We start from the raw sequence: 54,197 nt of genomic DNA on the forward strand, positions 1-54,197 counted from the left end.
CAAAAGGAGCGCCAGCAAAAGCACGAGGAGATTTTCGTCGATCGTCATCCGTCAAAACTTTCCAAAGCGGCCGCAAGCCTGTTGTCTGCAGCAGAATCGGGCGCGAGGCCGAAACGCAGCCATTCCGGCGCATAGTCGAACTTGCGGACGAGAATATGGTGGCGGCAGAGATGCACATGAATGCCGCCGGCGCGGCTGTCTTCGACAAGCGCGAAGAGCGGCGTACCGCCAGCTATTTTCAAACCGGCACTTTTTAGCGCGCCCCGCAAGGCATCGTGGCGTTCGGCGATTCCGCGGATGATCGGAGCGCTGTCCGACCGCAGCAAGGACGCGGCAATCGACAGCGCCGGGCCGGACACCGCCCAGGGACCAAGCCAATCCTCGAAACGCTCGCGGATATCGCTTGCAGCTACAACGAAGCCGAGCCGTAGACCTGCGAACCCGAAGAACTTTCCGAACGAACGGAAGATGATGAGATTCGAAAGCCGGGATGCCAGCGGCGCGACACTCAAATTCGGCTCGGCATCGCCGAAGGCTTCGTCGACGACGAGATAACCGCCCTGCCCTTTGAGCCGGTCATGCAGAGCGGCCAGTTCGTCCGGCCGATAGCTTCGGCCATCGGGATTGTTCGGACTGACGACAATGGCAAGCGCATGCCGGTCATCGACAGCGCCGATCCCATCGACCGCATCAACGACAATGCCCGCCGACCGGAACGCCTTTTCGTATTCGCCATAGGTCGGCGAGACGATCGCGGTTCGCCTGCCGGGTTCGACCAGCCGCGGCAGAAGCTGGATGACGGACTGCGTGCCGGGAACAGGCAGCGGCAGGAGGTCGCCGCTGCGGTAATAGTCGCGGGCAGCGGCAACGGCGGATTGCACCAGATGCTCGTCCGGCAGGCGATGCCAGGATTCCGCCGGGATGTCCGGCAGCGCGGCCGGGCTTGGATTGATGCCGGTTGAAAGATCAAGCCAATCCTCTGGCCTTCCGCCGAAGGCAGCGGCAGCGGCCGTGATCCCGCCGCCATGCATGATCGGAGCGCTCATGCAGTCGCTCCGGCAAGGTCGATCAGATGCATGTAGGACCCAGCGATTTGGCCGCGGCGAAGGCCGGCCTTGCCGAGATCGATGTCCAGCGCGTCACTCACACTGAAAAGCCGGTCGGCCTCGCCTTCCCGAACAACAGTGGAGTAATGATACTCATGGGCCGTCATGGCATGATCGAACAGTGCCCCGTCAACGGGCTGAACGCGGCGATAGCCGAGATGCCGGCTGCGCTCTTCATAGCTGGTGACGAGCGGCAGAAGGCCGAGCATGTCGTGCCGTGCGCCGCCGGCATCGATCAATCCTTCGCCAAGGACCATGTAGCCGCCGCACTCGCCGTAAATGCGCGTGCCGCGTCCCGCAGCCTCGATCATCCCCCGGCGGAAATTCTGCGCGCCTGCGATCTCTCCGGCATGCAGTTCCGGATATCCGCCCGGCAGGTAGATCGCGTCGGCATCGGCGGCGGGTGCTTCGTCGGCCAGCGGCGAGAAGAAGGAGATCGTTGCCCCGCGCCGCCGCCAGCCGAGCAACATATGTTCGTAGGAAAAGGCGAAGGCGATGTCGCGGGCAACGGCAATCCGGCTTCCGAGCGGCGCCAGCCGATGGATGTTCGCCGCCGAGGGGACGTTGAGGCCTTGCCGCGCGATGCGCAGAAGAAATTCGAAATTGCATTCGGCCGAGACTGCCTTGGCGGCGTGCTCGATAAAGGCTTCCAGCCCCTGATGCTCGCCAGCCTGGACGAGGCCGAGATGCCGCTCGGGAAGCGCCAGCGTCTTGTCGCTGCGGATGACCGCGATGACCGGCATGCGGATGGCATCGAGGGCCTGGCGCAGCATCGTCTCGTGTCGCTCGCTGCCCACCTTGTTGAGAATGACGCCCGCGATCCGCACATCGGCGCGGAAACCGGCAAAGCCGCTGACGAGCGGCGCGACCGAATGCGACATGCGCGAGGCGTCGACGACGAGCACGACGGATAGACGGAGCATGGCGGCGAGATCGGCCGCTGTCCCCTTGCCATCGGCGGCACCGTCGAAGAGGCCCATCATCGCCTCGATGACGAGAATGCGATCGCCCGACCGGTGCAGCGCGGCATTGGCGGAAATCAGCTCGGGCCGCATGGCCCAGGCATCGAAATTCAGGCAGGGCGTGCCGCTGGCGGCGGCGTGAAAGGCAGGGTCGATATAATCCGGGCCCGCCTTTCCGGGAGCGATCGCGACGCCACGGTTGCGAAGCGCCCGAAGCAGGCCGAGTGTGATCGTAGTCTTGCCGGAGCCGGAGGACGGCGCAGCGATCAGCAATCCGCTCATGCCGTCACCTTTCCTTCCGTGCGGCGAAACGGATCGGGCTCAAGCCTGCGACCTGCGAGCGCGCCCAACCAATCGAGCGACGCGCGCAGTCTCACGACCTCGCCGACGACGACAATCGCAGGCGGCTCAAGGCCCGAGGCTGTGATGGCCGCCGGTGCCTCGCCAAGCGTCGTTTCCAGAACCTGCTGTCCGCTGGTTGCCGCATTGCAGACGAAGGCGACCGGCTCCGACGCCTTGCGGCCCGCGGCGATCAGGTTGGTGCTGATCTGGGCGATATGTTTCATCGCCATATAGATGACGATCACCGGCGAACCGCGGCCGATCGCCTCCCAGTTGATCGCATCCGGCACGATGCCGGAAGAATCATGGCCGGTGAGGAACGTGACCGCATGGTTGATGTCGCGATGAGTGACCGGAATACCCGCATAAGCAAGCCCGCCGATGCCGGCCGTGATCCCCGGCACGATGCGGAACGGGATGTTGTGCTCGACCAGCGTCAGTGCCTCTTCGCCACCGCGGCCGAAAACGAAGGGATCGCCGCCCTTCAGCCTGAGAACGCGCTTGCCGGAGCGCGCGAGTTCGACCAGGCGAAGCGAGATGTCCCGCTGCTTCGCGGAAGGCTTGCCGCCCCGTTTGCCGGCATATTCGAGAACGGCGTCAGCCCGCGCGAGCTTCAGACATTCCTCGTCCACCAGCGCATCGTGGACGATCACATCGGCTTCCGCCATCGCCTTGGCGGCAAGCAGCGTCAGGAGGCCAGGATCGCCCGGCCCGGCGCCGACGAGCCAGACGCTGCCCGGCTCCAGCGCCGGCAGATGTGAGAACGCGTTTTCGATCATTCAGGTGATCTATGCCCGGCTGCAGGCAAGGTCAACGGCGAGGACAACTCGCGACCTAAGGTTGCCGGATGGAATCCTACTCAATTTTTGAAGACGCCGATCCATCCCATTGATTAGACTCGGCAAGAACGGACCGGCAGAAACCGCCGGCCGGTCCGTATTTCCTCAGACGCGCAGCAGCGTCTCGCGAATGAGGTCGTTGACCTTTTCCGATTCGACGCCGGTGCAGACGACCTGGCTCGGCAGGCCGTCCCACTTGCCCGGCGGGAAACGGCGGCCATCCGGCTTGACGATCGTCTGGCCGTCGGCAATGCCGCCGCAGACGACCCGAACGGAGCCGGTGATGGTCGTGAAGAGTTCCGGCGCCACGACATAGACGCAGGCGCAGCTATCATGCACCATCATGCCGTCATCGACCGCATGCGTGTAGAAATCGATGTAGAACTGCGAGAGGTCGTTCAGCATCTTCACGGCCTTGTCGCCCTTTGCAGCGGCAGCGGCGAGATAGCTCCGGCTCATGGTCGTGATCGAGGTCACGTCGAGGCCGACGACGGTCACCTCCCACGGCGCGGTCAAGACGATATCGGCAGCTTCGGGATCGCCGTGAATATTGGCTTCCGCGACCGGGGAGACATTGCCCGGCACATAGAAATTGCCGCCCATGATGACGACGGCTTTCACGAGCTTGGCGATTTCCGGATCTTCCTTGAGCGCCAGCGCAAGGTTCGTCATGCGGCCGACGGCAACGAGCGTCACCTCCCCCGGATTGGCGCGCACCGTGTCGATGATGAATCGGTAGGCCGGACGCGGATCGAGCGGCAGATCCACCGTTTCCGGTACTTCGATATTGCCGAGACCGTTGTCGCCGTGAACCAAAGTTGGCCAGCCAATTTCCTCGCGCGAAGGATCGATCGTCATACTAGCACCCTTGGCAACAGGTGCGGGGATATTCCATTCGCGCTTCAGAAACAGCGCGTTGCGCGTCGTCGCTTTGATCGAGGCATTGCCGAAGATGGTCGTGATGCCGATCAGATCGATGTCCGGATGACGATGCAGGAAAAGGAGCGCCATGGCGTCATCAACGCCCGGGTCCGTGTCATAAATGACCTTGTGCATGAGATTTCCTTTTTATGCTGTCCGCTGCCTTCCAAGGGACGACCAGCGAAATGGGGCACCATAACGCCCGTTATTCTTTCTGCAACCGCATGCGGGCGATCGCCGCGGTTGCATGCGCGGATTTGATCTTGGGCACCGCGAGCTCCGCCACCTTGCCGGCAGCAGCAAGCGCAGCAGACTCGGCAACGCCGTGGCAGCCGATGCGGGCAAAGACAATGTCGGATGGATTCTTAAGGCGCGGCGTCTCTTCCTCAAGGCGTGCGGCGCTGAAAAACAGCAGCGGCAAGCTGAAGTGTCTGGCGGCTTCAAGAATAGCAGGTTCCCCGGCCCGGCCGTCGATCGACGCGATGGCGGCGAGTTCACCGGGCGCCAGACCCGCCTGCCGCACCGCCTCGCCCGCAAGCGCCATGACCTCATCGGCCGGCGTGCCGCGCTCGCAACCGAGGCCGAGGACGTGGCGGCGTGAAATATCGAACGTGATTTCGGTCATCGGCCCGTTTTGAAAGACTGCATGCGTGTCCTGCCAGCCATTGCAGCCGGAGACCGGAAATGCAACATGGCGCGGACTTCAATCCCGCCTTCGAGTTCGCCTTGTCCGATATCGCTCCCCATCTGCTTCTTCTCCTGTGCCTCGCTGGCTTCTTCGCCGGCTTCGTCGATGCCATCGCGGGCGGCGGCGGGCTTATCACCGTCCCGGCGATGCTGATCGCCGGGATTCCACCGCTCCAGGCACTCGGCACGAATAAGGTGCAATCCGTTTTCGGAGCAGCATCCGCCACCATCGCCTATGCGCGGAAAGGCCATGTGAACCTTCGCGAACAACTGCCGATGGCCATGATGGCGGCGATGGGCGGAGCGCTCGGCGCGGCTCTTGCGACGATCGTGCCCGGCGATGTCCTGCGCGCCATCATGCCGGTGCTGCTTATCGCGATCGCGCTCTATTTCGCCTTCAAGCCGAACCTCAATGACCTCGACAAGCACAGCCGTATCACCCCCTTCGTCTTCGGCATGACCTTCGTGCCGCTGATCGGCTTCTACGACGGCGTTTTCGGCCCCGGCACGGGCTCCTTCTTCATGCTGTCCTTCGTGACGCTTGCAGGCTTCGGCATGCTGAAGGCAACGGCGCATACCAAGCTTCTGAACCTCGGCTCGAACATCGGCGCACTCATCGTCTTCGCCTCCTTCGGCGCAACGCTCTGGACGATCGGGCTCATGATGGGTGTCTGCCAGTTCCTCGGCGCCCAGGTTGGCTCACGGCTTGCGATGCGCACCGGCGCCAGGCTCATCAAGCCGCTGCTTGTGACGGTCTGCATTGCGTTCACGATCAAGCTCCTGTCCGATCCGACGAACCCTCTTCGCCTGTGGAGCCTGGCATTGGCCGTCGATTACCTGCCGGGTCATTGACCCGCCGTCAGAACTCGACGCCGGGCTGTCCCTTGATGCCGGAGCGGAACGGATGCTTGATCAGTTCCATCTCCGTGACAAGATCGGCGATCTCGATCAACTCGTCCTTGGCGTTCCGGCCGGTCAGCACGACGTGAGTCATGTGGGGTTTTTCGGCCTTGAGAAATGCGATAACCTCGTTCACGTCGAGATAGTCGTAGCGGAGCGCGATGTTGATCTCATCAAGCAGCACCATGGAGTTGCGCTCGTCGCGGATCAACTCCTTCGCCTTTTCCCAGGCAGCGGCGGCGGCCGCCATATCGCGGGCGCGGTCCTGTGTTTCCCAGGTGAAGCCCTCGCCCATTGTGTGGAACTGGCAGACGTCGGAGAAATGCTTCTCGATCAGGTCGCGCTCGCCGGTCCACATCGCGCCCTTGATGAACTGCACGACGGCCGACGGCTTGTGGTGGGCGATATGGCGGAAGATCATGCCGAAGGCCGCGGACGATTTGCCCTTGCCCTTTCCAGTGTGGACGATGATCAGACCCTTCTCGTCCGTCTTCGTCGCCATGATCTTGTCGCGCGCGGCCTTCTTTTTAGCCATCTTTTCGGCGTGACGTGCACCGTCCTTCTCGCCGCTTTCCACTGGTTCTTCGCTCATTGTTCTTCCCTGGTTTATACCGTTTCTGCGTGACGTGACGGCGCGAGATCGAAGCGCGCCGAATTGCTGCGCGGCGTCCAGAGCCTGCGCTCGATCGCTTCGAGCAGCCGCTCCTTCATTTCCCTTAAAGCCGCCGGGTTCTTTTCCGCCATGAAATCGCGGACTTTCGGATCGGCGACGAAGGCCTGGTAGACGGCCTCGAAATGGTGGTCTCCGACGACCCCCGTCGTTGCCGCGAAGGCAAAGAGGTAATCGACGGTCGCGACGATCTCGAAGGCGCCCTTGTAGCCATGGCGCATGACGCCATCGATCCACTTCGGATTGACGGCACGCCCGCGCACGACGCGGCCGATCTCCTCTTCCAGCGAGCGGATCACCGGCTTTTCCGGCCGCGAGTGATCGTTGTGGTAGATCGCGGGACGCGTTCCACCCAGTTGCTCCGCGGCGGCCGCCATGCCGCCTTCGAACTGATAGTAGTCGTCGCTGTCGAGCAGGTCGTGCTCGCGGTTGTCCTGGTTCTGCACCACGGCCTGGATGGAGCGCAGGCGCTCCTCGAAGACACCGCGTTCGGCCTTGCCTTCGTCTGCCGCGCCATAGGCGTAGCTGCCCCAGACGAGATAGGCTTCCGCCAGGTCGGCGCGACGCTCCCAGCCCTTTTCGTCGATCAGAGCCTGCAGGCCCGCGCCATAGGCGCCGGGTTTTGAGCCGAAGATGCGGTAACCGGCGCGCTTCTGCGCGGATGCCTCGTCGAGCCCGGCTGCGGCGAGCCGCGCAGCCTCGCCGCGCATGCGAGCGGCAATCGGGTTGTCGGCAGCATCTTCATCCAGCGCGCCGACGGCGCGGATTGCCCGGTCGAACAAGGCGATCTGTTCCGGAAAGGCATCGCGGAAGAAGCCGGAGATGCGCAGCGTCACGTCGACCCGTGGGCGCCGCAGCAGCGCCGGGGGAATTATCTCGTAGCCGGTGACGCGCCGCGAGGTCATGTCCCAGAGCGGCTTGACGCCAATCAGCGCCAGCGCCTGGGCGATATCGTCTCCGCCAGTGCGCATATTCGAGGTGCCCCAGGCCGTCAGACCGAAGGAGACTGGCCATTCGCCGTGATCCTGCACGTAGCGGCGGACGAGCAATTCGGCCGATTTCTTGCCAAGTTCGTAAGCCGCAGGCGTGGGGACGGCGCGGCTGTCGACCGAATAAAAATTCCGTCCCGTCGGCAGCACATCTGGCCGGCCGCGCGTCGGCGCACCGGAGGGGCCCGGCGCGACGAACCGGCCGTCGAGACCGCGCAGAAAGCCCGCGATTTCGGCCTTGCCGCAAGCGAGGATGGAGGGCTTCAGGCCGTTTTCGATCTCGGAGAGCACCGCGCGCGTGGCGGCCCAGTCCAGCGGGCATGGAAGTTCGCCGGAAACCAGCTTTGCGGCAAGCAGTTCGATGCGCTCGACAGTGTCGCCGCTGGTGCGCCAGGTGGTGTTGGAAGTCTCTGCCAACTGCGATGGCCGCGGACCGAGCCAGGGCGCCGACATATCGCAGTCTAGTGGATCGAAATGTGGAGCGTGGGGCTTATCCCCCTCCGCTGCAAACGCATCCGCCGCAATCGCCCGCTGCAAACTCTGATCCCCGCCCTCGCCCAAACCACGCGGAACGCGCGCCAGTGCCACCGTGAGATCAATCAGCAACCGGCCTTCCGGCGCGACGCCGAAGATGTGCAGGCCGTCGCGGATCTGCATTTCCTTGAGGTCGCAGAGATAGGCGTCGAGCTTCTTCAGCGCCTCATCCTCGCTCTCGCCCTTGGCGATCCCGGCATCCTGGTCGAGGCCGATGTCGGCGACGAGATCGAGGATCTGCTTGCTGAGCAGCCGGATTCGCCGCGGGTCGCTGCCGGAGGCTTCGTAATATTCGTCAACCAGCGCTTCCAGGTCCTTCAGAGGGCCGTAGCTTTCGGCCCGCGTCAACGGCGGCGTCAGGTGGTCGATAATGACGGCGCTCGCGCGCCGCTTGGCCTGCGTGCCCTCGCCCGGATCGTTGACGATGAATGGATAGAGATGCGGGAGCGGGCCGAGAATTGCCTCGGGATAGCATTCCGCAGACAGCGCCAGCGCCTTTCCCGGCAACCATTCCAGATTGCCGTGCTTGCCCATATGGATCACGGCATCAGCGCCGAACTCCTCACGGAGAAAGGCATAAAAGGCAAGATAGCCATGCGGCGGCACGAGGTCCGGCGAATGGTAGCTTTCCTTCGGGTCGATGTTGTAGCCGCGTGCAGGCTGAATGCCGATGAGGACGTTACCGAAACGCGTGAAAGGCAGGGCGAAACCGCCATCCGTAAAATAGGGATCGGACGCCGGATCGCCCCAGCGGGCGGTAACTTCGTCCTGAACCTTTTTCGGAAGAGACGCGAGGAACAATTTGTATCCGCTCAATGAAAGCGACTCGCGGATCACCTTTCCATCGCGTCCGGAGTTGGTCAGCCCGTCGGCGAGGTGCCGCATCAGCGCATCGCCATCGGCCGGGAAATCGGGAACCGTGTAACCCGCATCCCGCATCGCCTCCAGCACCTCGATGATGCTGGCCGGCGTATCGAGACCGACGCCGTTGCCGAGGCGCCCGTCGCGGTTCGGATAATTCGCAAGCACCAACGCGATGCGGCGGTCCGCAACCTGCCTGCTTCGCAGACGCGCCCAGTTGGCGGCGAGTTTCGCCGTGTAACGCATACGATCGGCATCCGGCTCGCTGGCGACGATATTGGCTTCAACGGCCGCGTCGTAACGGGCGGCGGATTTGAACGAAACGGCGCGCGCCAGCACGCGGCCATCGACCTCCGGCAGCGCAACGTTCATGCCGAGATCGCGGGCGGAAAGACCTTGGGACGACAAGGCCCATGCTTCCTTGGACGAAGCGGAGAAAATCGCCTGGAGAACGACGGCGCCGTTGGATTCTAGGACCGTTGCCGCGCGATCGGCGCCGGGCGCGGAGACGGCAAAGCCGGTCGTGTTGATCACCACGTCAGGCGGCGCTTCTGTTAAGATGCGTTCGAGAATGCCGGTCGATACCGGGTCCTTGAGGCTATAGGCGAAGACCGGCAGAGGACGTAGGCCTTCCGCCGCCAGCGCTTCGATGAGCGCTTCGATGGGGGCCGTTTCGCCGCTCTGGACGAGGGCGCGGTAGAAGCTGATGGCGACGGTGGGGAGCTCGCCGGAACTTTCCGTCTCCCCAACGGGGAGAAGGTGGCCCGAAGGGTCGGATGAAGGGGAAGCGCGGCAATCGCCAGCATCACCTTCGCGGTCCTGTTCGCTCCTTGCGTCGCTCACCCCTCTCATTTGCCCTGAAGGGCATCTTCTCCCCGCTGGAGAGAAGATGGAGGCTGCGGCGGCCTTCCACTCCTCAATCCCAATGACACCCCTGCCCGGCCACCAGATGCCGGCCTTCATCAACGGCGTTGCCGCGCCCGGCTTCCCATCACCGGCAAGCATCGCCGCGGCATAATCGAGAAATCCTCGCGAATTCCCGTCGCCGCCTTCGATCAGATAGGACCAGAGCGCATTCAGATCATCGAGCGGCACATTCGAAAAAGGCGCCAATCCCGCATCCGGCTTGGAATCCCCGGGCAGCACCGCGATCATCGCGTCATGCCGCGCAGCGCAGGTGTGCAGCGCCTCCAGCGCGTAGTGGAAGTAGCTCGCGCCCCCAAGCGCCCGGACGATGATCAACTTGGCATGCCGCGCAGTCCGCTCGATATAGGCATCGACGGACATCGGGTGCTTGAGGCTCATAAGGCTGGCGAGCCGGAGCGAAAAAGGCCTGCCGCCTTGTGCGTGAGCCGCGGCGATCGCCGAAAGCTCCGTGTCCGCTGCGGACAGGAACAGGATATCGCCCGGCGATTGGCCGAGGTCGATCGCCTCCTCGCCATCGCTGATCGTTCCTTTCTGGGCAAGAAGCAGATGCATGGCCGAGCCTTAGACGAGTGCCTGGATGGCATTGCGGACCGTGCCCTGATCCATCTCATGCAGACCGATCACCACAAGGCGCGTGCCGCGTGCTTCGCCCGGCGCCCAGGCGCGGTCGAAATACTGGTCGACGCGGCTGCCGACGGCCTGGACCTGCAAACGCATCGGCTTGCCCGCGACATCGGCAAAGCCCTTCAGGCGCAGGACGTCGTGCTCGGCAATCACGCCTTTCAGCTTCTCGGCGAAGCCTGCCGGATCGGTGATCGGACCGAGTTCGACGACGAAGCTGTCGAACTCGTCATGGTCGTGCGGCGTGCCGTCTGCATGCTCCAGCTCATGATGGGATTTGCGGTTGACGATGTCCCCTTCCGTGCCGATGCCGAGGCCGAGCAGCACGCTTGCGGGAACCTCGCCGTTTCTCGCCTCGATCATCGCCGGCTTGCGGGCAATGCGGGAGGTTACTTCGCGGCGCACGCGGCCGAGCCCCTCGCCGTCAAGGAGGTCGGTCTTGTTGAGCACGATGAGGTCGGCGCAGGTCAATTGATCCTCGAAGAGTTCTTCTATCGGGCTTTCATGATCGAGGGACGCGTCGTCGGCGCGGCGGGCATCCACCGCATCGTGGTCATCGGCGAAACGGCCGGCGGCGACGGCCGCGCTGTCGACGACGGTGATGACCCCATCGACCGTCACCTCGCTGCGGATCTCCGGCCAGTTGAAGGCGGCAACGAGCGGCTGCGGCAGGGCAAGGCCGGAGGTTTCGATGATGATGTGGTCCGGGCGCTGCGCGCGCTCCAAAAGCTTCGTCATGGTCGGGATAAAATCATCGGCAACGGTGCAGCAGATGCAGCCATTGGTGAGCTCGATGATGTCGTCCTCTGTGCAGTTTTCCGCGCCGCAACCCTTCAATACGTCGCCGTCGACGCCGAGATCGCCGAATTCGTTGATGATCAGCGCGATCTTCTTGCCGCCGGTATTGGAAAGCAGATTGCGGATCATCGTCGTCTTGCCGGCGCCAAGGAAGCCGGTGATGACCGTTGCGGGGATCTTCTGCTGGTTCATAGGTTCAACCCTTCATTTTCAGCGGCAGACCGGCCGCGATGAAATACACGTCCGCGGCTTCCGCCGCGATCATCTGGTGCAGCCGTCCGGCATGATCGCGGAAATCCCGCGCCATCCGGCTTTCCGGCACGATGCCGAGGCCGACTTCATTGGAAACGATGACGAGCCGCGCCTTGGCTTTTGGCAGAAACGACGCAAGGGCAGCGAATTCCGCCGCCATGTCGCGCTCTTCCATCATCAGATTGGTGACCCAGAGCGTCAGGCAATCGACGAGGATCGCCCGACCCTCGCGGTCGATCGCGGAGAGACGGGAGAGGAGATCCAGCGGCTCCTCGTGTGTCGTCCAGAGCGGACCCCGATCGGACTTATGCTGCTCGATGCGCGCACGCATCTCTTCGTCCCACGCCCGGCCGGTCGCGACGTAGTGGCGCTCAAGGTCGCTATCGGCGATCAGCCGCTCGGCGAAATGGGATTTGCCGGAACGCGCGCCGCCGAGGACGAAGGCAGTGCCGAGTGAAGAAGAGGTCATCAGGATGCAGACCCCGGAAGGGATAGCACCACACAACCTCTCCGTCCCTCATTCCTGTGCTTGTCACAGGAATCCAGCCACGGCGCGTCTTCGCCTTGAATGACCTTTTTCGTTTTGGGGAGTCTTCTGCGCCCAAGGACTTGGGCGCACTGGATGCCTGTGCTGGTTCCCGGGACAAGTCCCAGGACCGGAATGAGGGAAGTCGAAAGTGCGGCGTCCCGCAAAGAAGCCGCAAAATACGGCATGAAATTCCATCGTTCAGCCATGACAACCTCCGTGCTGGCAGCGGGGAACAATACCCCAGAATGGGCTCTTCGCCCGGCACGCATGGCAGGTCTCCTGGCTCGCGGGTATTGGCACGACAGGGCGACCATTGAGGTCGCCCTGTCGTGCCAGCGGGTCTTCCTCGCCTTCCCGGCTGCGTCTTCGTGAAAAGGCGGACGATTCGTAGAAATAGAGGCGTCCTGCCCCGGCTGATCACGATGCATTTCCAGTGGCTTTTCCGGCGCCTTGCCGCTTCACCCGCTCCGCGACATGCGAAACAGCCGTGAATTGGCCTGAACGCCGGATGGAAGACCCTGACCGCTCTACAGTCGCGGGGTCGGCTGTGATGAAGACGCCCGGCTTGGGTCCGTCCCTTCACATTCCCTTTTCATCCGGCACGGCATCTGCCGTTCCGGAACCATCCGTAAGATTGTTCATCGTTAGGCAAGCCGCCTGTCGAAGTCAATCGCGCACGCCAAACCGAACCAGCGGAGAACAGGTTCAAGTTCGCGGTGCGCTTCGCGCCGGGCTTTCGCCATATTTCGGGAGCAGGTGCCCTAATCGCCCTTGACGGTGTTGGCCGTTACCTAGTTCTTTGCATATGCTCACGAAATTGAATTTCCCGCGCCTCCACCAGCTCTATCGCCTGCTTGATGCAGGGCGGATTCGCGCGCTTGCCCGCCGCAGCGAAATGGGCATGGTCTTTGCCGGGATCGCCGTCGGCGTGACGTCGGGGCTCGCGGTCACCGGCATGAGCCTGCTCTCGCGCGAGCTGCACCGCCTGATCTTCGGCATCAGCGAGATCGAGAGGCTGAGTGCGTCGCAGATCGACAACAAATTCCTGCTTCTGATCGCGCCAGTCTGCGGCGGGATTCTTCTCGGCCTTCTGTTTTTTATTCTCGCGCGAACCCGCAAGAAGCCCATGGTCGACCCGATCGAAGCAAATGCTTTGCATGGCGGCCGGCTGTCGCTGACGGACAGCATCATTGTCGCTGTCCAGAATCTGGTTTCGAACGGCTTCGGCGCCTCTGTCGGCCTTGAGGCCGGCTATGTCCAGCTCGCGGCAGGCATCGCCTCCAAGCTCGGACTGAAGCTGCAGCTTCGCCGCGCCGATCTGCGCGTCCTTGTCGGCTGCGGCGCAGCCGGTGCGATCGCCGCGGCCTTCAACGCGCCCCTGACCGGCGCCTTCTACGCTTTCGAACTCATCATCGGAACGTACACGATCGTTTCGCTGACGCCGGTCGTCGTTTCTGCGCTCGTCTCGACGCTCGTCGCGCGCCTGCTGGCGGGAAGCGACTTCATGATCGACGTCGGTGAATTCGGCACGGTGGTTCCGGCCGATTATATCCCTGCCCTGCTGCTTGGCGCCTTCTGCGCCGGCGTCGGTATCCTGATCATGCAAGGCGTAGCCTTCATCGAGGAGTTGGCGCGTAAAAGTTCCGTTCCGACGCCGCTTCGTCCGGCACTCGGCGGCATCGTCGTCGGTCTTCTGGCGATGATTACGCCTCAGGTGCTTTCGGCGGGCCATGGCGCCCTGCATCTCAATCTCGACCGCGATGTCGCCGTCACGGTCCTGATCGGCCTCTTCCTGCTGAAATCTTTCGCTTCCGCCGTCTCGATCGGTTCCGGCTTCAGGGGCGGCCTCTTCTTCGCCTCGCTCTTCATGGGAGCGCTGCTCGGCAAGCTTTTCGCCTATTCGGCACCCTATTTCGCCCATGCGACGCTGACACCGGTGATCTATGCCGTGGTCGGCATGAGTTCGCTCGCCGTTGCCGTCATCGGCGGGCCGCTGACGATGACCTTCCTGGCGCTCGAGATAACCGGCGACTTTCCGATCACCGCGCTGGTGCTGGCGGCCGTCATCACCTCGTCGCTCGTCGTGCGGAACACCTTCGGCTACTCCTTCGCCACCTGGCGCTTTCATCTTCGCGGCGAGAGCATCCGCAGCGCCCATGATGTCGGCTGGATCCGCAATCTGACGGTCGACAAGCTGATGCGCTCGGACGTCAAGACGGCAAAGGCCAATATCACGATCGACGAATTCAAGAAGGCCTTCCCGATCGGTTCGCGGCAGCGCGTCATCCTGGTCGACGACGCCGACAAATATGCCGGTATGGTGCACGTTCCGGAAATCTACGCGAGCCCCGTCGATACTGACGACGAGGGCAAGGGTCTGAAGGATTTCATCCGCTACCGGAACGACTTCCTGCAGCCGCAGATGAACGCAAAGCAGGCGGCGGCGATCTTCGACAAGACGGAGAGCGAAGCGCTCGCCGTGCTCAACAATCTGATCGAGCGCCGGGTGGTCGGCCAGCTCAGCGAAAGCTATACGCTTCGCCGCTACAGCGAAGAGCTCGATCGAAGACGCCGCGAAGTTTCGGGCGAAATCTAGTGATGTCGAACTAGTCAACCTAGATTGCAGGGGCCGAGACCGCCGGCAGCCAGTATCCTTGCTAAATAAGATGTGCTCGCGCAGAGCGAAATGACGCTTGTCACTTCCAACGCGGTTCAAGCTCCAGCAAATTGCAGTCGGTTGAAGATTGGAAGGACAATGGAAACGGCATGGAGATCACATTGATTACGGGACCGGCCGGCGTTGGCAAGTCCACGCTGTGCTGGGAGATGAGCTTGCAACTCGCCACGGTGAACGTCGCTCACACCGTCATCGAGACAGATGAACTTGATAGAGTGTTCCCGCGCCCGAGTGCCGAGGATCTCGCGAGAATTCGCTCGGGAACGACGGATGTCAGCAGCCTCAATCTGGCTGCGATTTGGTCGACATATCGAGCTTTGGGGCACACCCGCCTGATCATGTCAGGCGTTATGATGCATCTTGAATTCGACCGACGATGGATTCTTGCGGCCATCCCGGACGCGACGATCACGGTGATCCGCTTGATAGCGTCTGAACCGACGCTGATGGCGCGGCTAGTACAGCGTGAGATCGGTTCTGGCGCTGATGAGCAGGCACAGCGTTCACTTCGACAAGCGAGGCGCATGGCAAGGCAAGACGCCAATGGCGTGTTCGTTATGCCTACAGACGGCAAGGCACCGACGGAACTCGCGGAGGTCATCCTGCGAAAAATCGGATGGCTGAATGTTCGCCCAGAGTGATCGCGGGAGGGCGGCGTGAGCCAGCCACCCTAGCCGAACAACGCGGTCAACCAGCCCTTGTCGAGATGGGTTTCAAGTTCGGAGGCGACCTCATCCAATGCCTCGTCGACGCTTTGTCTGTAGTTCCGCCTTTCACCGGAAAGGCCGAAACTTTCGAGAAGCTTGCCGCGATAGGCGTCGCTGCCGAAGAGGCCGTGGAGATAGGTGCCCATGATCCGCCGGTCGGCGGAAACCGCGCCATCCGCCACGCCGTCGATCACCGCTGATGGGTTGGCACAGTCCGGTCCGGCCGTCACACCCAGGTGTATCTGGTAGCCGGCAAGCGGAACGTCATATTCGGCCGAGACCGCCAGGCTGTTGCGCGCGGTCTTTTCCGGCGCCATTTCGGTCTCGACATCGAGCAGTCCGAGACCCGGCGTCTCCGCGCTCGCCCCCTCGATGCCGTGCGGATCGCGAACCATGCGCCCTAGCATCTGATAGCCGCCGCAGATGCCGATGACGCGGCCGCCGCGCTGGACGTGCGCTTCCAGATCGCGGTCCCAGCCGGCATCGCGCAGGTCTGCAAGGTCGGCAATCGTCGATTTCGATCCGGGCAGGATCACGAGCGCGGCATCGCCCGGCAGCTGGTCGCCCGGTTTCACGAAGACGAGTTCGATATCCGGCTCGGCACGAAGAGGATCGAGATCGTCGAAATTGGCGATGCGCGGCAAAACCGGCACGGCGATCTTCAATGCGCCGGACGCTCCCTTGGCAAGGCGCTCCAGCACGACGGAATCCTCCGCCGGCAAACGGCCAGCCGCCTTCAGCCAGGGCACGACCCCGAAACACGGCCAGCCGGTGAAGCGATTGATTGCGGCAATGCCGTCATCGAAGAGCGAAATATCGCCGCGGAACTTGTTGATGACATAGCCGGAAATCATCGTCCGGTCGTCATCCGAAAGAATCGCATGCGTGCCCGCGAGAGAGGCGATCACGCCGCCGCGGTCGATATCGCCGACGAGCACGACGGGCACCTTGGCCCGGGTGGCAAAGCCCATATTGGCGATGTCGCCGGGACGGAGGTTGATTTCGGCCGGCGATCCCGCGCCCTCGACGATCACAAGGTCGGCGCCCTCGGACACGATCGCGAAGCTCTGCAGCACATGCTCCAGCAACTGCGGCTTGAGCCTCTGGTAGTCGCGGGCCTTCGCCTGCCCGAAGACCCTGCCCCGTACTATGATCTGGCTGCCGTTTTCCGATTGCGGTTTCAGGAGAACCGGATTCATGTGCACCGAAGATGGGGTTCGCGCCGCGAGCGACTGCAGCCACTGCGCCCGGCCGATCTCCCCGCCGTCGTCGGCGACGGCGGCATTGTTCGACATGTTCTGCGGCTTGAACGGCTTTGCGTTGAGGCCGCGGTTGGCCGCAAGCCGGCAGAGCCCGGCGACGAGCACCGTCTTGCCGACATCCGAGCCGGTTCCCTGCAACATGATCGCCTTGGTCATACAATGAGGCCTACAACGCGGCGTGATCCGCGGTCAATCGCCTGCCTGAAATGCGAAAACCGCGCGGGCTGGCGGGCGCGCGCGGTTTGCCGAAAACTCTGGCGTATTCGCCAATACACGGCGAAACTCGTATTCTCCGGGACGCAATACCTGATCCGGAGAAACGGCGGTTGTCCCCCGCCGTGGTTCAACTGATAGCGTGACATTCTTACCGGAGTGTTATTGCAGAAAATTATGCGGGGTGAATTTCGGCTTTTTTTGAGTTTTCGCCGATTTTCGATCCGCATGCAGTTCACTGAGGATATCCCGCCTGTGGCTCGACGCAGGCTTTCGTTGGCGGGTCGGTGAGAATATTAGTGCATTCAAAACAGCTATTTAGCTCGAAAATATTCGACCACCGGCGGATTTCAATTACCGCGTCAAAGGCGTAGGCTGGAAAATAATAGCAATGTTCCAGGCCGCCAGTCGCGATGCGAAAAAACGCATGGCACGTGAGATTACGACGGCCGAACTGCTACATTTGCATTCATTGAACGGACGGATTGGGCGGGTAGTATTACATCCAAAAGCTGCACATCAGACATAAAAACTGGGGAACGAGCGAATGAAGATCATCCTGGCTTCGCTTACTTTTGCCGTATGTCTCTTCGCCGGCGGCCGCGCCGCGCAGGCGGACTGCGGTAACGTCTCGATCGCGGAGATGAATTGGGCGTCCGCCGCGATTGCCGCCAATTTCGACAAGTTCATTCTCGAAAACGGCTACGGCTGCAATGTCACGACCGTTGCCGGCGATACCGTGGCGACCTTTGCTTCGATGGATGAGAAGGGCGAACCCGACATCGCGCCCGAACTCTGGACCGCGTCCGTCCGGACTCAACTCGAGGCGGCGGTAACAAGCGGTCGGCTGGTTCAAGCCTCGGAGATTTTGGCAGACGGCGCAATCGAAGGCTGGTGGATCCCGAAATTCATCGCCGATGCAAATCCCGATATCCGTTCCGTGCAGGATGCTCTGAAGCGGCCGGACCTCTTCCCCGCGCCGAAAAGCGCCTCCAAGGGCGCCATCCACAATTGCCCGTCCGGCTGGAGCTGCAGGATTTCGACCGCCAATATCTTCAAGGCCTTGAAAGCCGATAATGCAGGCTTCGAGCTGATTGACAGCGGAAGTCCGAAGGATCTGGACGATTCAATCGCCAACGCCTTCGACGCCAAGATCGGCTGGCTCGGCTACTACTGGGCGCCAACGGCGATCCTCGGCAAATATGAAATGACGCTACTCAGTATGGGCGCCAGCCACGACAAGGCGGAATGGCTGGCCTGCACTTCGGTCGAAGGCTGCGCCCGTCCGCAGCTCAACGCCTATCCAGTCTCCCAGGCCTTTACCGTCGTCACCAAGGCCTTTGCCGACCGTGCCGGTCCAGAGCTCGGCTATCTGCGCGCCCGCTCTTGGGACAACAACACCATAAACGACGTTCTGGCATGGCAGGACGAAAACCGGGCAAACAATGAGGACGCCGCGCTCTATTTTCTGCGCAACTACGCCGACTTCTGGACACGATGGGTGCCTGCCGACGTTGCAGAAAAAGTGAAAGCGGCTCTGTGAGACTGCAATTCCAGCCTCGCGAAGGCTATGCCGCCTAGTCTGACGGCTCACTTTCTAATCGAAGGCTGCCGTGAGCATGGCAGCATGTAATGGATGACCGATGACGCCAGCCGCTTCCTTTCCCGATCGCGAGACCGTTGCCAGCAAGTTTGCGGGCGCTTCCGAAGCGGACAGATCCTATCTTTCGCTGCTCATGGAAAATACGGCGCAGGACGACAGTCTGATCGACGGTTTGCATCGGTATCTGGATCTGGCGGCGGCAGGTCCTTTTCTCAATTCGCTAAAACTTGAAAATACCGGACTGTGGATCGGCGAAGCCGCGCCGGCGCGGCTTCAGATTCAGTTAATGGAGGCGGCGAAGTCGAGCCAGCATCCGGCCTATCTTGCCTTCCGCACTGGCCTTAACCGATCGGGCGGCCTCGAACGCGCTTACCCTGCCGCAGCGATCTGAAAGTTTTAGCGGGTTGCGGCGCGGTTGACCGAACGGCCGGCGTCCTGCGTCGCGTTGACGGCATTTGCCGTATCGCGGCCGAAACCGCGGATGGTATTGCCGCAGGAAGAAAGCGCCAGAAGCAGCATCAGCGCTGCGCCGATTTTGACCGTCATCGTCATTTTGGAAATCCTCTTTTGGAAACTAAACGTCGCCTGGCCGAAGCAACCTCCGCCGCTCCGGCCATTTAACGCGCCGAATCCAATAAGGTTCATCGCCGTCCGGATCAAGCAGCGACAGCTTTTGCCTTTTCCGCGAAAGCGAAGCGGATGCTGTCCGCCACGGCCTCCATTGGCCCGGAGAGCTGCGAGGCCGTCAGCAGCCGGATATCGAACGAGCCGAGTTCGGGCAGGCCTTCCTGCGCGTCGAGAATGACCATGTCTTCGCCGACATAGGAGCGCGGCAGCGGCGCGATCGCAAGATCGGAAAGCACAGCGGCACGCTGCGCCATCGTATGGCCGCTCAGATAGGCGACGCGGTACGGCCGCTTGTTGCGCTCCAGCTGCGCCAGCGCCTCCTGGCGCCAGATGCAGCCGTCTTCCCAGATCGAGATCGGCAGAGGATCGCGCCTGTGAGCTGTTCCGCATTTCGCACCCGCCCAGACGAGGCGTTCACGGAAAACGATCTCCCCGCCTGTCGGAAACGGCCGCGTGGCGCAATTGATCAGCGCCAGATCCAGCCTTTGCTCTTCCATGCGCTTCTTGAGGCCTTGGCTCATGTCGATCGTCACATCGACCATGATGCCGGGATAGCTCTCCGCGAAGCTCTTCAGGATCCTTGGCAGCAGGCGCTCGCCGATATCTTCCGGCGCGCCCAGCCGCACGACGCCGCTGAGTTCCGGCATGATGAAGCGGGAAACCGCCTCGTTGGAGAGCGCCAGAATGTTGCGGGCATAGGTCAGCAACAGCTCGCCGTGCTGCGTCAGCGTGACCGAACGCGCATCGCGCATGAAGAGCGTCGCGCCCAGCTGCTCCTCGAGCTTCTTGATCTGCATGGAAACCGCCGACGGCGTGCGGAACACGGCTTCGGCAGCAGTCGAAAAATTGCCTGTTTCCGCAATGGCGACAAAAGTTCTCAGAACATCATTGTCGAGCAGCGGGATCGGGCGCCGAAAGGGTATCGTCATCGTCGCATCTTTCAATTTTTCTGATACTAAGCACCATATCATTTCGTTTGTTTGAAAGTCAACGCGTGGCTATCTTAGCACCATGGCTCGATAAACCAAGGAGGCCATGATGACCGGGACAGCATACAACATTCTGGACACCTTCTTCGCATTCAGGGCAAGGCAACTGCAGCGCACCGCCTGGGAGAACACCAGGCGGCAGATGAGCACCCTGCCCAGCCACTTGATCGCTGATGTCGCCCCCTATCCGGGTAACAATATTCGAGAATCATCCACACGACACTCCGTTTCTCAGCAGAGTTCTGCGTTGGCGATGCAACATGAAATGCGATTCACGCCCGGCTGGCCCTCCAGTGATCGCCGCTAGTGCTTCATCATCAAGGGAAGCGGCGCATGCGATAGCAGGTAATAAGTGACACGGCCGAGCAGCAGTTCCAGGAAATAGTCATGCTTGAAAGCGCCGATCAAAAGGCACGTCGCATTCGCCGACTTGGCGAAATCGAGAATCGCCTCCCCGACGGACCGGCCTCCCGAGCTGATTGCGGCGACGTCGCCATCAAGCCCCAGGTGATCAAGCAGTTCCCTTGCCGTTAACTGGTAGCTTCCGTCCGGTTTGTCGTTGACACATAGAACCGTCACGCGATCGGACGCGGCCAGCCAGCGTCTGGCGGCGGTGGCGGCATCCTGCACATGATCATGCGGTTTCCAGCCGATCACCACGTGGCCCAACAGATTGCCGGCATAGGCACCGCAAGGCTGTGCCAGCACCAGCTTTCGCTCATTGAAAAGAAGATCGTGAAACGCGTCGCGGGCATCCATGTTGCCGTGGCACGGGGCGACGACGAGCGCCGTCTCATGGGTTTCGGCGGTCACGCAGCGATTGAGATCGCCGCGGCAGTCATCGAGAAGGAGCCGTTCTCGGCCGGGCTTGTCCTGCTTCCAATCCTCGAAGGCGCGGGCGACCTGCTCGAACCGCTCACGCGGCGACCCTTCCGTCCGGTCTCGCAGCATCTGCAGATCGATCTCCTCCGGTGCGGCAATCATCCCTTTCGGATCCGCACCGACATGAGCCACGGCCATGGTGCCGTGGATGGCGCGGGCGGCGTCTTCGGCGATGTCCAGACAAGGCCGCGCAGTTATCGGATCGGGCAGCAGAGCGAGAACATCGGCATGGACAGTCACTTCATGCACATGGCCGGCGAAGATGACGCCGGCCTCTGCCGAGGGCGGTATCCGGGCGTTGTCGTTTACGGGCGCGTTGTTCATACCGGACCTCCTTCCGCGATGCTCCCACATCGCTCCCGGTCCATCACATTTGAAGTCTACTCCTGCGCCCCATACCTAGCAACGCCGCGCACTTGTCGGCCACTTCCATGGCAAATGGGCGACGCGCCGCGGCAGAATATCCTGCGGGGGCAGCCAAGCGGGGCAGCCGAGCTTGCGACATCGTTCGAACAATCAGGCAGTCCCCGCGTTCATTTTGAAGGGCGAAGGAGTTCCTGATGACATATGGATCACTGAGTCCCTTCAATGAAACCTGGTTCCGATACAACCCGGATACAGAGACCCTCAAAGCCGCCCGTGATCTGGTGGACCAGTACCTCGTGTTCGCTGAGGAAGCGCAAGTGGGAAACGACATCGTCGACGAGATCGAGCTGCCAGTCCCGAGGCCTGTCCTGATCAAGTCTTTTGGCCTCGTCATCGCCGCGGAGCACCGTCCGCAGATGAGGACCCTGCTGGTCAAGGCCGGGATGGCGCTTGCCCAATATTGCGACGACCTCGGACCACGGATCAGGTTAAAGCCCGCAACCCCACACGGCAGGCCCCCAGCAGCCCGATCGCGAGAGTTCGAGCGCCGTCTTGAAAAGAAGCTTGCGGCAGTCGCTGCAGAACGGATCAACCTCGGCGTATTTTATCGCCGCGCCTTTATCGAGGCCATGCATTAAGGCCAACGCCCCTGCCCCGGCCCCGCGACGTCGGAGCGCGGCCTGCAACCAGGTAGAGGGATCGTTCCAAAGGACGCTGCGCGACTATTTTCATCATGGTCCTGGGATCGATATGGGGGAACGGACCGCAGTTGGCCGTCGGGTCGGTGATCGTCAAGACCTGCGCCTCTGTTCGTCATACGCAAGTTCAGCGATCGTTTTCGCTGCACCAGGAACCGCATCGATGCAACCCGCGGTTCAATGGAACATTACCAAGGTGATCGCGCCGACCATGACCCACCCGGAGATGATAATCAGAGACATTCTCAACAACGCTGTCTTGATCGTCATGAAATACCCCACATCGCGTCAATTCGAACGAACCGGCCGCCGGGAGAACGCGCCCATCGGACCGACGCCTCATCCCGGCCGGATTATGTCTGACGCCCTCAGGACGAGCGGAGCCAGAGATGGACTGAAATTGCCCGTTGCGACTAAGCACGCCCCCCATCGTCAGTCGCGTGAAATCGATGTGACACACGTTCTGCGTGAGAAGCATTGCACCCTATCTTCGTTGGGAAACAAGCAGAGGTTATAGGCGCCGTCCGGCGACTCCCTTGTCTGTGGCTGTCGGATAAGGAAAACGTGTCTGCGCGTCGCCAACCGATGGTCGCCAGGCAGCAGCGTCACTTCATATCCTTCCTGACCGGGGCGAACGGCGTTCGACGAAATCCTCTGCAATCGCCGCTGTTACCGTCTCCGTTGCAACAGAACGGCTCTTAGGTGAAGCCCGACGGCGCTTCATGGGCGTGGACGGCCGTGGCAAACGCCATCCCGATCGCCGCAAGTGTCATTCGCATGGCGCGTCCTCGCTGTCACGTGCGTCGTGGAACGCGGCAGCCTCCACGATCCCGACAGGATTCGTCACTTGCTTCCGTCGAACGGATCGGCCAGCGCCGCCACCGGGCGACTTATCGGATACTTGATGACGGAGACCCACAACGTGATGTTCGCGCCACATAAATGACTCGAATGTCGATGACACGTAGGCCCTAATTGAAATCGGGCTGCTTTGCATGTAGCTCGTTGGGAATGGGCAAGATGTACCGAATCACAGTGAGCAAGCTGCTCGTGATGATACGGCTGGTGATCATCGTATCTCTGGCGGGGTACTCGCTATCCAACGCCAACGCGGTGATGCATGGCTCGTCTTTCCCCGAGCTGGAAGCCGTTGCCTCGGAAACGATGCCGTCCCACGGGGGTCACGACGTGGCGGAGGCGGCCCATCTTGATCATTCGCATGGCGACATCTCCGATAACGCCGATGGTGTCTCGAAGCTCGTCAAGCAGGAATGCTGCAGCGATTTCTGCGGCGGGCTTGGCATGATTTGTGAAGGCCCCGACGTCGGCGGACCGGTTGTGACCTCGATCCGGCAGTTCATCGACGATCAGCAAACCTTTGGCGAGCTGCCGCCCCTTCACCGTCCTCCGAATATCTGAATAGAGACTAACCCGCATTGGCGGGTCCGCAGGGCATTCCCGGTATCACCGGGTCTGCCGCTCGAAGTCTATTATTCGGATTTTCAAAAATGAGACCTTCCATATTGGTGGTGGGGCTGCCGCTTATCATAGGTGGCTGCGCATCCACATTACCTCCCGATGTCATTGCATCGACGGACGTTGAACAGACGTATTCTGTGCGTCCGGTTCGATATCACTCGCCCATTTCCGGCTATGTTTCCCGTCAACCGGTCGACCCCAAACCCTGGCGTCAGCAGAATGAGCAGCAGCCTCCGAAGACCGGAGATGCGTCATGATCACGATCAGGAAACTTGCGGCCGTCGCGACCCTTCCCGTTGTTTTGGCGAGCTGTGTGAGCGGAGCCGACTACGCAAAGCGCGACGCGGGCTTCAGCACCGTCGCGGCGACAACCTCGACGGTAACCGCCAAGCAGACCGTCTGGGTACAAAATCAGCAACAGGCTCAGGCAGCCTCAGCCGAAGTGAAGACGCTTCTTGCCCGTAAGACGGCACTCGACGCCGAAACCGCCGTCCAGATCGCCCTGCTCAACAACAAAGGTCTGCAAGCGGCGTATGCCGATCTCGGCGACAGCGCGGCCGACGCCTGGCAGTCGACGCTGTTCATCAACCCGACCGTCGCCATCGGCACGACAGGCATAGGGACGCCGGAACTGGAGGCGTTCAAGACGATCGAAGGGATGATCACGACGAACATCCTGGCGCTCGCGACGAAGAACCGGGACGTGGCGATCGCCGACACCCGCTTCCGCCAGGCGCAGTTGACCGCGGCGGTGAAGACCCTCCAGCTCGCCGCCGAGACGCGGCGTGCCTTTATCGGCGCGGTGGCGGCCTGGGAAACCGTCGGGCAGCTCCAGCGTGCCCAGGCAGCAGCGGACGCCGCTTCCGAACTGGCCGAGAAGCTGGGCGAGACCGGTGCGATGGCCAAGGGCGCCCAGGCCCGCGAACATGTGTTCGTCGCCGAACTCGCCGCAGAAACGGCGAAGGCCCGCCTGGCGGCCCGTCTCGCCAAGGAGGAGCTGACACGGCTGATGGGCCTGTGGGGCTCCGACCTGGACTACCAGGTTCCGAACAGCCTGCCACCGCTACCCAAGGCCGTCGTCCGGCGCGACACCATCGAGGCCGAAGCCCTCCGAAACCGGATCGACCTGCAGGTGGCGAAGCTCGAACTGGAGGCCACCGCCAGGTCCCATGGGCTCACCGAAGCCACACGGTACGTCACCGACCTCGAAATCCTGACGGGCTTCGAAACGGAACAGGAAATCGAGGACGACGAGAAGAAGACAAGGACGACGGCTCAGGTCGAGCTGGAGTTCGCGATCCCGATCTTCGACACCGGCAAGGCCCGCATGCGCAAGGCCGAGGTGGCCTACATGCGGGCGGCGAACCAGCTCGCCGAGAAGGCCGTCAATGTCCGCTCGCAAGCACGGTCCGCCTATGAGGCCTACCGCTCGAACTACGACATCGCGCGGCACTACCGCAACGACGTCGTGCCGCTGCGCACCAAGGTCGAAGAAGAATCCCTGCTGACCTACAACGGCATGATCACCAACACCTTCGAGCTGCTGACCGACACCCGCGACAAAATCAACGCCATGCTGCTTTCCGTCAACGCGAAGCGCGACTTCTGGCTCGCCGAAGCCAACCTCGCGCCGGCGATCTACGGCGGCGGCGCGACGAACGCCTCGGCAGAGACCGAGGTCGCCGCTGCTGCCGAAAGCAGCGGTGGCGGCGGCCATTGAGAAAGGAACTCACCATGTTCAACAGACGACAACTGTTCGGTGCGAGCGCGGCGCTGCTGGCGGCCGGCGCCTGGACAAAGACATCGGCGATGGGTCTGCCCGACGCCCCGACAATGGCATCGGCCGACATGCAGCCGCCGCTTCATCCGGCCTCGGGTCCGGACTACCAGCCGGTGGTCACCCTCAACGGCTGGACCCTGCCTCACCGGATGAACAACGGCGTCAAGGAGTTCCACCTCGTCGCCGAACCGGTCGAGCGCGAGATGGCCGACGGCATGACTGCATATTTATGGGGTTACAACGGACAGTCGCCCGGCCCGACGATCGAGGCCGTCGAAGGCGACCGCGTCCGCATCTTCGTCACCAACAAGCTGCCGGAGCACACGACGATCCACTGGCACGGCATGCTCGTGCCGTCGGGCATGGACGGCGTCGGCGGCCTGACGCAGCCGCACATCCCGGTCGGCAAGACCTACGTCTACGAGTTCGACCTCGTGAAGTCCGGCACCTTCATGTACCACCCGCACTCCGACGAGATGGTGCAGATGGCCATGGGCATGATGGGCTTCTTCGTCGTCCATCCCAAGGATCCGAAGTTCATGCGCGTCGACCGCGACTTCGTCTTCCTGCTCAACGCCTACGACATCGATCCCGGCTCCTACGTGCCGCGCATCATGGAGATGACCGACTTCAACATGTGGTGCTGGAACAGCCGCGTGTTTCCGGACATCAGCCCCCTGGTGGTTTCCAGGAACGACCGCGTTCGCGTCCGCGTCGGCAATCTGACGATGACGAACCACCCGATCCACATGCATGGCTACGATTTCGAAGTGACATGTACCGACGGTGGTTGGGTGCGGCCGGAAGCGCGATGGCCGGAGGTGAGCATCGACATTCCGGTCGGCGCGATGCGCGCCTACGAGTTCGACGCCAGGTATCTCGGCGACTGGGCGATCCATTGCCACAAGTCGCACCACACGATGAACGCCATGGGTCACGACATTCCGACCTTCATCGGTGCGGACAAGTCGAAGGTCGCCGAGAAGATCAAGAAGCTGCAGCCGGAATACATGCCCATGGGCACCAAGGGCATGGCCGACATGGGCGAAATGGAAATGCCCATTCCCGAGAACACCGTTCCGATGATGACCGGCTGGGGGCCGCACGGCCCCATCGAGATGGGCGGCATGTTCTCGGTCGTGAAGGTCCGCGAGGGCATCTCGGCGGACGATTACGCCGATCCGGGCTGGTACGAAAACCCGCCCGGAACGCAGGCCTGGGAATGGACCGGCGAACTGCCGGAGGCGACCAAGGCCAAGGACGCGAAGACGCACATCACCCCGAAGCCGACAAACGGCTGAGGCTCAATCTTCCACATCAAAAAAAGGATTTACCGATGAAGAACTATCTGTTGGCACTGGCGCTGGTCGCCCTCGCAACCCCAGCCTTGGCGAGCGGCAATCATGCCGGCGGCCACGCTGAGAAAATGGCCATCGGCGAACCTGGCGATAAAGCCAAGGCCACACAGACGATCCGCGTCACGATGAAGGAAACCGACGATGGCAAGATGATATTCACTCCCGCCGTCTTCAACGTCCGCAAGGGCCAGACGGTCAAGATCGCGATCAAGAATGCCGGGACGGTCGACCACGAGTTCGTGCTCGATCAGGAAGACAAGATCCTTGAGCACAAGGCGGTCATGGAAAAGTTCCCGGAGATGGAACACGACGATCCGAATTCGATCCGACTTCCGGCCGGCCAATCCGGCGAGATCGTCTGGAAGTTCACCACCGACGGCCAGTTCAAGTTCGCCTGCCTGATCCCCGGCCACTACGAGGCTGGCATGCATGGCGACGTCACCGTCGCCGGGAAATAATCGAAACCAAGGAGACACAGAGATGAGAACCGCAATGAAACTCGGCCTTGCCGCCCTGCTTTCGGCCAGCGCAGCCTTCGGTGCGTTTGCCCAGGAGTTCACCAAGGGCGTCGTCAACAAGGTCGACACCAAGGCCAACAAGGTCACCATCAAGCATGAGGACCTGAAGAGCCTCGACATGCCTGCGATGACGATGGTCTTCCGCGTCGAAGACCCGGCTCTGCTCAAAAGGCTGAAGGAAGGTTCGAACATCGAGTTCGTTGCCGAACGCGTGAATGGCAAGCTGACCGTCACCGAGGTAAAGTAAACCAGACTCCCGCCGCCCGGATGCATCCGGGCGGCGGGACATCGAGGAGTGGAGACGATGCACAGGAGAAGCTTCATCGCAATGGCGGCGTCCGCCCTGGTGGTCCTTGGCGGAAGGGCTCATGCCACTGTCCCGGCGGAGATGACCGTCTATAAGGATCCGAACTGCGGCTGCTGCCATGAATGGTCGAAGGCGATGGCGGCGGCAGGATTTTCCGTCGACGCCCGCGACACCGGCGATCTTGCCGCGGTCAAGGCGCGACTGCAGGTGCCCGCCGAATTGGAGGGATGCCACACCGCAGTCATCGAGGAATACTACCTTGAGGGACATGTCCCGCTCGAGGCCGTCCAGCGCCTGTTGCGGGAGCGGCCGCCCATTCGAGGGCTGGCCGTGCCGGGCATGCCGCCTGGCTCGTTGGGAATGGGCGACGACCCGGAGGCGTCCTATGACGTTTATGCGATCCCGTCGGAGACCGGCGCACCATACGTGTTCATGGAGATCCGTCCCCGAAAAGGCTGACGCCGCGATCGATCAAGCCGTGCCGTACTGCCGCTCAGGAAACTGGAGCGCTGCAGAGCGCTGCCCAGAGATCGTGCTTCCAGTCGGCTCCCGCCTGCGCCGAAACGTCGACTGCATAGTCGGCGGAATTGATCCGCACCATGGTGCAACTAGTGACTTGGGCACAGATGATCCGAGATTTCACAGAACTGGCATCTGGTGGCAGTTGCTGCATAATTGCGTTTAACTGCAGTCAATGTTCGGGCAGTCCTGCCTTCCGCAAGCCCTCGGCCATTTGATCGGCCCATTTCGGTACGGCTCGAAACACGGGCCGAGTCAGATAGCGCTGGATCGTAAAGTCCGGTTCGGCTGCCAAGAGTTTCTTCGCGGCCCATCGAGCGGTGTCCTGGTCGCCTGCCATTGACGACCACGCAGTCATCATCCGATAAGGCCAGGTGACCTCTGGATGTTTGTTGACTACCTCCCGGGCGATGGAGACTGCCTCTGAAAGGGAGCCTGCCAGAGCTAATGCGAGAGCGAAGCCCATTCTCATGTTGAAGGCAAGCGGGTCCGCCGGACTGAGCGTCATCGCCCGCTCGAACCGCTCCTTGGCGCGATCAGGCTCGCCCTTGTAGCTTGCAACCCATCCAAACCTCGCCCATGCCCAGGCATTGTTCGGATCGAGCGCCAGCGCTCTTTCAAGGTAAGCCGAAGCACGCTCCTGGTCGCCGCAGTGGCTCAACGCTCCACCTACGGCTGTCAGGGCAGCCGGATCATCATCGATGGAGCCCGCCGCAGCTTCGATGGCCCTAAGGGCGCGTTCCAGGTCACGATCCGGTTCTTCGGTCCAGATGTAGCCGAGGTTCTGCGCATGGCACCATGCGAGAAATGCATGGGCTCGGCCATAAGCAGAGTCGATCGCGACGGCATCCTCAAGTAGCGGTATCGCCCGCCTGACAGCATCTTTGTTGTGACCCCAGAGGTGCGGGTAGGCGCGCATGACGAGGTCATAGGCGCGCAGACTGCTAGGCGGCTTACGCTTCGACAGCTCGATTTCCGCGCTGCGGATGGCTGGATGGATTGCGCCCGCGACCTGCGCCGCGATCCTGTCCTGGAACTCAAAGATGTCGTGAGTCGCGCCCTCATAACGCTCGGACCAAAGCTGGGTCCGCATCTCGGCGTCGACCAGTTGTACAGAGATACGCAGCCGATCCCCTCCCCGGCGAACGGTACCTTCGACCACGTAAGTGACTCCAAGTTCCCTGCCAACGTCACGCACGTCAACGAAACGTCCCTTGTACGTGAACGCGGACTGGCGGGCGATCACAAAGAAATCCCGAACACGGGAGAGGGCGGCGGTGATTTCCTCCACGACGCCGTCCACAAAGTACCCATCGCTCTGACCGCTGAGGTTGTCGAAGGGCATGACCACGATCGACGGCTGGTCCCTGCCAAAGCGGGCCGCAAGTGATGGCCCGGATCCCGCGTCACGCCCCCCGGGCGTCGCTTGCGGCCAGTCGACCCGAAAGACAGAAATTGGCCTGGGGATGTTCTTCAAGGCCCGATCGCCAAGGCTGGTCAGCGTGAACGGCACCTTGCCGTCGAGATGTTCGCGTACCGACCCGGATATGCAGATGCCTGATGGGGCCGCCATCTCCTGCAAGCGCGCCGCGATGTTGACGCCATCGCCTAGCAGATCGTCACCTGACACAACCACGTCACCCAGATTGACGCCGATGCGAAATTCCAAACGGCGATCCAGTGGGAGGTCTTCCGAGAGGCTGAGGACGCGACGCTGGATCTCAACCGCGCACCGGACCGCCTGAACTGCACTTGGGAACTCCGCGACAAGGCCGTCACCTGCGCTGCCGAAAATGCGACCACCATGCTCGCGCACTAACTCTGCGATCCGACTGTGGCACAAGTTAAGTGCACGAACCGTGCTCTCCTCGTCCAGCGCCGTGAGGCGGCTGAAGCCGGCAACATCGGTGGAAAGTATGGCTGCAAGCTTTCGATCCACAGCGGTGACCGCTCCTGCGGCGTACAATATCGTTGGTGATGCGCGCATTCAATTGCGCGACTTTACATCACCAAAGTCAAAATCCACAGCGCGAACGCTCTGGCGACTGCTCGCTGGCTCCTCCCTAGGCGTTCCGAAACTGAGCTACGATATCCACGACAACCGCATCGGAACCCTCTGCGCAGATCCCGAACACATCTTCGAAACCAACAGCGAGACCTGATTGAAAAAATCACCTTCAGCGTGTGAGCAATGTCTTATCAGCCTGAGGTGGGAATGAAAGATTCTAATGTCCCTGCGTCAGGAGGCCGTTTTGACTACTGTTGAGAGCCTATTGCGACCACTTCGGCCGCGCCCAAAATGTCGGCGGTAGGAACTCGCCTTTCCATCGGTTCCAACGAACGGCGTTGAAGCGGTGCGCATCGCCAGACGAATTAATCGGCGGGGGCCGCAATCAAGGTAGGGCGCTCCCCTAACCTCTTTTCGACGCTTTCCCCCGGGATATCGTCTCGTGCTTTAAGAGCGCACTCGATGAAGGTATCGATGTCCGCATGTGAATGATCGGACATGACCTGGAGTCGCCAGCGCGATTGATTTTTAGCGACCGCAGGTGACTCGACAAGATTCACAATTGCCCCGTTTGTAATCATAAATGATGTCATTGTTCGCGCAGCACTACAATCTCCCACCACAACCGGCACGATTGCGCTGGGTTCGCCAAGAGCCACAAAGCCATGACGCTTCAACTGTGCTCGAAGGTAATCGACGTTATCGCGAAGTTTGAGGCGGCGGTGCTGACCTTCATCGCTCTCAACGATTCGGAACGCCTCTAGTATCACGGCGGCCTGAATGGGTGTCATCGCGTTTGTGAACGTCTGGGGACCGCAGCAGGCGCGAACGGCGGTACGAAAGCCGTCATATTGGGTGGCAACGAATCCCCCTATCGACGCAAAAGTCTTGGAAAAGGTGCCAAGCAGGACATCGACCTTTCCCACCATATCTTGAAGTTCGAGAATACCCCTTCCAGTTGGCCCGATGCAGCCAAGATCGTGGGCGCAGTCAACGAGAAGAACGGCGCCGTAGCAGGTGCAGATTGCCTGGAGTTCCTTTATGTCAGGGCTGTCGCTGTCCATTGAAAACAGCGTCTCGGTAACAACCAGGATTCCCGACGACGGTTCGCTTGTCCTGATCCGTTTCAATCGCCGCTCCACACCCGCCTTCGACAGATGGGGGGATCGGTGAATTTTCGCTCCCGAAGCTTCTGCGCCTTCCTGCAGGCAGGCGTGGGCAAGAATGTCCATGACGATATGGTCACCAGGCTGCGCCAGCATTTTTACGATGCCATACCCGGCTGTCCAGCCCGTCGGAAACAGTATGCACTCTTTGAAATCCAGAAACTCCTCTAGTTTTTTCTCCAATTGCAACGATAGATCAGAATTGCCCATCAATGCGGCCGACCCAGCGCTATGAACTCCATAGCGCGCGGCGGCATCACTTGCCGCCTTCACCAGACGCGGATGCGACGACAGCGACAAGTAGTCCTGACTAGCGAAATTGACGCCCGAGAATGGAGTGCCGTCGCGCAAACTCCCGGAAACATGAGGTAGGATTTTTCCGCCTGTAGACTTCTGGTACGGGTCCAACCCAAATTTCCCACGGTCATGGAGCCAGTTTCCCACGGGTGTCCAGCGCTTGATTAGATGGCTTTCGCTGGCGGCGAAGTGGTCCTTTGCGATGCCTGATGCAAGGTCTGTGGCAGGCAAGGCATCAATGGAAATGTTGGAGATCATAGGAAATCGTTCAAATATCGGTGAAGAGTGTTCGTAGATGGCACGCCACTCAAGGTATGTCTCAAGACGCTCCTTGGGTGTCTCCCGGCTTGACATAATGATGGCTTCGTTGAGGCTAATATCATACCTTGCCATGTAGGCCGCAATAACATCTTCATTATTTGTCTCGTATGTAGTTTTCATAGTTCTAATTGTTTCTCAACAGCACTTTCATACTTTAATACCACGTTCTCTTGTCGCAACACATACTCCAATTGCGTTAGACTTTCCCTTCTGCCTGAAGTCGGAACTGTTGCGGTGCTCGAAAAGACCAGACGCTGGCATTCAAAACAAAAAGTTTCATCTTTACTTCCGGGATTTCTTGTGTAGCCTGTGCTTAAGTCTCGTTTTTGTTTGTTTTACAGTTGCTTATGCTCATTCTCTTAGACAAGCCTGATTGCGATCCGAGCCAGCACACCGGAGACCACCATCCTGCGTATAGCGTCACCGATGCGACCAGCGCTTCGGGAGTCAGCATCGCATTCTCCAACAACGTGGCCGCAGGTTCCGTCGACAGAATGAAGTCTGGTAGACCCGATGCCTATTGATCTGTGCAGGCTGGATCAAGCACTCGACAAGTCGTTGGAAGCAGCGGTCGATCCGTCGCTATGGCCGGAAATTCTGGATAGGCTAACCGCCGCAACTGGTTCATTCGGCGCAAATATCATTCCGGCGAATGCGCGGTCTCCTGACCTGATTATCGCCACCGAAGGCGTTAAGCCCGCCCTGGAAGACTACTTCTCCGATGGCTGGCACATCAACGAATGGCATCTCCGCGGCATTCCCCTCATGATGAGGGACGGAACGATGCGGGACCAGCAGTACACCACCCGCGACCAGTTCGAGCACCTGGAGTACTATCGCTTCCAGGCGGCACACGGCATCGGCCGGACGTGCATAATCGGCTTCTCGTCACCGGAGGACCTCCTCTGTCTTACCTGCACAGGAGGTTGGACTCCGACTTTTTCAGCGACGAGGAGGCCGCCGTATTCCAGAAGGCCAGGGATCGGCTAACGGTCTCCGCGATGATCATGCGCGGGCTGTCCGCAAGTAGGGTCAGCGGTATGGCCGATGCCTTCCGTTCGACAGGTGTTGCGGCGATATTCTTCGACCGGTTCTGCCGCGTGACGGAGGTCACTCCCGACGCCGAGCGGCTCTTTGGTGAAGAGGTATTTATCAGCAACCGGACCATTTGTTCCCGTGTCCCCGACGTGACCACAGCGATCCAAAAGCGCATGCGCTCGGTAACGACGGAGAGATGGCTCCGACCCGACGAACCTTCAGGCCCGCTCACAATACCCCGGGACGGCGGGCGACCTATGGTGCTGCGCATACAACGCCTGGGCGGCAATCTTCCAGATTTCTTTGCCCACTCGGTTGGCGTATGCCTCATCGAGGATGTCGGCCGAAAACAACGGCAAAATCAGCAACAGCTCCGCCAACTCTTCGGGCTCACAGCCACTGAAGCGATCATCGCAACGATAATCTCTCAAGGAATGACCTTGCAAACAGTCGCCAAGGACAGATCAATTTCCTACGAAACGGCACGGACCCATCTGCGCTCTATCTTTGGAAAGACGAATACGGGACGGCAGGCGGAACTTGCGACGCTCCTGACCCGCCTGAACCTCATCGATCTTCCCGCGTCCGAGCTTTGACGGCCTCAGTAGTGGTGTCCAATGCTATAAAGGATTCCCTGGCCCAAAAAAAGGCGATGGGTGTCCTCTCGATCGTCAGTCGGCCCATGTAGAGCGCCATGTCCACAAAGTCGTGCTCTGATCTCCGTGCCCCAATTTTCATGTCCTCGGGAGAAGGCAATCGGTTTGATGGCGACAAAGTCCCAGTCTATCTTGGACTTGCTTCTTTGCTGCAAAGAAGCGCACTTGCCATCCGCATACGGTGCGCGTCCGTCATCTTTTGCTGCCATCCTTTTCTGCGCCCAGTAAGTCCGGGACAGCGATTTCACTAAGTCGCGGACAAAATTGTTGGCGGATTTAGATCGATTTTCGTGAGCGCCGATCTGGCATTTTGCCCTCGTGTATTGAGCGAGGACCCGATGCCCAGACGGAAGCAAGCGAGACATACTGACGTGAAGGACATCCGGTCGATATTGCGGCTGACGTTTGAGCAAGAACTGCCGATACGGGCAGTCGCGGAACGTCTGAAGCACCGTTTCGATGTTCTTGAGACCCAGCGGTCATAGTGCCGCCACAGAGTTCGGCCCAATCACGCTTTGTTTAACAAGCGGATGGCGACGAAATGAGATTGCTGGCCCTCTTGGCTGCAGCCCTTTTGCTGACGACCTTTCAGGCCCGAGCCCAAGTTTACGGGCCGTATGATGGATACGACGAGTACGGTGGCTACGGCTATGACGATCCGTATAGCTCCTATCCACCGCCGCTCGATTACGAGCCAGTGCCTCGCTATCAGGAACCCCTGCGTGAGCGCAGGGAACCCTCGACACGAAACGCGAGGGGAACCATCGTAATCGCCACGCGCGAGCATATGCTTATTTACACGACGTCATGGGGTGAACAGTTCGCTTACCCCATTGCCGTTGGCCGTGAAGGCAAGCAATGGTACGGATCAACTCGGGTGATTTCTAAGCGAGAGCATCCCGAATGGCGGCCGACGGCGGGCATGCGCCAGAAGAACCCAGGGCTTCCAGCGGTTGTGAGGCCTGGCCCCGCCAACCCGCTTGGAACCCGAGCGATCTATCTTGCCGACGGACTATTACGCATACACGGCACAAACGATCCCTCCTCCATCGGCACCAACGCGTCGAGCGGTTGCTTCCGGATGTACCGCGAGGACGTCGAGGAGCTTTATGAGATGGTCCGGCCAGGAACGCAGGTCATCATTCAGCGATAACCGACACACCTGATTGCTAAGCGACCGCTGCTCTGGCTACAGCGACTCCGAGGAACCACCGGGCCGCTCGCTCGGTGTCGCATTATTTCCGTTTCGCTGCCCACTGACGAAGTTCCGCCTTCGCCTTTTCAGGCCATGCTTTCACGCCCGGATTCACCCTGGAGTATATTGCAAGTCTCTATCTGACAGAGATTTTCGCATTACCGACGATTGCCTCGAACAACTTTTCACAATTAAATCAGTTCGATATGGCCTGATAGCTATTTCGCTTTGATTGAATCCGTTTCGCTGTGGCTGAATCTGCTTCGCCATAGGCCAGTGTTTGCTTCGCTCTAATGTGAGTTCATCAATTCATCACTGCCGAAGCGACATGCTGACCATCCTAAAGACGTTCAATAAATCTGATCGTATCCATAAAATCTATTCGTTTGTTTGATGGATGACCAAGGAGCATATTGACCACCAAGCGCAAACCGCGTGAGAAAGGAAACGGCGATGACTACGATCGGTTACCGGGATGGCAAGAGTTCATCCTCCGACGCACATTTTGATGTAGCAAGCCTTGCCCGCAGGCTCGTACATTCCTGGCACCAGTGGCAGAACGCGCGGGAAATCGAATCCATGCCTTTCGACATTCGCAAAGATATTGGCTGGCCGTCTGCAGACGACGCGGATGAACGCAAGGTAATGTAATGAATGCGACATACCTCCCCGTTTGAAGGCGGCGCCCAGCCCACCGGCAGCGCCGCCTTCATCGTTTCAGCCTACAAAAATTTAATCTTGAATTTCAGACGCATATATTTCGCAAATAAGCCGGTGGCGCAACTTTTGCAGGCTGGCTTCGTCATTTGACAATGGTCTAATTCGTCAATGTCGCAAAATAGCTCTTCACGGCCGCATTTTTCCATGCGAACGTCGCTTTTGAGACATCGGAACGGCGCATTCCACGCAACGAATAGGCAATCGCCCTCGAGCATGGATTTTTCTCATGAACAAGATGCTGACCAAGAAGCGTTCTCTCGTGTTCTTCATGGTTCCCCAGTTCACCATGCTGCCCTTTTCGGCGGCGATCGACACGCTGCGCATCGCCAACCGCATGCTCGGCTACCCCGCTTACACCTGGCGGCTGACCTCGGTCGACGGCAACAAAGTTTATTCCTCCTGCGGCATCGGGGTCGAGGCGAATTCCTCCCTCGCCGAAGAGCGCCGGCATCTCAGCGGCGAGAACCGGCCAAGCATGGTGCTCGTCTGTTCGGGCATCGATGTCGAGGATTTCAACAACAAGTCCGTCAATGCCTGGCTTCGCGAATCCTACAACCGCGGCGTTGCCGTCGGAAGCCTCTGTACGGGCGCGCATGTGCTTGCTCAGGCCGGGCTCCTGAACGGCAAGCGCTGCGCGATCCACTGGGAAAACCTGCCGGGCTTTTCCGAAGCCTTCCCGCAGGCGGAGGTCTATGCCGACCTCTACGAAGTGGACAGCAATCTCTACACCTGCGCCGGCGGCACCGCATCGCTCGACATGATGCTGAACCTGATCGGACAGGATTTCGGCGAGGCGCTCGTCAACCGGGTTTGCGAGCAGCACCTGACAGATCGCGTCCGCAGCCCGCACGACCGTCAGCGCCTGCCGCTGCGCGCCCGCCTCGGCGTCCAGAACGCCAAGGTCCTGTCGATCATCGAACTGATGGAAGGCAATCTCGCCGAACCTCTGTCGCTGCTTGAGATCGCCGACGGCGCCGGCCTGTCCCGCCGCCAGATCGAGCGGCTTTTCCGTCAGGAAATGGGCCGGTCCCCCGCCCGTTACTATCTGGAGATCAGGCTCGACCGCGCCCGCCACCTGCTGGTGCAGTCTTCGATGCCGGTCGTCGAAGTCGCGGTCGCTTGCGGCTTCGTCTCCGCGTCGCATTTCTCGAAGTGTTATCGCGAACTCTACAACCGTTCGCCGCAGCAGGAGCGCGCAGAGCGCAAGCTGACCATGGCAACGGCCCGCCAGGCGATCGCAGCGTAACGAAGATGGCGGCGTATTACTGCGCCGCTTCTTCCGTCATCCTGGCGTCGGAATAGACCTGATTGCGGCCCTTGTGCTTGGCCATATAGAGAAACTGGTCTGCGGCGTTGAGATAATTTTCGAAGGTCTCGTAGCCCGAGATTTCAGCAACGCCGATCGAGATGGTGAGCGACAGTTCCTCATCGTCGGCAGCCACCTTCAGCCGTGAAATATCCGAGCGGACTTCGTCGCAGAGCTTCGTTGCCGCAGCGGAATCCATCATCGGGAAAAGGATGGCGAACTCCTCGCCGCCGAGGCGTGAGAGCAGGTTGTCGCTGCCCTCGAAGATGACGGCAAGCCGATTGGCAACCGCCTTCAGCACCTCGTCGCCGATCTCGTGGCCATAGGTGTCGTTTAGCCGCTTGAAATGATCGATATCGAGGATGGCGACCGAACTCAGCGATTTCTGCCTCAAGCACTCGTTCACGACCTTGGGCCCGTAATCGTAGAAATAGCGGCGGTTGTGGAGACCGGTCAGGTAGTCGCATGCCGCTGCCGCCCGCAGCTGCTTCATCTGCGTCAGCGTCTCGACATTGTTGGCAATGCGGCACTGAAGCTCCTCGGCCACGAACGGCCTGTAGACGAAATCGCTGGCTCCGGCCTTCAGGAAGCTCGCAGACAGCAAACGGTCATTGGAAGACGAGATACCGATGACCCGCATCCGGTCGGAACCGAAGCGATGGCGGATACGGCGCGTTAACTCATAGCCGGTCATATCCGGCATATGGTGGTCCGTCACCACGAGCTCGATATCGCTGTAGGCCTCAAGCGCCGCAAGCGCCTCCAGCCCTGACGTCGCCTCGACGACCATATATTGCTGCGCCTTCAGGAGATCGACGAGCACCTGGCGCGCGGACGGAACGTCATCGGCGACGAGGACGCGCATCTTGCGATTCAGTATCGCCCGCCGAACGGTCGCGACCAGATTGTCGAGCGCGAATTCATTGTCCTTCAGGACATAATCGATGACGTTGCGCTCCAGTATCCGGTTGCGCGTCGCGATATCGAAGGTCGCGGTGAAGACGATCGCGGGGATGTTGTGCTCAATCGTGCAGTCGAGTGCCTCGCCATAGGGCGAATCCGGCAAATTCAGGTCGACGACGGCCATGGTGTAGCCCTGACCATCCTGCGCCAGCGCGTCCTGCAGTGCCTTCAGCGAAGAACATGATTTGACGTTGAGGCCGAGTTCGGTCTGAAACCGGTGGCAGAGCACTGCGGAAAACATCCGCGAATCTTCAATCAGAAGTATTTTCTGGCCGCCGAAGCGCGGACCTGAGCCATCCCGATTGAAATCCGCCTGAAACGCCATGCAGCCGCCTACCCTCCCCAGTGCACGGATGACCCGAATCGGCCTTCCTTGCAGCGGTGCCGACGATAGCCGAGAGACCGTGAAGGTTGAAGATGCAGAACGGTCGCGCAGTAACCTGCAATTGTAAAAATTCGAAATGTCGTAACAACTGCCAAGGCGCCCTGGATCATCCGGGAGCCCTCCTGTCGCCGTGTTCTACCTCCGAATCAGGCAACGGCCCGCTCCCTCTTCATCGTCTGGATCTGGAGAAGCGTGTCGAGGTTCTGATTGACGCGGCAGTAGAACTCCTCGTCTATGAACGGACGCAGCATGAAATCGTTGCCGCCCGCCTTGAGGAAGCGCGCCGAAAGCAGCCGGTTGGACGAGGACGAAACGCCGATGATGCGCAGCTGATGCGAGCCGATATTGGAGCGGATGCGCCGCGTCAGCTCGAAGCCGTCGATATCGGGCATGTTGTAATCGGTGACCATCAGGCCGATGTCGCGATTGGCCCTCAGGATCTCGAGCGCCTTGGCGCCGCTCTCGGCAACGCTTACGCGGAAGTTATAGCGCTTCAGGCGGCTGGAGAGCAGCGCGCGCGCCGTGGCGCTGTCGTCGACGATTAGCACGTGATGGCGCTTGTTGGTGAGGAAGCGGCAGATCGCTTCCGCGAGCAGATCGACTGCGAAGATGTTATCCTTGAGGATGTAGTCGACGATATCCTTCGACATCAGCTCGTCGCGCAGACCCTCATGGAAGGTGCCGGTAAAGACGATGGTTGGAATGCTGAGATCGACCAGATATTCCAGCGCCTCGCCCTTTTCAGCGCCGGGCAGATTGATGTTCGATATCGCCAGCATGATCGGCTCGGAAGACTTGTCGTAGGCGAGCTGCAGGTCATCGAAATTGCGGCAGATCTCGACGTCGATATCGAAAAGCTCTTTCAACCGCTTGCTGATCATCGACGTAAAGACATTGGAATCTTCGGCGAGAATAATACGCGCACCAGCAAACATCTCTCCGGAATACTGCATTCCCGAAATGCCTAAAAATGACATAGCAAACCTTTTAATGGAAAATTCTGTCCCCGGTCGAAACCGATACATGAATTCATTTGAGTAAGTATTAATCGACATAGCGTGAAACCAAGTCAGTCCGCGAGGCGGGCTGCGATTCGTCGATTTATGCTTAAGAGACTATGCGCGAAGTGCTGTGCGGCGCGTGCTACTTGAAGACCGCCGAGCCTTTGACGATCTCGATGGTCTCGCCGCCGCCAAGGCCGATGCGGTCGCCGTCCGGCGTCGTCATGAAGCAGCCTGCGGCGCAAAGCGTCTCTGACACACCAGCATCTACGACGACCTCGACGCGGTTGCCGCCTTCGGTGACGATAACGATGACTGGTGCGGGATCGGTGTTGGTGATTGTCGCCGCATATGCGCCCCCGGCGGCGAAAAGCGAAAGAAGCAGAACCGTGGCAAATCTTGCCATTCAGTGCGGCGCAGTGATGCGCCCTCCCCTGGAGCGTCTCGGCGCTGCTGCCCCCAGCAGCGAAATCCCGATTGCCCAGGCGTTATAAGCGAAAGCCTCTGAACGATCCCTGAATAAAATCCTTAGATTTTGCGATTGCCATCGGCCGTCTTGCCGCGCAAATGGCGCACCGCTCCGTCGTCGGTATCGTCATCGGGCTGTTCGTCTACTTTTATCGCGGAAGGTTCTGGCGCCGGAGCAACGACATCGTCGCGATGAAAAATGACATCGCTCTGCGGCAATGGGATTTCGATTCCTTCCTGCTTGAAGCGCTTGAGGATGGCGACACGCAGGTCGTTACGCACCTTCATGCCCTCCCCCATGTCCGCCAGCATGAAGCGCAGTTCGAAATCCAGCGAATAGACGCCGAAACGCAGGAACTCGACATGCGGCTCCGGATTGCGCAGCACGAACGGCGCCTCGTTGACCAGTTCCAGCAGGATATCCATGACCTTCTGCGGATCGGCGTCGTAGCTGACGGAAACTGGGATCTCCGAACGGCCGACCTTGTTGCGATGCGTCCAGTTGCCAACGGCAGCATTGATGAGTTCGGAGTTCGGCACGATGATCGACTGCTTGCGGAAAGTCTCTATCTCCGTCGCACGCACAGAGATACGCGTCACGATGCCTTCAGCCGTTCCCGATACCACGTGGTCGCCCACCTTGAAGGGCCGTTCCACGAGCAGGATCAGACCCGACACGAAGTTCGAGACGATGTTCTGCAGGCCAAAACCGATACCGACCGAAAGCGCCGAAGCGACAAGCGCAAGGTTCGAAAGATCGATGCCTGCCGCCGAAACGCCGAAGATCGCTGCGACGGCAACACCCAGATAGCCGATGCCGGTCTTGACGGAATTGCGCACGCCCAGGTCGACATGGCTTCGCGCCATGACGTTGGTGTCGAGCCAGCGCTGAACCCACCGGGTCAGGAAATAGCCGCCGGCGAAAAGCAGGATACCGGTAAAGATGCCGAGCAGCGAAATGTTGATGCCGCCGAGGCGGACCTCCGTAAAAAGACGGTAGGCGATCAGCTGAAGATCCTGGATATGGAAGCCCCAGAGCAGCAGGATCAGCGGAATGCCGGTCAAGAGCGCGACGGCATAGATCGCAAGGCCTACTGCGAGACCGACCTGGTCGATCGCTACCGGCCCCATGTCGAAGCGGTTCCTTAGGAAGCGGCCGATGAAGGTGTCGCCGAAACTCTCCTGCTTGGAAATCGCCTTGCCCGAGAGCAGTCCGATATAGGTCGTCACGACGATCGCGCCGGTGATGATGAGCTGCGTGGCGACGAAGCGTGCAAGACCGACATAGCCGGTCAGTGCCGTGACGATGAGGCCGATGCCGAGAAGGCGCAGGATGATGGCCATGCCGCGCGGCCAGTGGCGGCCCGGTGCATCGGGATCGCCGTCGCGTGCCAGCATTGGACGACCAAAGGAGGCCGCAATCAGGATGAGGCCGATGATCAGCGCGGCAATAAAGCTTCTGACGACAGTCAGAACCAATGGCGAGCCCATCGCTTCGCTGATGCTGCCGAACAGATAGTCGAGCGCATTGACGATCGCCATCGCCAGCAGGCATGCGCCAATCGATTGCGCGCCGCGGTTCGAAAGACGTACGAGGCGCCATTGCGGCTCGCCCGGAGCAAAGACCGCATTGCTGAAGCGCCCGACGAAATAGATAAGTCCGATTGCCGCGAAAAGCGCGCCGATGACCGGCGCGATGTCCGGCCTCAGCACATTGAAACTGTTGAGGAAAATATATGAGGTCACCAGCACTGCGGCAAGCGCAAAGGTGCGGATCAGCGTCGACCAGAAGGCAATCGAGAGCCGGCTGATATAGGAGGGATTCTCGATCCCATCGTCCCGCGTCAGGTAGCGGCCGAACATCCGGTAGCCACCTGAAAGCATGACCAGGCCTGTCGCGAGCGACATGAAGATCGCGGCGAACATCGGGAAACGCTTGAACTTCCATACGAAGCTCAGCCAGCTCGACAGCGCCTCCCGGAACTCGCCAACCTCCGCGACAAAGGCGTTGGCCGCATCGTCGAACACGGATATCGAAACCTCGGTGCGCCTCAGCAAAGTTTCAGCAAAAAGCCGCCGGCGGGTCTCGGCAACTTCGTTCATCAGCTGGTTGACGGCCACCGAGAGGGTTTCCGCATCGCCGGTGACGGCATTGATCTGCGCACGTTCGGCCGTCAGCGCGTTTCGCTCGTCGGTGACGATCTGCGCTTCCGGCGGCTGTCCTTCCTTCGGCGGATCGCCGAGCTCGGTGAGACGGTGCTTGATCTGGTCGAAACGGGGGCGGAGTTTGACGGAGGTCGCGAGTATGTGGCGTCCCAGTTCATCCACCTGCGTGGATAGGCCAACGAGGGCGTCGTCGTTGTCGGCGCTCTGCTTTACGCTGTCCTGAAGCGATGTGAGCTTCGCCTTGGCCTTTTCGATATCCTTGACCGCTTGATCGAGCCCCGAATCCGCAAGGGGAGCCGGCGCCTCCGCCTGCGCCTGCGGTTGCTCCTGCGCAGCGGCAAAGCCGCCATGCAGGCTGGCAGCCGATACCGCAAGCATCAGGTAAAGAAACGTCCGGAGCAGAATGATTGTCAGCCGCAAAATGTCCCCGCAAGGATTCGCTTCATCAATGAGGCCTGCTTCTTATCGCAAAGAAAGGCGACAGAAAGGCGGAAGTTGCTTTCGCCGCTCAGAAACCGGCGTCGGGCCGGGCGAGATATTCCAGTTCATCGACGGTCGAGTCTCTTCCGATGATGGCGTTGCGGTGCGGAAACCGGCCGTAGGCAGCGATCACGTCGCGATGGCGGATGGCATAATCGAGATACTCGGCATCGCCGAGCGCCTGAAACAGCATCACCGACCTCTCCTGCTCCGCCATATCCTCAGCATGCTCGAAAGGCAGGTAGAAGAACGTCCGGCATTCCTCGCCAACGAGCCGGTCGGCACCAGCATCGATCGCCAATTTCGCCTCGCGAAGCGCCAATCCGTCCGTCGCAAACGCAAGCGGCGTATTCCGGTAGATATTCCGCGGAAACTGATCGAGCACAACGACCGCGGCGAGCCGGTTCTCAGGGCTTGCACGCCAGGCGCCGATCACGCCGCCCGCCAGCGCCAGGTGCGTATCCCGGAAACGGTCCCGAATTTCCTCATCGAGTGACAGCGACGTCTCGAACCACTGCTCACGGCTGCATTCCTCGAACCAGAAGGAGTACACCTCCTCAGGCGTGCATATCTTGGCCACCGCTTCCTCCCCTGCGCCGGTCAGTCGACGGAAAAGACCAGTATGGCCCGCGTGCCGTGATGCGCCGGGTCATAGGTCAGCTCCGATTTGAGGCTTGCCGCCATCGCGGTCAATATCTTCGTGCCGAGGCCGGTCCCCTTCGCGGGGCCGGAATGGTCGAAGCCGGCACCGTCGTCCTCCACGGCGAGACGCAACTGCTCGCCCATCTGTTCGACGATGACCCTGACCTCGCCCTGCACGCCTTCGCTATAGGCGTATTTGAAGGCGTTGGTGACAAGTTCGCTGACGATGAGGCCGAGCGTGACCACCTTATCCGTCGGCAGATTGACGGGCCGTGCGGCCAGCACGACGCGGTGCGGCCGCTTGTCGTCGCGGATGGAGGCCTCGAGCTCGTTCAGAAGGTTCTCGAGATATTCGTCGACTTGAACCGTGCCGATCTGGCGGTTGGTGTAAAGGCGCCGGTGAACGCTCGCTATGGCATTGATGCGCATCTGCGTTTCATGCAGTGCGTCGATCGCCACCCGGTCCGTCGTCATCGACGACTGCATGCGGATCAGCGCACCGACAAGGCCGAGACTGTTCGCGATACGGTGATTGACCTCGGCGAGCAACATCTCGGCGCGGTCCCGCTGCTGGCGGATCACCTCCTGCGCATCAGCCGTCTCGCGCCGGAAGCGCGCGCGCTCCAGCGCTTGCTCCAGCGTCGCCGCCAGCAGATCGAAATAGTCGGGGGAGTTGCTCTTGAGAACATGGCCGCCGGCGCCGGCCTTCAACGCAGCCACGGCAATGCCGTTATCGCCGGAAACGGTCGCATAGATCACCGGGGGGTGATCCGGCAAGGCGATCAATTGCGGCAGGATATCGAGTCCGCTTTCCGCTCTCAGGACATGGTCTAGCACGACCGCATCGATATCGCCTTCAGCGATACGCCTCAACGCGGTGGCACCGTCTCGCGCCCATTCCACCTCGAAACCATGGCGGGCAAGATTCTCTTGCATCCGCAGTGCAAACGTCTCGTCGTTATCGATGGCGAGGATGCGGATTTCGGGCTCCGCACTGCTAGCATGTTCACGCATTTGGCCTCCGGACTCTGCCAAGCTGCCACGCAACTGTCCGGCGGCCGGATCGTCTGCATTCGAATGTCGTAGTGCATCGGCCATTGCGCGTAAACGGCGGCAAAGCCTCCGTCCCCCTGCAAGCCTTCAATCGAAGGAAGTTCGTATCTGAAATCATGCCGGCAATATGACCCTGCCCGCTGAAGACATTGCGGGACGAAAATACGCTACGAACGCTGAAAGATGCGCAAACCCGAAACTCAACGCAGCCGGATCGAAATGGTTCCATCGCCTTCACTTTTTTTGGAAGCGCTTGTGCTTGGAGACTTCCGCGCCGGCATCTGCAGGCAGACTGAAAAAGCGCAAGGACGATATGATGCCCATAAGGCCGACCGCCAGAAAGGCCCAGCGGAAATCGACAAGCGCAGGCTCCGGTGCTGAACGAAGCGCGGTTGAGACATTGAGCAGCGCCGCTGCAACAGCAACGCCGAGCAGCATGGCGGCCTGCTGGAGCATGCTGGACAATGTCGAGGCGGAGCTGCGCTGCGCCGGGCTGATATCGGCGAAGGCGAGCGTGTTCAGGGCGGTGAATTCCATCGAGCGCGAAAGACCGGCCGCAAGCAGGATCGCGTAGATTACCGCCAGCGGCGTAACCGGCGTGAAAAAGCCGCACGCCATGATGCACAAAGCCGCGATCAGCCCGTTCACGCAAAGAACATTGCGGAATCCGAACCGGGCAAGCAGCGGCGTCGTCACCGCTTTCATGCCGAGGTTACCGAGAAAATAGACGAGCAGATATGTGCCGGCGGCAATCGAGCTCAGTCCGAAACCTAGCTGGAACAGCAGCGGCAGCAAAAAAGGCGTGGCGTTGATCGCGACCCGGCAGGCCGTGCCCGCCGAGAGCGTCGACATCGCAAAGGTCTGGACTTTGAAGGCCGAGAGATCGAGTAGCGGATTTTCCACCTTCAGGAAATGCCGGGCGGCCATGACGGAAAGCACGATGCCTGCGGCAAGCATTGCAAAGACGGGAAGCAGGCTGCCCTCCCACTTCACGGAGAGTTCGAGCGCGGCAAGCACGAATGTCATGCCGGCGCCGCTTAGAATAAAGCCCAGCATGTCGAGACGGCCCGGGTTCTCCTCGCGCTGCTCCGGTACGAAGCGCAGCACGAGCGCCATGCCGAGAAGGCCGATCGGAATATTGATCAAGAAATTCCAGTGCCAGCTTGCATAGGTCGTGATGAAGCCGCCGAGCACCGGCCCGATAACCGGTGCCGTCAGCGCCGGCCAGGTGATAAGCGCGATCGCATTCACCAGCTCGGATTTCGGCGCGCTCTTCAGGACGATGATGCGTCCGACCGGCGTCATTAGCGCGCTTCCCGCACCCTGGATCGCACGCGCGGCGATGAATTCCGCAAGGCTGCCGGAAAGTCCGCAGAAAAGCGAAGCGCCGGTAAAGACCCCGATCGACGCCAGAAACACCCGCCGTGCGCCAAAACGGTCGCCGAGCCAGCCGGAAAGCGGGATGAAAGCCGACATCGTCAGCATGTAGACGGTGATGCCGATGCTCATCGAGACCGGCTGCACGTCAAAGCTCGCCGCCATCTGCGGCAGCGATGTCGCGACGATCGTGCCGTCGAGAATCTGCATGAAGAACGATACGGCAACGACCAGCGCCACGATCTTCGCCTGGCCTCCGCTTGGCGCTTCGCCCGCTTTTTCACTCGTCTGTACTGTCGTCATCGATATGCCGTTGCGCATTGCAGGAGGAGATTCATATCGCCGCTGGGAACCGGGCAGGCAGGAGTCGGTACCCTGAATACGCCCCTTGCGCCGCCGGGAAAAGTTAAAAGGTCCAAGCCGCTTGCAATTTCCGGTTTCCCGCGCGATCCGGTGCGCATCAACGGCACAAATTGGCTTCACAAGCGTTTTACGATGATCGGCGGCAGTTTTCGCCGCCGGAATTTCGATCGAGGGCATTTCGATGACGCCGGAAGACCGACGCGCTGTTTTCAGCCACCGCAGGATTGCAGCCATAGTCAAGGGAATAACGCGGGAAGACGGAACCGACATTCCAATCACCGGCAAGTCGCTTGGCGAGGCAATCCTCTTCGTCTCCGAGGAGGCGGCAACCGATGCGTCGAACGTGCATATCATCTACGGTGAACACGGCTCGTTAAGCTACACGGATTGCCTCAGCATCTACCGTGAATACGGCGCAGAGCTTCGTAGCGAACGGATGTAGACAGCCGGATGGGTTGCCCATTCGCATGGCAGCTATTCGCAACCGCATCTGCTCTCCGTAGAGATTTTTTCGTATTCGGGGATAACGTCCTCAAGTTCGATTCGAGAACATGTCCCCCATACATTCGCCGGTCCGCGGTGTCCTCGTCGCATTCGCGGCCTACGCCGTCTTCGCTTTCAGCGATGCCTCCATCAAGATCCTTCACGGCGCGATCCCTTCCTATCAGGTTGGCTTCATCGGCGCCGTCTTCGGGCTGGTTGTCCTGCCGGTCGTCAAAGCGCGGGACGATTCCTGGCTCGATGTTGCCAGGACGTCGAACCGCACCCTTTGGGCGCTTCGCTTCGTCTGTGGAGCGATCGGCGCGATCGCCTCGATCATCACCTTCACGAAGCTGCCGATGGCGGAGGCGTTCTGTCTCCTCTTCCTGCTGCCCTCCTTCGTGACGATCCTCTCGGTCATCTTCCTCAAGGAGGATGTACGCTGGCAGCGCTGGACGGCCGTGATCGTCGGCTTCATCGGCGTGCTGATCGTGTTGAGGCCGGGCTTTCGCGAATTGTCTATCGGCCATCTAGCCGCCGCCATCGGCGGCTTGAGCGCGGCCATCTCCATCGTCATCCTTCGGGCGATGGGGCCGGCCGAAAAGCGTATTTCGCTTTATGGCGCGGGGCTCATCGGAACACTGACCGTCAGCGGCCTGCTGATGCTTTCCGACATTGCTACTCCGACGCCGCGCGAGTGGCTCTTCATGGCGAGCTATGGCATTCTTGGGGCGATCGGCAATGTGCTTCTCATGACGGCGGCCCGATTCGCGCCGGCAAACCTTGTCGCACCGCCGCAGTACAGCCAGATGATCTGGGCAATCGCCTTCGGCTATCTCATCTTCGATGACACCATCGATCTCCCGATGGCCGCCGGCATCGTGCTGATCATCTGCTCGGGCCTGCTGACCCTTGCCCGCGAGCGCAAGCGCGGCACGCCGCTTCCGGCCGCTGTCGTCTCGGTGGACAATCAGGCTCCCGTTTCTGCAACGGCAGAGCTTGCGGAAGCCGGCTTCGAGGGCGTGGAACGTCCAATTGCGGAGTAGGCCCGCGATCGTCATAGTCCGGCCCTCGCTCGCTGCTATTCGAAAGCCGGAACAGTTTTTTCGCTCCGTCGGCACGGGAACAATCCGGAGAGGCGCTTGTTCCTGACAAAAGAGGGAGTTTCATGATTGATAAAAGCAACGGCCGTGGCAAGCCGTCCACCCCGCTATCACCTGTGGAAGAAGAAAAGCGCCTGCTGGCGGAGGAGCGCCGGAGCTGGCTGATCTGGACCTTCGGGATTGCCGGAGCGATCGCCGTTGTCATCGTCGTCGGCAGCATAGCCATTTCACCCGGCCCTGATCAGGCTACGACCGGATCTACCAAACACCCGCCGCAGGTTGAAGCGCCGGCACCCTGATGGAGTGAATGCCGGTCGACAGCATTCCGACTTTCATGCGCGGTCTTTCGGCTGTATGACGCGACGACAACGAAAGGAAGCCGATGGCCGCGCGAGACCGTTTTTCGAAGAAGCTGACCTGCCCCCAATGCGGCAATACCGGTTTTGCCGAGGCCTCGGAGGACGACCACCATTCGCGCAAGCATCCCGCATTTCGTGTCGATCAGCTGCCAAAAGGCTTCTTCGAGCAAAAAAGCTCGAACTTTCAGGAAACCTATATCATTCGCTGCGAATGCAGCCGCAAGTTTCCGTTCCGCGCACTGACAGAGAAGACCGCCTGAAACGGCTCAGGCGAGACCCAGCGGAACTTCTGCGACCTTGCGGCCCGGACCATAATCGCGCTCGTGCGAGGAACGATGGCGCTCATTACGGCGGGCGCTGAAATCGATGCGGTTCGATTCGAAAATGCCGTCGGGATAGGTTCCGGTGTCATCGGTTTCGACTTCGGATTTGGCGGTAACGATTTTAAAGATCATGGGCTCCTCCAGTTCGCCGCCTTAACGGCTGACGGCGCGCTTCCGTTCCTTCATACGCGCGAGATAGTTAAAAATTAACCATACTCGAGAGGCGGAAGATTGAATCTGCGGACACCCGAATTGCCCAACGAAGAGCACGGCACCGCAAGAACCGATCGAAGTTATTTCTTGCGACTGCAACAGACTTACTTTCGTTTCCGGCATTCTCGTCATTGCAAAGAAGTGGTATCCTCGCTTTGGCAAAAAAAGAGGGGGAATCTCATGCCACGCTTAGCAGAACTCTACTTCAAGACCGCAGTCGTCTTCTTCATTGTCGGGATCGCCATCGGTTTGAACATGGCCATTTCCCATGATCATTCTGTCATCGGCGCCCACGCCCACTGTAATCTCTTGGGCTGGGTCAGCATGGCGATCTTTGGAGGGTATCACGCGCTGAACCCGAAAAAGGCGGAACGCCGTATCGCGCTGATCCAGTATTACATCTACACGGCGGGCCTGACGGTGTTGGTCCCTGCGCTCTACCTGATGCTGCGGGGGAACGCGGCCATGGAGCCGGTCGTGGCCGTTTCGTCGCTGATCATCTTCGCCGGCGCGTTGCTTTTCGCCTTTATCATCTTCTCACCCAAGGAACCGGCAATCACGCCGTCAGCAGCGCCACTTCGGTAAGATCAATGCCGGTAGGCAAGCGAGGGACGGCCACCGCCCCTCGCCCAAGCCTATCTTTTTCTCGAGCCAGCAGACAGCACGCGATGCGACGCGTCGTCCATCGCGCGGCTCGCTTCCTGGCCGTCACGCTTCAGGCCCCAGGCCGTATTTCCGCAAGACGAAAGCAGCAGCGCCGAGAGGCAGGCAAAAACGAACGCGGATTTCGGCATCGATTTCCCCCCAATAGGAATTGGCAACGTCCTGAACATGTTACGCCGCGCAACAAAATCAATACCGTACTGGAAGCGCGTGACGGTTTCTGCCGGCTGGGCGGTCTCTGCCTTGGTCAATTACGAGCGTGAGCCTGAGAAGATCCATATGACAAGTGGATGCCTGAAAACGGGTCGCCGTAAAACTCTGGCGTTCGCGTCCGGGGTTTGTCATCGCTGACGAGAACGGCGTGATTGCCTTAAGGGGCGGCTAAGCGTACTGTTATTTATCGGCCCGATAATTCAACCGGGTGCCCGGGCCGATTGAGAGACGGTCTGCTCTTGCCTGAAACAGGAGAGCTGTCATGTCTCTTTTCGAATTGTGTTCCTTTACCGATGATGACATTGAACTCGTAACGTCTGCAGTCGGTCGTTGGTCAGACAGGAATCATGTCGATGTCAAAAGCGAACACGGCAAGGCCGCGCTAACGCAGGCCATCGCCCTCGTCAGCTCTGGCATAAGATTGCCGGAGGACATTGTGGCGCGGCTCGATGAGGTTTGCGCGCCGCCCGCCCCCGAGTACCCCAAGTCTCTTTTCGGCGAGTAGACGCTAGTGGCGACGAGGTAGCCCTTCGTTGTATGGCGCTAGCGTCCTAGAATGATTGCTTCAATCCGCCGAATCGCATCGGCAAAGCTTACGCCCATCGCGATATCGCCGGTTCCGATGACGGCAAGCGCTCCAATCCCCATCAGCTTCCAACGCTGAACATCATCGGTGACCTTTCGCATTTCCGGAAGAATGGCCGTGACGCTGCCTAAAATAGCGGACCACTTCGGTGCAATCGATAATTCCAAATGGCTAATATATAGAGCAGGTTCGCCGTGATATTCAGTTCGTTTCCAGTTGTGAATTGGGTCACGGAGGGTAAGATGTTTCGATTGAGCTTTCGGTTCGCATTTTTAGCCGTCTCTGCATTGGGTCTGCAGCCGTCCACGGCAGCGGCTGCCGACGATACGAAGATTGCGCGCGGCGAATATCTCGTCACGATCGGCGGCTGCAACGACTGCCACACACCGGGATATTTCTTCGGAAAACCGGACAGCTCGCGATTTCTGGGAGGCTCGGATGTCGGTTTTGAAATCCCGGGGAAAGGCGTTTTCGTTGGCAGCAACATTACGCCTGATAAGGAGACCGGCATCGGCAGCTGGACCAGTGAGCAGATCGTGACTGCGATTCAGACCGGGCAACGGCCCGACGGTCGCGCCCTGGCGCCAATCATGCCGTGGCACGCATTCGCGCGGCTCACCGAAGAAGACGTGACATCGATTGCAGCATTCCTTCAAAACCTGAAACCGGTAAGCCACCAGGTACCTGGTCCTTTCAAGCCAGGGGAGAAGGTTTCAACCTTTATGTTCCGGATCTTGCCGCCGGGTGAAACCGCAGCCGCCGCGCCAAACTAGGAGGTAACGGATGCCGCGAGAAGGTGACGGTGGTGTTCCCAAGCTTTGAGTGCATTGGCGGAAGATAGACCGATTCAGACAGCCGCGCCGTACGTGCGCTACTGCTGCGAGGGCGGCCAGGACTAGCGGAGCATTGATGTCTCGGATTGGCATATTGCCGAGAGGCGGGAAAGCATCGCATTCAGCGCTTCTTCGACAGTACCACCTGACCATCTCCCCCAGGTGGTCCTTGATCCGAGCTTCGTCAATCCGGATCACTTGTCCCATCGATGCATCCATCTCATCACTCATCCCGTTGCTCCTTCCATAAATCTAGAAGAAGCCGTCAAATCCGAAAGTGCGAAAGATCCTTTACGTTATCGTCGGTCAGCACTTGTCGCTGGCGTGGAGGCGTCCACATCATCACTCCAAACCCGGCTCAGTTCCGCGTGGAAATTCACAACCGGGAGGCATTGTCACAAACGACCCCTCGGCTCTCTACAGCCCAATCGGCTAGATTACGCTCGCTTTCCGGGCTGCTAAATGCAAACTGAGGGGTTTAGACACCAACGATAACGACGAAATTCATCACCATATGGAAGACAAATGAGAGCAATATTCCGCCACTGAAATAGCGGATAAAACCGAGGCAAAGGCCGATGATCGCATAGTCCAGAAATGCTGACACAGTGTCCGGGAAGTGCGGTGTTATGTATAGGATTGTCGTGCAAACGACGATGAGCGGATCGTTGTAATCGCGCGCTCGGAGTTTTGACCACACATATCCACGGAAAAACAATTCCTCGCAAAAGGGTGCGATAATGCACGTGCTGAGAATAAACAGAACACTGCTGGGCGAAAAGTCGTAGCTCATATGGTTTGAGCCCTGCCAGATGACCTTTAACGCTAGCAAGGCAAAACCTATCGCAAGTGCACAGATCAGCGAACGACGTTGGCGATCAAGTCGTGTAACCTGTCTAATATGGAATAAACTAGCCGCAAAGAGCACCGTGCTGACCGTCAAGATTGGCACGATAAAGGCGATCCTTGTCTTTACCATTGGGGTCAGGTCCGCCGTGGACATCATAACCCCGGCGATATTGGTCGTAAGAAAAGCCGCTAAAATAGCGCCGACGATCAGCCCAATGTCACCGGTCACCACAAGAATTTCAACAAGTGCTTAGGTCACTGTTTTATAAAAAAGGGCCTGATGAGAAAGTCCCACACTAAAAATGAGATAATTGGAGAGAGAAAAGCGAAATAAATAAACTGATCGCCGATCGCCTGTAGCCCGAAAGGAAATAAAAAAATCAACAGAGGGTTTATGATGGCGTGATGGCGAGCGGTATGAGGATATCGGAATATTTCAATTGCCCTCTCCCTCATCAATCGAACATAGACTCCGGCTGACGTCGAAATCTATGTTCATTACCATACGCCCTTCGAGCTATCTGTGGTTTCCACCGCTATTAATTCCCCCTCCACTATCGGAAGAGGAAGCGCCGCCATATTCACCCATTGCGGTATAACCACCATAGTCGGGGGAGGCGCCGCTGTTAATATTACTTTCGACTGAGTCACCAATGGCGTATCCGGCTAGGCCTCCACCGGCAGCGCCGATCCGTCCACCCATGGGACCCGCCGCAGAGCCAGCCGTGCCTCCGACAACACTGCCGACAGCTGCACCGATCCGGCCGCCCCAGCCACTGTTTTCAGAACCACTATTAGATGAACCACCCATAAAACTTCTCCTTATTAGGGATTGAAATTTCGTCATGTGATGCATCACAGATAGTAGTATCTGTGAAAAACGCCGCTGTAATCAAACCCCAAAAGCGCATCCCTAAAATGGAAAAACAACCCTCGGATGAAAACCCAGCATCGTTTTCCTGGTTCACAATGACCACCGGGAAATACACTGGGCATATAGTTGAACTTTCCGTCATCTCGATCGTCCTACGCGCCTTCTAGGACTTGTCCAACCGTTTGTATTTCAGGCTCGTATCGACAGAACGATCCGCCTGGAGGAAGGAGCTTCTGTGCGCGGATCGTGGCCATTGCGGGTGCATTGGCGGCCTCGGCATGATCTCCGTCAAACCGCGTGCGGATCATGGTGGCGACAAAGCCGGTGGATTTTCGCAAGGCCATGACGGGTTGGCGGCGCTGGTTTGTAGGCGTGGAGGTTGACTTCTTCATATTTGATCGAGCGCCAGAACCGCTCGACGAAGACGTTGTCCCGCCACGCGCCCCTGCCGTCCATCGAGATGTCGATCTCAGCCTTCTTCAGCACCACCGTGAAGTCGATGGAGGTGCACTGTGTTTGAAGATGTCCGTCTTTCCATACCGAGCAAGCGCTTCCTCGACTGCCTCGATACAGAAAGCCGAATGCGAAGCCTCATGCTCAATCCAGTTATTGAGCGTCAGCCTCGCTGGCATCCATCCTCACATTCCATAACCAGAAGCTTCCTAATTTCCGAAGGGCCGGTTCAGTAGCTTGACAGCCTCGGGGGCAGAGAAAATGCGATTGCGGGAGTACCCGGTCTTCTCTTCGAGAATGCCGACCTCGACCAGTTTCGCCATCGCGCCAGATGCCGCAGGGAACGAGACTTCGAGAAGTGCTGCCAACCTTCCGACGGTGAGCACGGGGTATTCATGCAATACGTCGAGCGCACGACGGGCAGCAGACCCTTCGCGGAAGTTATCACGCGTCAGCCAGTCTTTCCGAAGTTCTGCGAGGTCTGCCCGTAGACGTTTCAGTTCGTGAACCGACTCCGTGATGGCGTTCGCCATGAACACGGTCAGCGGTGAGTAATCCATTCGCTGTTGTGCCGCCTTCAGGCCGTTGTAGTACCGCTGCTTGTTCTCTTCGATGAAGGGCGAAAGGTAGACTGGTTCGTACCCTTCGGCTGCCATCATAACCGAGAGAAGCAAACGACCAACGCGCCCGTTACCATCTCGGAAAGGGTGGACGCCTTCGAAATGCGCATGGGCGATGGCCATACGCGTGATGAAGTCTTGGTTCATCGTCTGCATCCCGTCGCCGTGAAGGTAGTCGACGTGATCTTCCATGCAGGAATGGACGAACTCTGGCGGAGGCGGATTGTAGGTCGACCGGCTGATATCGCCGCCACCGCCGATCCAGACGACTCGATTCCGGAAGCTTCCCAGGGGGTCGCGATATTCACTGTCGGACTTCATCGTTGCCGCGTGCAAATCATTGATCAGGCTGAGGTCGAAGATTCCGGTTCCCATTTCCTTGGCCTTCGGCACAACCGTTTCGAGGGCAACGGCATAGTCTCGAACTTGAGACGCCGCCTCACTGGTAGAGGCGCCTTCCTCTTCTACAAGCAGTAGCTCATCCAACGTACTGTTGGTCCCTTCGATGGACGAACTGCTGAGCGCTTCCTTTCGCATCGGTATACGAGACAGCAGGTAGTTGTCCGGGAGGTTTCCGGCTATGACAGCAGCCTCTTTGAGCGCCGCATGCGCTTCGCTGACCGGCACGGCCACTCCTTGCAAGGGCACGCTATCTTCAGTCGGTGCAGGAGGGATGACGCCGTAGTGGGCGCTGTATGGTTCGGGGAACCGCCTCAAGCTTTGTCGCACCGCCTCGGAAAGACCGTTCCTGTTCATCCGCGTATCCTTTAACACAGCAGCCGAACGGCGCTCCATATTAAAGGTTAGCGCCTTAACCTTTAATACGATAGCAGTTCGGCGACGCTTGTTAAAGGTCTCAGTGAGATCGGAAAGGCCGAAGGGAGCGCAAAGTTCGAGGCCGCCATTACGAGACAAGGCCAAGCCGCGACTGCAGCGTGCCGATCACCGGGGCGCCCTGATCGGTTACTTCAACCGGTATGCCATCGACGGTAACTGTCTTCAGGGTCATGATCTTTTCCTCATGTGGTTTCTGATTACTGGTGAGCGGGGCAATGCCCCAAGGCGCCACACCGTCACCGATGCGGACTTTCGAACCCGCA

At 59.9% G+C, this 54,197-nt stretch carries 55 protein-coding genes, 3 pseudogenes and 1 riboswitch (2 of these 59 running past the window's edge); of the genes and pseudogenes, 27 read left to right on the forward strand and 31 right to left on the reverse strand.

Annotated features, from left to right (window positions below; translation table 11 throughout):
- The 6 genes from cbiB to ACZ9BX_RS07005 form a co-directional block, all read right to left on the reverse strand.
- A protein-coding gene (cbiB, locus tag ACZ9BX_RS06980) for an adenosylcobinamide-phosphate synthase CbiB (protein ID WP_132566690.1) crosses the window boundary here: on the reverse strand, positions 1–48 show its beginning. It extends 933 nt beyond the left edge of the window; the window shows 48 of its 981 coding nt (coding positions 1–48); its start codon is at positions 46–48; the stop codon falls past the left edge of the window.
- Complete coding sequence (cobD, locus tag ACZ9BX_RS06985; protein WP_476216690.1) at positions 45–1,046, reverse strand: threonine-phosphate decarboxylase CobD; 1,002 nt, start codon at positions 1,044–1,046, stop codon at positions 45–47. Before cobD ends, cbiB begins: the two co-directional genes overlap by 4 nt.
- Entirely contained in the window at positions 1,043–2,350 is a 1,308-nt protein-coding gene (locus ACZ9BX_RS06990) for a cobyrinate a,c-diamide synthase (RefSeq protein ID WP_476216692.1), read from the reverse strand. Before ACZ9BX_RS06990 ends, cobD begins: the two co-directional genes overlap by 4 nt.
- Positions 2,347–3,189, reverse strand: a complete 843-nt coding sequence (cobA, locus tag ACZ9BX_RS06995; RefSeq protein ID WP_476216694.1) for a uroporphyrinogen-III C-methyltransferase — start codon at positions 3,187–3,189, stop codon at positions 2,347–2,349. Before cobA ends, ACZ9BX_RS06990 begins: the two co-directional genes overlap by 4 nt.
- Before the next feature lie 165 nt (positions 3,190–3,354).
- Complete coding sequence (locus ACZ9BX_RS07000; protein WP_476216696.1) at positions 3,355–4,305, reverse strand: nucleoside hydrolase; 951 nt, start codon at positions 4,303–4,305, stop codon at positions 3,355–3,357.
- Positions 4,306–4,375: 70 nt separating this feature from the next.
- Positions 4,376–4,795, reverse strand: a complete 420-nt coding sequence (locus ACZ9BX_RS07005; RefSeq protein ID WP_476216698.1) for a cobalamin biosynthesis protein — start codon at positions 4,793–4,795, stop codon at positions 4,376–4,378.
- A gap of 101 nt (positions 4,796–4,896) precedes the next feature.
- Between ACZ9BX_RS07005 and ACZ9BX_RS07010 the strand changes: the two genes are divergently transcribed.
- Positions 4,897–5,709, forward strand: coding sequence for a TSUP family transporter (locus ACZ9BX_RS07010; RefSeq protein ID WP_476219911.1), 813 nt, complete (start codon positions 4,897–4,899; stop codon positions 5,707–5,709).
- 7 nt (positions 5,710–5,716) lie between these two features.
- On the opposite strand, the gene cobO is transcribed toward ACZ9BX_RS07010, so the two are convergent.
- Genes cobO through cobU form a run of 4 tightly spaced genes read right to left on the reverse strand, consistent with a single transcriptional unit; the run spans position 5,717 to position 11,878 of the window.
- Positions 5,717–6,349 (reverse strand): cob(I)yrinic acid a,c-diamide adenosyltransferase, encoded by a 633-nt coding sequence (gene cobO, locus ACZ9BX_RS07015; RefSeq protein WP_476216700.1) that lies wholly within the window; start codon positions 6,347–6,349, stop codon positions 5,717–5,719.
- Positions 6,350–6,363: 14 nt separating this feature from the next.
- Positions 6,364–10,290 (reverse strand): cobaltochelatase subunit CobN, encoded by a 3,927-nt coding sequence (gene cobN, locus ACZ9BX_RS07020; RefSeq protein WP_476216702.1) that lies wholly within the window; start codon positions 10,288–10,290, stop codon positions 6,364–6,366.
- 9 nt (positions 10,291–10,299) lie between these two features.
- Positions 10,300–11,349, reverse strand: a complete 1,050-nt coding sequence (gene cobW, locus ACZ9BX_RS07025) for a cobalamin biosynthesis protein CobW (protein WP_476216704.1) — start codon at positions 11,347–11,349, stop codon at positions 10,300–10,302.
- Positions 11,350–11,353: 4 nt separating this feature from the next.
- Complete coding sequence (cobU, locus tag ACZ9BX_RS07030) at positions 11,354–11,878, reverse strand: bifunctional adenosylcobinamide kinase/adenosylcobinamide-phosphate guanylyltransferase (RefSeq protein WP_476216706.1); 525 nt, start codon at positions 11,876–11,878, stop codon at positions 11,354–11,356.
- 312 nt (positions 11,879–12,190) lie between these two features.
- Positions 12,191–12,580: riboswitch (cobalamin riboswitch) on the reverse strand.
- 163 nt (positions 12,581–12,743) lie between these two features.
- On the opposite strand from cobU, the gene ACZ9BX_RS07035 reads away from it, so the two are divergent.
- Both ACZ9BX_RS07035 and ACZ9BX_RS07040 read left to right on the forward strand, forming a co-directional pair.
- Positions 12,744–14,534, forward strand: coding sequence for a chloride channel protein (locus tag ACZ9BX_RS07035; protein ID WP_476216708.1), 1,791 nt, complete (start codon positions 12,744–12,746; stop codon positions 14,532–14,534).
- A 170-nt stretch (positions 14,535–14,704) separates the two neighbouring features.
- Positions 14,705–15,256, forward strand: coding sequence for an AAA family ATPase (locus ACZ9BX_RS07040; protein ID WP_476216710.1), 552 nt, complete (start codon positions 14,705–14,707; stop codon positions 15,254–15,256).
- A 29-nt stretch (positions 15,257–15,285) separates the two neighbouring features.
- Here the strand turns inward: ACZ9BX_RS07040 and ACZ9BX_RS07045 are convergent, their stop codons facing one another.
- Complete coding sequence (locus ACZ9BX_RS07045) at positions 15,286–16,740, reverse strand: cobyric acid synthase (RefSeq protein ID WP_476216712.1); 1,455 nt, start codon at positions 16,738–16,740, stop codon at positions 15,286–15,288.
- Positions 16,741–17,344: 604 nt separating this feature from the next.
- On the opposite strand from ACZ9BX_RS07045, the gene ACZ9BX_RS07050 reads away from it, so the two are divergent.
- Both ACZ9BX_RS07050 and ACZ9BX_RS07055 read left to right on the forward strand, forming a co-directional pair.
- Complete coding sequence (locus tag ACZ9BX_RS07050) at positions 17,345–18,340, forward strand: glycine betaine ABC transporter substrate-binding protein (protein ID WP_476216714.1); 996 nt, start codon at positions 17,345–17,347, stop codon at positions 18,338–18,340.
- 100 nt (positions 18,341–18,440) lie between these two features.
- The gene (locus ACZ9BX_RS07055) at positions 18,441–18,791 is read left to right on the forward strand and encodes a hypothetical protein (protein WP_476216716.1); all 351 of its coding nucleotides are present in this window, start codon (positions 18,441–18,443) and stop codon (positions 18,789–18,791) included.
- A 5-nt stretch (positions 18,792–18,796) separates the two neighbouring features.
- Here the strand turns inward: ACZ9BX_RS07055 and ACZ9BX_RS07060 are convergent, their stop codons facing one another.
- On the reverse strand, positions 18,797–18,952 hold the full coding sequence (locus tag ACZ9BX_RS07060) for an entericidin domain-containing protein (RefSeq protein ID WP_027514033.1): 156 nt from the start codon (positions 18,950–18,952) through the stop codon (positions 18,797–18,799).
- 104 nt (positions 18,953–19,056) lie between these two features.
- Entirely contained in the window at positions 19,057–19,998 is a 942-nt protein-coding gene (locus ACZ9BX_RS07065) for a LysR family transcriptional regulator (protein WP_476216719.1), read from the reverse strand.
- Between the two features lie 67 nt (positions 19,999–20,065).
- On the opposite strand from ACZ9BX_RS07065, the gene ACZ9BX_RS07070 reads away from it, so the two are divergent.
- A complete protein-coding gene (locus ACZ9BX_RS07070) occupies positions 20,066–20,323 on the forward strand; it encodes a hypothetical protein (RefSeq protein WP_476216721.1) in 258 nt (85 codons plus the stop codon).
- Here ACZ9BX_RS07070 and ACZ9BX_RS07075 read toward each other — a convergent pair.
- Positions 20,320–21,222 carry a universal stress protein gene (locus ACZ9BX_RS07075; protein ID WP_476216723.1) on the reverse strand — a complete coding sequence of 301 codons (903 nt, stop codon included), beginning with the start codon at positions 21,220–21,222 and terminating at the stop codon, positions 20,320–20,322. The genes ACZ9BX_RS07070 and ACZ9BX_RS07075 overlap by 4 nt on opposite strands.
- A gap of 236 nt (positions 21,223–21,458) precedes the next feature.
- Here ACZ9BX_RS07075 and ACZ9BX_RS07080 point away from each other — a divergent pair, with 236 nt between their 5' ends.
- Positions 21,459–21,902: a hypothetical protein gene (locus ACZ9BX_RS07080; RefSeq protein WP_476216725.1), complete on the forward strand. Its 444-nt coding sequence runs from the start codon at positions 21,459–21,461 to the stop codon at positions 21,900–21,902.
- A 492-nt stretch (positions 21,903–22,394) separates the two neighbouring features.
- On the opposite strand, the pseudogene ACZ9BX_RS07085 reads toward ACZ9BX_RS07080, so the two are convergent.
- Positions 22,395–22,741: pseudogene (locus tag ACZ9BX_RS07085) on the reverse strand (hypothetical protein).
- Positions 22,742–22,973: 232 nt separating this feature from the next.
- On the opposite strand from ACZ9BX_RS07085, the gene ACZ9BX_RS07090 reads away from it, so the two are divergent.
- From ACZ9BX_RS07090 to ACZ9BX_RS07120, 7 genes are all read left to right on the forward strand, one after another.
- On the forward strand, positions 22,974–23,381 hold the full coding sequence (locus ACZ9BX_RS07090; protein WP_476216727.1) for a hypothetical protein: 408 nt from the start codon (positions 22,974–22,976) through the stop codon (positions 23,379–23,381).
- Between the two features lie 89 nt (positions 23,382–23,470).
- Complete coding sequence (locus ACZ9BX_RS07095; RefSeq protein WP_476216729.1) at positions 23,471–23,698, forward strand: hypothetical protein; 228 nt, start codon at positions 23,471–23,473, stop codon at positions 23,696–23,698.
- Complete coding sequence (locus tag ACZ9BX_RS07100) at positions 23,695–25,161, forward strand: TolC family protein (RefSeq protein ID WP_476216731.1); 1,467 nt, start codon at positions 23,695–23,697, stop codon at positions 25,159–25,161. Before ACZ9BX_RS07095 ends, ACZ9BX_RS07100 begins: the two co-directional genes overlap by 4 nt.
- Before the next feature lie 14 nt (positions 25,162–25,175).
- Positions 25,176–26,522: a multicopper oxidase family protein gene (locus ACZ9BX_RS07105; RefSeq protein ID WP_476216733.1), complete on the forward strand. Its 1,347-nt coding sequence runs from the start codon at positions 25,176–25,178 to the stop codon at positions 26,520–26,522.
- A 35-nt stretch (positions 26,523–26,557) separates the two neighbouring features.
- Positions 26,558–27,037 (forward strand): cupredoxin domain-containing protein, encoded by a 480-nt coding sequence (locus tag ACZ9BX_RS07110; protein ID WP_132568657.1) that lies wholly within the window; start codon positions 26,558–26,560, stop codon positions 27,035–27,037.
- Positions 27,038–27,059: 22 nt separating this feature from the next.
- Positions 27,060–27,344, forward strand: coding sequence for a copper-binding protein (locus ACZ9BX_RS07115; protein WP_476216736.1), 285 nt, complete (start codon positions 27,060–27,062; stop codon positions 27,342–27,344).
- Positions 27,345–27,401: 57 nt separating this feature from the next.
- Positions 27,402–27,863: a DUF411 domain-containing protein gene (locus ACZ9BX_RS07120; protein WP_476216738.1), complete on the forward strand. Its 462-nt coding sequence runs from the start codon at positions 27,402–27,404 to the stop codon at positions 27,861–27,863.
- Positions 27,864–28,095: 232 nt separating this feature from the next.
- Here the strand turns inward: ACZ9BX_RS07120 and ACZ9BX_RS07125 are convergent, their stop codons facing one another.
- Together ACZ9BX_RS07125 and ACZ9BX_RS07130 are read right to left on the reverse strand one after the other, a co-directional pair.
- Complete coding sequence (locus ACZ9BX_RS07125; RefSeq protein WP_476216739.1) at positions 28,096–29,910, reverse strand: adenylate/guanylate cyclase domain-containing protein; 1,815 nt, start codon at positions 29,908–29,910, stop codon at positions 28,096–28,098.
- Between the two features lie 386 nt (positions 29,911–30,296).
- Positions 30,297–31,835: an aminotransferase class I/II-fold pyridoxal phosphate-dependent enzyme gene (locus ACZ9BX_RS07130; RefSeq protein ID WP_476216741.1), complete on the reverse strand. Its 1,539-nt coding sequence runs from the start codon at positions 31,833–31,835 to the stop codon at positions 30,297–30,299.
- Between the two features lie 393 nt (positions 31,836–32,228).
- Between ACZ9BX_RS07130 and ACZ9BX_RS07135 the strand changes: the two genes are divergently transcribed.
- The 6 genes from ACZ9BX_RS07135 to ACZ9BX_RS07160 all read left to right on the forward strand — a co-directional run bounded on the left by ACZ9BX_RS07135 (position 32,229) and on the right by ACZ9BX_RS07160 (position 36,570).
- Positions 32,229–32,705 (forward strand): hypothetical protein, encoded by a 477-nt coding sequence (locus tag ACZ9BX_RS07135; protein WP_476216743.1) that lies wholly within the window; start codon positions 32,229–32,231, stop codon positions 32,703–32,705.
- 50 nt (positions 32,706–32,755) lie between these two features.
- Positions 32,756–33,349 carry a helix-turn-helix transcriptional regulator gene (locus ACZ9BX_RS07140; RefSeq protein ID WP_476216745.1) on the forward strand — a complete coding sequence of 198 codons (594 nt, stop codon included), beginning with the start codon at positions 32,756–32,758 and terminating at the stop codon, positions 33,347–33,349.
- 601 nt (positions 33,350–33,950) lie between these two features.
- On the forward strand, positions 33,951–34,562 hold the full coding sequence (locus ACZ9BX_RS07145; protein WP_476216747.1) for a L,D-transpeptidase: 612 nt from the start codon (positions 33,951–33,953) through the stop codon (positions 34,560–34,562).
- Positions 34,563–35,057: 495 nt separating this feature from the next.
- A complete protein-coding gene (locus ACZ9BX_RS07150; protein WP_087000000.1) occupies positions 35,058–35,255 on the forward strand; it encodes a hypothetical protein in 198 nt (65 codons plus the stop codon).
- Between the two features lie 3 nt (positions 35,256–35,258).
- Positions 35,259–35,414, forward strand: a complete 156-nt coding sequence (locus tag ACZ9BX_RS07155; RefSeq protein ID WP_476216749.1) for a hypothetical protein — start codon at positions 35,259–35,261, stop codon at positions 35,412–35,414.
- Positions 35,415–35,550: 136 nt separating this feature from the next.
- A complete protein-coding gene (locus tag ACZ9BX_RS07160; RefSeq protein WP_132567962.1) occupies positions 35,551–36,570 on the forward strand; it encodes a GlxA family transcriptional regulator in 1,020 nt (339 codons plus the stop codon).
- 16 nt (positions 36,571–36,586) lie between these two features.
- On the opposite strand, the gene ACZ9BX_RS07165 is transcribed toward ACZ9BX_RS07160, so the two are convergent.
- The 7 genes from ACZ9BX_RS07165 to ACZ9BX_RS07195 form a co-directional block, all read right to left on the reverse strand.
- Positions 36,587–37,918, reverse strand: coding sequence for a diguanylate cyclase (locus tag ACZ9BX_RS07165; RefSeq protein ID WP_476216750.1), 1,332 nt, complete (start codon positions 37,916–37,918; stop codon positions 36,587–36,589).
- A gap of 206 nt (positions 37,919–38,124) precedes the next feature.
- Complete coding sequence (locus tag ACZ9BX_RS07170; protein ID WP_132567966.1) at positions 38,125–38,955, reverse strand: response regulator; 831 nt, start codon at positions 38,953–38,955, stop codon at positions 38,125–38,127.
- 166 nt (positions 38,956–39,121) lie between these two features.
- Positions 39,122–39,385, reverse strand: a complete 264-nt coding sequence (locus tag ACZ9BX_RS07175) for a hypothetical protein (RefSeq protein ID WP_476216751.1) — start codon at positions 39,383–39,385, stop codon at positions 39,122–39,124.
- Positions 39,386–39,507: 122 nt separating this feature from the next.
- Positions 39,508–42,033: a mechanosensitive ion channel domain-containing protein gene (locus tag ACZ9BX_RS07180; protein ID WP_476216752.1), complete on the reverse strand. Its 2,526-nt coding sequence runs from the start codon at positions 42,031–42,033 to the stop codon at positions 39,508–39,510.
- 88 nt (positions 42,034–42,121) lie between these two features.
- Positions 42,122–42,673 carry a DUF924 family protein gene (locus tag ACZ9BX_RS07185; protein ID WP_476216753.1) on the reverse strand — a complete coding sequence of 184 codons (552 nt, stop codon included), beginning with the start codon at positions 42,671–42,673 and terminating at the stop codon, positions 42,122–42,124.
- A 20-nt stretch (positions 42,674–42,693) separates the two neighbouring features.
- Positions 42,694–43,749: a sensor histidine kinase gene (locus ACZ9BX_RS07190; RefSeq protein ID WP_476216755.1), complete on the reverse strand. Its 1,056-nt coding sequence runs from the start codon at positions 43,747–43,749 to the stop codon at positions 42,694–42,696.
- Between the two features lie 273 nt (positions 43,750–44,022).
- Positions 44,023–45,468: an MFS transporter gene (locus ACZ9BX_RS07195; RefSeq protein WP_476216757.1), complete on the reverse strand. Its 1,446-nt coding sequence runs from the start codon at positions 45,466–45,468 to the stop codon at positions 44,023–44,025.
- Positions 45,469–45,709: 241 nt separating this feature from the next.
- Between ACZ9BX_RS07195 and ACZ9BX_RS07200 the strand changes: the two genes are divergently transcribed.
- The 4 genes from ACZ9BX_RS07200 (at position 45,710) to ACZ9BX_RS07215 (ending at position 47,730) form a co-directional block, all read left to right on the forward strand.
- The gene (locus ACZ9BX_RS07200) at positions 45,710–45,970 is read left to right on the forward strand and encodes a hypothetical protein (RefSeq protein ID WP_027508945.1); all 261 of its coding nucleotides are present in this window, start codon (positions 45,710–45,712) and stop codon (positions 45,968–45,970) included.
- Positions 45,971–46,079: 109 nt separating this feature from the next.
- The gene (locus tag ACZ9BX_RS07205; protein WP_476216760.1) at positions 46,080–47,054 is read left to right on the forward strand and encodes a DMT family transporter; all 975 of its coding nucleotides are present in this window, start codon (positions 46,080–46,082) and stop codon (positions 47,052–47,054) included.
- Positions 47,055–47,176: 122 nt separating this feature from the next.
- Positions 47,177–47,410 (forward strand): hypothetical protein, encoded by a 234-nt coding sequence (locus ACZ9BX_RS07210; protein ID WP_476216762.1) that lies wholly within the window; start codon positions 47,177–47,179, stop codon positions 47,408–47,410.
- An 83-nt stretch (positions 47,411–47,493) separates the two neighbouring features.
- Positions 47,494–47,730, forward strand: coding sequence for a hypothetical protein (locus ACZ9BX_RS07215; protein ID WP_087000016.1), 237 nt, complete (start codon positions 47,494–47,496; stop codon positions 47,728–47,730).
- A gap of 6 nt (positions 47,731–47,736) precedes the next feature.
- Here the strand turns inward: ACZ9BX_RS07215 and ACZ9BX_RS07220 are convergent, their stop codons facing one another.
- A complete protein-coding gene (locus ACZ9BX_RS07220; protein WP_476216764.1) occupies positions 47,737–47,925 on the reverse strand; it encodes a hypothetical protein in 189 nt (62 codons plus the stop codon).
- A 261-nt stretch (positions 47,926–48,186) separates the two neighbouring features.
- On the opposite strand from ACZ9BX_RS07220, the gene ACZ9BX_RS07225 reads away from it, so the two are divergent.
- Positions 48,187–48,591 carry a hypothetical protein gene (locus tag ACZ9BX_RS07225; protein ID WP_027508941.1) on the forward strand — a complete coding sequence of 135 codons (405 nt, stop codon included), beginning with the start codon at positions 48,187–48,189 and terminating at the stop codon, positions 48,589–48,591.
- Positions 48,592–48,641: 50 nt separating this feature from the next.
- Here the strand turns inward: ACZ9BX_RS07225 and ACZ9BX_RS07230 are convergent, their stop codons facing one another.
- On the reverse strand, positions 48,642–48,800 hold the full coding sequence (locus tag ACZ9BX_RS07230; RefSeq protein ID WP_132567982.1) for an entericidin: 159 nt from the start codon (positions 48,798–48,800) through the stop codon (positions 48,642–48,644).
- A gap of 344 nt (positions 48,801–49,144) precedes the next feature.
- Between ACZ9BX_RS07230 and ACZ9BX_RS07235 the strand changes: the two genes are divergently transcribed.
- A complete protein-coding gene (locus tag ACZ9BX_RS07235; protein ID WP_476216766.1) occupies positions 49,145–49,387 on the forward strand; it encodes a hypothetical protein in 243 nt (80 codons plus the stop codon).
- Positions 49,388–49,425: 38 nt separating this feature from the next.
- Here the strand turns inward: ACZ9BX_RS07235 and ACZ9BX_RS07240 are convergent, their stop codons facing one another.
- Positions 49,426–49,569, reverse strand: a complete 144-nt coding sequence (locus tag ACZ9BX_RS07240) for a DUF1515 family protein (RefSeq protein ID WP_476216768.1) — start codon at positions 49,567–49,569, stop codon at positions 49,426–49,428.
- Positions 49,570–49,710: 141 nt separating this feature from the next.
- Here ACZ9BX_RS07240 and ACZ9BX_RS07245 point away from each other — a divergent pair, with 141 nt between their 5' ends.
- Positions 49,711–50,241, forward strand: a complete 531-nt coding sequence (locus ACZ9BX_RS07245; RefSeq protein WP_476216770.1) for a c-type cytochrome — start codon at positions 49,711–49,713, stop codon at positions 50,239–50,241.
- A gap of 538 nt (positions 50,242–50,779) precedes the next feature.
- Here ACZ9BX_RS07245 and ACZ9BX_RS07250 read toward each other — a convergent pair.
- The 4 genes and pseudogenes from ACZ9BX_RS07250 to ACZ9BX_RS07265 all read right to left on the reverse strand — a co-directional run.
- Positions 50,780–51,379 (reverse strand): CPBP family intramembrane glutamic endopeptidase, encoded by a 600-nt coding sequence (locus tag ACZ9BX_RS07250; protein ID WP_476216771.1) that lies wholly within the window; start codon positions 51,377–51,379, stop codon positions 50,780–50,782.
- Between the two features lie 1,004 nt (positions 51,380–52,383).
- Positions 52,384–52,602 (reverse strand): annotated as a pseudogene (locus ACZ9BX_RS07255) (IS3 family transposase); the annotation flags it as partial.
- An 84-nt stretch (positions 52,603–52,686) separates the two neighbouring features.
- Complete coding sequence (locus ACZ9BX_RS07260) at positions 52,687–53,853, reverse strand: Fic family protein (protein ID WP_476216772.1); 1,167 nt, start codon at positions 53,851–53,853, stop codon at positions 52,687–52,689.
- A gap of 163 nt (positions 53,854–54,016) precedes the next feature.
- Positions 54,017–54,197 (reverse strand): annotated as a pseudogene (locus tag ACZ9BX_RS07265) (DUF2213 domain-containing protein); its annotated part runs 143 nt beyond the window's last position; the annotation flags it as partial.

The organism is Rhizobium sp. USDA 3886 (assembly GCF_056279785.1).

Bases quoted from the DNA above. Each gene is read 5' to 3' on its own strand.
- cobD (WP_476216690.1), bottom strand. From the start codon at position 1,046: ATGAGCGCTCCGATCATGCATGGCGGCGGGATCACGGCCGCTGCCGCT.
- ACZ9BX_RS06990 (WP_476216692.1), bottom strand. From the start codon at position 2,350: ATGAGCGGATTGCTGATCGCTGCGCCGTCCTCCGGCTCCGGCAAGACT.
- cobA (WP_476216694.1), bottom strand. From the start codon at position 3,189: ATGATCGAAAACGCGTTCTCACATCTGCCGGCGCTGGAGCCGGGCAGC.
- ACZ9BX_RS07000 (WP_476216696.1), bottom strand. From the start codon at position 4,305: ATGCACAAGGTCATTTATGACACGGACCCGGGCGTTGATGACGCCATG.
- ACZ9BX_RS07005 (WP_476216698.1), bottom strand. From the start codon at position 4,795: ATGACCGAAATCACGTTCGATATTTCACGCCGCCACGTCCTCGGCCTC.
- cobO (WP_476216700.1), bottom strand. From the start codon at position 6,349: ATGAGCGAAGAACCAGTGGAAAGCGGCGAGAAGGACGGTGCACGTCAC.
- cobN (WP_476216702.1), bottom strand. From the start codon at position 10,290: ATGCATCTGCTTCTTGCCCAGAAAGGAACGATCAGCGATGGCGAGGAG.
- cobW (WP_476216704.1), bottom strand. From the start codon at position 11,349: ATGAACCAGCAGAAGATCCCCGCAACGGTCATCACCGGCTTCCTTGGC.
- cobU (WP_476216706.1), bottom strand. From the start codon at position 11,878: ATGACCTCTTCTTCACTCGGCACTGCCTTCGTCCTCGGCGGCGCGCGT.
- ACZ9BX_RS07035 (WP_476216708.1), top strand. From the start codon at position 12,744: ATGCTCACGAAATTGAATTTCCCGCGCCTCCACCAGCTCTATCGCCTG.
- ACZ9BX_RS07040 (WP_476216710.1), top strand. From the start codon at position 14,705: ATGGAGATCACATTGATTACGGGACCGGCCGGCGTTGGCAAGTCCACG.
- ACZ9BX_RS07045 (WP_476216712.1), bottom strand. From the start codon at position 16,740: ATGACCAAGGCGATCATGTTGCAGGGAACCGGCTCGGATGTCGGCAAG.
- ACZ9BX_RS07050 (WP_476216714.1), top strand. From the start codon at position 17,345: ATGAAGATCATCCTGGCTTCGCTTACTTTTGCCGTATGTCTCTTCGCC.
- ACZ9BX_RS07055 (WP_476216716.1), top strand. From the start codon at position 18,441: ATGACGCCAGCCGCTTCCTTTCCCGATCGCGAGACCGTTGCCAGCAAG.
- ACZ9BX_RS07060 (WP_027514033.1), bottom strand. From the start codon at position 18,952: ATGACGATGACGGTCAAAATCGGCGCAGCGCTGATGCTGCTTCTGGCG.
- ACZ9BX_RS07065 (WP_476216719.1), bottom strand. From the start codon at position 19,998: ATGATATGGTGCTTAGTATCAGAAAAATTGAAAGATGCGACGATGACG.
- ACZ9BX_RS07070 (WP_476216721.1), top strand. From the start codon at position 20,066: ATGACCGGGACAGCATACAACATTCTGGACACCTTCTTCGCATTCAGG.
- ACZ9BX_RS07075 (WP_476216723.1), bottom strand. From the start codon at position 21,222: ATGAACAACGCGCCCGTAAACGACAACGCCCGGATACCGCCCTCGGCA.
- ACZ9BX_RS07080 (WP_476216725.1), top strand. From the start codon at position 21,459: ATGACATATGGATCACTGAGTCCCTTCAATGAAACCTGGTTCCGATAC.
- ACZ9BX_RS07090 (WP_476216727.1), top strand. From the start codon at position 22,974: ATGGGCAAGATGTACCGAATCACAGTGAGCAAGCTGCTCGTGATGATA.
- ACZ9BX_RS07095 (WP_476216729.1), top strand. From the start codon at position 23,471: ATGAGACCTTCCATATTGGTGGTGGGGCTGCCGCTTATCATAGGTGGC.
- ACZ9BX_RS07100 (WP_476216731.1), top strand. From the start codon at position 23,695: ATGATCACGATCAGGAAACTTGCGGCCGTCGCGACCCTTCCCGTTGTT.
- ACZ9BX_RS07105 (WP_476216733.1), top strand. From the start codon at position 25,176: ATGTTCAACAGACGACAACTGTTCGGTGCGAGCGCGGCGCTGCTGGCG.
- ACZ9BX_RS07110 (WP_132568657.1), top strand. From the start codon at position 26,558: ATGAAGAACTATCTGTTGGCACTGGCGCTGGTCGCCCTCGCAACCCCA.
- ACZ9BX_RS07115 (WP_476216736.1), top strand. From the start codon at position 27,060: ATGAGAACCGCAATGAAACTCGGCCTTGCCGCCCTGCTTTCGGCCAGC.
- ACZ9BX_RS07120 (WP_476216738.1), top strand. From the start codon at position 27,402: ATGCACAGGAGAAGCTTCATCGCAATGGCGGCGTCCGCCCTGGTGGTC.
- ACZ9BX_RS07125 (WP_476216739.1), bottom strand. From the start codon at position 29,910: ATGCGCGCATCACCAACGATATTGTACGCCGCAGGAGCGGTCACCGCT.
- ACZ9BX_RS07130 (WP_476216741.1), bottom strand. From the start codon at position 31,835: ATGAAAACTACATACGAGACAAATAATGAAGATGTTATTGCGGCCTAC.
- ACZ9BX_RS07135 (WP_476216743.1), top strand. From the start codon at position 32,229: ATGCCTATTGATCTGTGCAGGCTGGATCAAGCACTCGACAAGTCGTTG.
- ACZ9BX_RS07140 (WP_476216745.1), top strand. From the start codon at position 32,756: ATGGCCGATGCCTTCCGTTCGACAGGTGTTGCGGCGATATTCTTCGAC.
- ACZ9BX_RS07145 (WP_476216747.1), top strand. From the start codon at position 33,951: ATGAGATTGCTGGCCCTCTTGGCTGCAGCCCTTTTGCTGACGACCTTT.
- ACZ9BX_RS07150 (WP_087000000.1), top strand. From the start codon at position 35,058: ATGACTACGATCGGTTACCGGGATGGCAAGAGTTCATCCTCCGACGCA.
- ACZ9BX_RS07155 (WP_476216749.1), top strand. From the start codon at position 35,259: ATGCGACATACCTCCCCGTTTGAAGGCGGCGCCCAGCCCACCGGCAGC.
- ACZ9BX_RS07160 (WP_132567962.1), top strand. From the start codon at position 35,551: ATGAACAAGATGCTGACCAAGAAGCGTTCTCTCGTGTTCTTCATGGTT.
- ACZ9BX_RS07165 (WP_476216750.1), bottom strand. From the start codon at position 37,918: ATGGCGTTTCAGGCGGATTTCAATCGGGATGGCTCAGGTCCGCGCTTC.
- ACZ9BX_RS07170 (WP_132567966.1), bottom strand. From the start codon at position 38,955: ATGTCATTTTTAGGCATTTCGGGAATGCAGTATTCCGGAGAGATGTTT.
- ACZ9BX_RS07175 (WP_476216751.1), bottom strand. From the start codon at position 39,385: ATGGCAAGATTTGCCACGGTTCTGCTTCTTTCGCTTTTCGCCGCCGGG.
- ACZ9BX_RS07190 (WP_476216755.1), bottom strand. From the start codon at position 43,749: ATGCGTGAACATGCTAGCAGTGCGGAGCCCGAAATCCGCATCCTCGCC.
- ACZ9BX_RS07195 (WP_476216757.1), bottom strand. From the start codon at position 45,468: ATGACGACAGTACAGACGAGTGAAAAAGCGGGCGAAGCGCCAAGCGGA.
- ACZ9BX_RS07200 (WP_027508945.1), top strand. From the start codon at position 45,710: ATGACGCCGGAAGACCGACGCGCTGTTTTCAGCCACCGCAGGATTGCA.
- ACZ9BX_RS07205 (WP_476216760.1), top strand. From the start codon at position 46,080: ATGTCCCCCATACATTCGCCGGTCCGCGGTGTCCTCGTCGCATTCGCG.
- ACZ9BX_RS07210 (WP_476216762.1), top strand. From the start codon at position 47,177: ATGATTGATAAAAGCAACGGCCGTGGCAAGCCGTCCACCCCGCTATCA.
- ACZ9BX_RS07215 (WP_087000016.1), top strand. From the start codon at position 47,494: ATGGCCGCGCGAGACCGTTTTTCGAAGAAGCTGACCTGCCCCCAATGC.
- ACZ9BX_RS07220 (WP_476216764.1), bottom strand. From the start codon at position 47,925: ATGATCTTTAAAATCGTTACCGCCAAATCCGAAGTCGAAACCGATGAC.
- ACZ9BX_RS07225 (WP_027508941.1), top strand. From the start codon at position 48,187: ATGCCACGCTTAGCAGAACTCTACTTCAAGACCGCAGTCGTCTTCTTC.
- ACZ9BX_RS07230 (WP_132567982.1), bottom strand. From the start codon at position 48,800: ATGCCGAAATCCGCGTTCGTTTTTGCCTGCCTCTCGGCGCTGCTGCTT.
- ACZ9BX_RS07235 (WP_476216766.1), top strand. From the start codon at position 49,145: ATGTCTCTTTTCGAATTGTGTTCCTTTACCGATGATGACATTGAACTC.
- ACZ9BX_RS07240 (WP_476216768.1), bottom strand. From the start codon at position 49,569: ATGCGAAAGGTCACCGATGATGTTCAGCGTTGGAAGCTGATGGGGATT.
- ACZ9BX_RS07245 (WP_476216770.1), top strand. From the start codon at position 49,711: ATGTTTCGATTGAGCTTTCGGTTCGCATTTTTAGCCGTCTCTGCATTG.
- ACZ9BX_RS07260 (WP_476216772.1), bottom strand. From the start codon at position 53,853: ATGAACAGGAACGGTCTTTCCGAGGCGGTGCGACAAAGCTTGAGGCGG.